The 56409-nt window shown below is 69.1% G+C and carries 48 protein-coding genes and 2 pseudogenes (2 of these 50 running past the window's edge); 15 read left to right on the top strand and 35 right to left on the bottom strand.

The annotated features are described in order from the left end of the window. Together KZ686_RS11180 and KZ686_RS11175 are read right to left on the bottom strand one after the other, a co-directional pair. Positions 1 to 1246, bottom strand: the 5' portion of a protein-coding gene (locus KZ686_RS11180; RefSeq protein WP_150084002.1) for a uracil-xanthine permease family protein. It extends 86 nt beyond the left edge of the window; only the first 1246 of its 1332 coding nucleotides appear in the window; its start codon is at positions 1244 to 1246; its stop codon lies beyond the left edge, outside the window. Positions 1247 to 1521: 275 nt separating this feature from the next. After that, a pseudogene (locus KZ686_RS11175) lies at positions 1522 to 2043 on the bottom strand (LysR substrate-binding domain-containing protein); the annotation flags it as partial. Positions 2044 to 2169: 126 nt separating this feature from the next. On the opposite strand from KZ686_RS11175, the gene KZ686_RS11170 reads away from it, so the two are divergent. Genes KZ686_RS11170 through metC form a run of 3 tightly spaced genes read left to right on the top strand, consistent with a single transcriptional unit; the run spans position 2170 to position 5957 of the window. Next, positions 2170 to 3720 (top strand): rhodanese-like domain-containing protein, encoded by a 1551-nt coding sequence (locus tag KZ686_RS11170; RefSeq protein ID WP_265632396.1) that lies wholly within the window; start codon positions 2170 to 2172, stop codon positions 3718 to 3720. 49 nt (positions 3721 to 3769) lie between these two features. After that, positions 3770 to 4750: a Bug family tripartite tricarboxylate transporter substrate binding protein gene (locus tag KZ686_RS11165; protein WP_407648543.1), complete on the top strand. Its 981-nt coding sequence runs from the start codon at positions 3770 to 3772 to the stop codon at positions 4748 to 4750. 22 nt (positions 4751 to 4772) lie between these two features. After that, positions 4773 to 5957 carry a cystathionine beta-lyase gene (gene metC / locus KZ686_RS11160; RefSeq protein ID WP_265632394.1) on the top strand — a complete coding sequence of 395 codons (1185 nt, stop codon included), beginning with the start codon at positions 4773 to 4775 and terminating at the stop codon, positions 5955 to 5957. Between the two features lie 80 nt (positions 5958 to 6037). Here the strand turns inward: metC and KZ686_RS11155 are convergent, their stop codons facing one another. Further along, the gene (locus KZ686_RS11155; protein WP_265632393.1) at positions 6038 to 7039 is read right to left on the bottom strand and encodes a tripartite tricarboxylate transporter substrate-binding protein; all 1002 of its coding nucleotides are present in this window, start codon (positions 7037 to 7039) and stop codon (positions 6038 to 6040) included. 247 nt (positions 7040 to 7286) lie between these two features. On the opposite strand from KZ686_RS11155, the gene KZ686_RS11150 reads away from it, so the two are divergent. After that, entirely contained in the window at positions 7287 to 8609 is a 1323-nt protein-coding gene (locus KZ686_RS11150; RefSeq protein WP_187829235.1) for an NAD(P)/FAD-dependent oxidoreductase, read from the top strand. Here the strand turns inward: KZ686_RS11150 and KZ686_RS11145 are convergent. Continuing rightward, complete coding sequence (locus KZ686_RS11145; RefSeq protein ID WP_190286336.1) at positions 8585 to 9508, bottom strand: LysR substrate-binding domain-containing protein; 924 nt, start codon at positions 9506 to 9508, stop codon at positions 8585 to 8587. The genes KZ686_RS11150 and KZ686_RS11145 overlap by 25 nt on opposite strands. 634 nt (positions 9509 to 10142) lie before the next feature. On the opposite strand from KZ686_RS11145, the gene KZ686_RS11140 reads away from it, so the two are divergent. Beyond that, positions 10143 to 11234 (top strand): porin, encoded by a 1092-nt coding sequence (locus KZ686_RS11140; RefSeq protein ID WP_149318768.1) that lies wholly within the window; start codon positions 10143 to 10145, stop codon positions 11232 to 11234. Here KZ686_RS11140 and KZ686_RS11135 read toward each other — a convergent pair. Continuing rightward, positions 11225 to 12826, bottom strand: a complete 1602-nt coding sequence (locus tag KZ686_RS11135; protein WP_265633462.1) for a glycine betaine ABC transporter substrate-binding protein — start codon at positions 12824 to 12826, stop codon at positions 11225 to 11227. The two genes, KZ686_RS11140 and KZ686_RS11135, sit on opposite strands and share 10 nt — an antisense overlap. 387 nt (positions 12827 to 13213) lie before the next feature. On the opposite strand from KZ686_RS11135, the pseudogene KZ686_RS11130 reads away from it, so the two are divergent. The 3 genes and pseudogenes from KZ686_RS11130 to KZ686_RS11120 all read left to right on the top strand — a co-directional run. Next, positions 13214 to 14095 (top strand): annotated as a pseudogene (locus KZ686_RS11130) (LysR family transcriptional regulator); the annotation flags it as partial. Positions 14096 to 14395: 300 nt separating this feature from the next. Next, complete coding sequence (locus KZ686_RS11125) at positions 14396 to 15877, top strand: NAD(P)-binding domain-containing protein (protein ID WP_265632392.1); 1482 nt, start codon at positions 14396 to 14398, stop codon at positions 15875 to 15877. A gap of 185 nt (positions 15878 to 16062) precedes the next feature. After that, positions 16063 to 17229 (top strand): CMD domain-containing protein, encoded by a 1167-nt coding sequence (locus tag KZ686_RS11120; RefSeq protein ID WP_265632391.1) that lies wholly within the window; start codon positions 16063 to 16065, stop codon positions 17227 to 17229. A gap of 247 nt (positions 17230 to 17476) precedes the next feature. Here KZ686_RS11120 and KZ686_RS11115 read toward each other — a convergent pair whose 3' ends face one another. From KZ686_RS11115 to KZ686_RS11100, 3 genes are all read right to left on the bottom strand, one after another. Then, a complete protein-coding gene (locus KZ686_RS11115) occupies positions 17477 to 20776 on the bottom strand; it encodes a DNA translocase FtsK (RefSeq protein ID WP_322784864.1) in 3300 nt (1099 codons plus the stop codon). A 96-nt stretch (positions 20777 to 20872) separates the two neighbouring features. Beyond that, positions 20873 to 21286, bottom strand: a complete 414-nt coding sequence (locus tag KZ686_RS11105; protein ID WP_149318773.1) for a DoxX family protein — start codon at positions 21284 to 21286, stop codon at positions 20873 to 20875. A 295-nt stretch (positions 21287 to 21581) separates the two neighbouring features. Continuing rightward, complete coding sequence (locus KZ686_RS11100; RefSeq protein WP_149318774.1) at positions 21582 to 22547, bottom strand: LysR family transcriptional regulator; 966 nt, start codon at positions 22545 to 22547, stop codon at positions 21582 to 21584. 150 nt (positions 22548 to 22697) lie between these two features. Between KZ686_RS11100 and KZ686_RS11095 the strand changes: the two genes are divergently transcribed. After that, on the top strand, positions 22698 to 23321 hold the full coding sequence (locus KZ686_RS11095) for an FMN-dependent NADH-azoreductase (RefSeq protein WP_150082956.1): 624 nt from the start codon (positions 22698 to 22700) through the stop codon (positions 23319 to 23321). Between the two features lie 245 nt (positions 23322 to 23566). Beyond that, a complete protein-coding gene (egtB, locus tag KZ686_RS11090) occupies positions 23567 to 24868 on the top strand; it encodes an ergothioneine biosynthesis protein EgtB (protein WP_265632390.1) in 1302 nt (433 codons plus the stop codon). 39 nt (positions 24869 to 24907) lie between these two features. Here the strand turns inward: egtB and KZ686_RS11085 are convergent, their stop codons facing one another. From KZ686_RS11085 to mltG, 6 genes are all read right to left on the bottom strand, one after another. Next, positions 24908 to 25624 carry an ankyrin repeat domain-containing protein gene (locus KZ686_RS11085; RefSeq protein WP_149318777.1) on the bottom strand — a complete coding sequence of 239 codons (717 nt, stop codon included), beginning with the start codon at positions 25622 to 25624 and terminating at the stop codon, positions 24908 to 24910. Further along, on the bottom strand, positions 25617 to 26414 hold the full coding sequence (locus KZ686_RS11080; RefSeq protein WP_265632389.1) for a TatD family hydrolase: 798 nt from the start codon (positions 26412 to 26414) through the stop codon (positions 25617 to 25619). The genes KZ686_RS11085 and KZ686_RS11080 overlap by 8 nt, the downstream gene beginning before the upstream one ends. A gap of 63 nt (positions 26415 to 26477) precedes the next feature. Beyond that, positions 26478 to 26996, bottom strand: coding sequence for a GNAT family N-acetyltransferase (locus tag KZ686_RS11075; RefSeq protein WP_149318779.1), 519 nt, complete (start codon positions 26994 to 26996; stop codon positions 26478 to 26480). Positions 26997 to 27035: 39 nt separating this feature from the next. Then, the gene (locus KZ686_RS11070; protein ID WP_265633459.1) at positions 27036 to 28112 is read right to left on the bottom strand and encodes a DNA polymerase III subunit delta'; all 1077 of its coding nucleotides are present in this window, start codon (positions 28110 to 28112) and stop codon (positions 27036 to 27038) included. A 128-nt stretch (positions 28113 to 28240) separates the two neighbouring features. Then, a complete protein-coding gene (gene tmk, locus KZ686_RS11065; protein ID WP_149318780.1) occupies positions 28241 to 28855 on the bottom strand; it encodes a dTMP kinase in 615 nt (204 codons plus the stop codon). Between the two features lie 17 nt (positions 28856 to 28872). Beyond that, positions 28873 to 29868, bottom strand: coding sequence for an endolytic transglycosylase MltG (gene mltG, locus KZ686_RS11060; protein ID WP_149318781.1), 996 nt, complete (start codon positions 29866 to 29868; stop codon positions 28873 to 28875). 308 nt (positions 29869 to 30176) lie between these two features. Here mltG and ygfZ point away from each other — a divergent pair, with 308 nt between their 5' ends. Beyond that, positions 30177 to 31184, top strand: a complete 1008-nt coding sequence (ygfZ, locus tag KZ686_RS11055) for a CAF17-like 4Fe-4S cluster assembly/insertion protein YgfZ (protein ID WP_265632388.1) — start codon at positions 30177 to 30179, stop codon at positions 31182 to 31184. Positions 31185 to 31226: 42 nt separating this feature from the next. Here the strand turns inward: ygfZ and KZ686_RS11050 are convergent, their stop codons facing one another. Next, positions 31227 to 31418 (bottom strand): hypothetical protein, encoded by a 192-nt coding sequence (locus KZ686_RS11050; RefSeq protein ID WP_265632387.1) that lies wholly within the window; start codon positions 31416 to 31418, stop codon positions 31227 to 31229. Between the two features lie 32 nt (positions 31419 to 31450). On the opposite strand from KZ686_RS11050, the gene KZ686_RS11045 reads away from it, so the two are divergent. Both KZ686_RS11045 and KZ686_RS11040 read left to right on the top strand, forming a co-directional pair. Beyond that, positions 31451 to 31741 (top strand): DUF4936 family protein, encoded by a 291-nt coding sequence (locus KZ686_RS11045; RefSeq protein WP_149318783.1) that lies wholly within the window; start codon positions 31451 to 31453, stop codon positions 31739 to 31741. A gap of 61 nt (positions 31742 to 31802) precedes the next feature. Then, entirely contained in the window at positions 31803 to 32645 is an 843-nt protein-coding gene (locus tag KZ686_RS11040; protein WP_265632386.1) for an NRDE family protein, read from the top strand. A 126-nt stretch (positions 32646 to 32771) separates the two neighbouring features. Here KZ686_RS11040 and KZ686_RS11035 read toward each other — a convergent pair whose 3' ends face one another. From KZ686_RS11035 to KZ686_RS11015, 5 genes are all read right to left on the bottom strand, one after another. After that, a complete protein-coding gene (locus KZ686_RS11035; RefSeq protein WP_265633458.1) occupies positions 32772 to 33884 on the bottom strand; it encodes an MFS transporter in 1113 nt (370 codons plus the stop codon). Between the two features lie 382 nt (positions 33885 to 34266). Beyond that, on the bottom strand, positions 34267 to 34707 hold the full coding sequence (locus tag KZ686_RS11030) for a GNAT family N-acetyltransferase (RefSeq protein ID WP_265632385.1): 441 nt from the start codon (positions 34705 to 34707) through the stop codon (positions 34267 to 34269). A gap of 273 nt (positions 34708 to 34980) precedes the next feature. Continuing rightward, complete coding sequence (locus tag KZ686_RS11025; protein ID WP_023264187.1) at positions 34981 to 35418, bottom strand: YbgC/FadM family acyl-CoA thioesterase; 438 nt, start codon at positions 35416 to 35418, stop codon at positions 34981 to 34983. Positions 35419 to 35623: 205 nt separating this feature from the next. Further along, positions 35624 to 36610, bottom strand: a complete 987-nt coding sequence (locus KZ686_RS11020; RefSeq protein ID WP_064573510.1) for a tripartite tricarboxylate transporter substrate binding protein — start codon at positions 36608 to 36610, stop codon at positions 35624 to 35626. Between the two features lie 103 nt (positions 36611 to 36713). Continuing rightward, complete coding sequence (locus KZ686_RS11015; protein WP_456064378.1) at positions 36714 to 37691, bottom strand: alpha/beta hydrolase; 978 nt, start codon at positions 37689 to 37691, stop codon at positions 36714 to 36716. A 363-nt stretch (positions 37692 to 38054) separates the two neighbouring features. Here KZ686_RS11015 and KZ686_RS11010 point away from each other — a divergent pair, with 363 nt between their 5' ends. Both KZ686_RS11010 and KZ686_RS11005 read left to right on the top strand, forming a co-directional pair. Continuing rightward, on the top strand, positions 38055 to 39203 hold the full coding sequence (locus KZ686_RS11010) for an iron-containing alcohol dehydrogenase (RefSeq protein ID WP_149318788.1): 1149 nt from the start codon (positions 38055 to 38057) through the stop codon (positions 39201 to 39203). Positions 39204 to 39308: 105 nt separating this feature from the next. Beyond that, positions 39309 to 39845 carry an O-acetyl-ADP-ribose deacetylase gene (locus tag KZ686_RS11005; RefSeq protein WP_149318789.1) on the top strand — a complete coding sequence of 179 codons (537 nt, stop codon included), beginning with the start codon at positions 39309 to 39311 and terminating at the stop codon, positions 39843 to 39845. A 111-nt stretch (positions 39846 to 39956) separates the two neighbouring features. Here KZ686_RS11005 and KZ686_RS11000 read toward each other — a convergent pair whose 3' ends face one another. The 15 genes from KZ686_RS11000 to KZ686_RS10930 all read right to left on the bottom strand — a co-directional run. Then, a complete protein-coding gene (locus tag KZ686_RS11000; RefSeq protein WP_226106446.1) occupies positions 39957 to 40874 on the bottom strand; it encodes an alpha/beta fold hydrolase in 918 nt (305 codons plus the stop codon). A 103-nt stretch (positions 40875 to 40977) separates the two neighbouring features. After that, positions 40978 to 41880 (bottom strand): SDR family oxidoreductase, encoded by a 903-nt coding sequence (locus tag KZ686_RS10995; RefSeq protein WP_265632382.1) that lies wholly within the window; start codon positions 41878 to 41880, stop codon positions 40978 to 40980. A 106-nt stretch (positions 41881 to 41986) separates the two neighbouring features. Next, positions 41987 to 42841: a class II aldolase/adducin family protein gene (locus KZ686_RS10990; protein WP_149318792.1), complete on the bottom strand. Its 855-nt coding sequence runs from the start codon at positions 42839 to 42841 to the stop codon at positions 41987 to 41989. Between the two features lie 68 nt (positions 42842 to 42909). Beyond that, positions 42910 to 43920: an NADP-dependent oxidoreductase gene (locus KZ686_RS10985; protein WP_150082967.1), complete on the bottom strand. Its 1011-nt coding sequence runs from the start codon at positions 43918 to 43920 to the stop codon at positions 42910 to 42912. Between the two features lie 70 nt (positions 43921 to 43990). Further along, positions 43991 to 45256, bottom strand: coding sequence for a serine hydrolase domain-containing protein (locus KZ686_RS10980; protein WP_223819561.1), 1266 nt, complete (start codon positions 45254 to 45256; stop codon positions 43991 to 43993). A gap of 211 nt (positions 45257 to 45467) precedes the next feature. Then, entirely contained in the window at positions 45468 to 45914 is a 447-nt protein-coding gene (locus KZ686_RS10975) for a PaaI family thioesterase (RefSeq protein ID WP_149318794.1), read from the bottom strand. Between the two features lie 19 nt (positions 45915 to 45933). Further along, entirely contained in the window at positions 45934 to 46716 is a 783-nt protein-coding gene (locus KZ686_RS10970) for an SDR family oxidoreductase (protein WP_149318795.1), read from the bottom strand. 60 nt (positions 46717 to 46776) lie between these two features. Beyond that, positions 46777 to 48642: an acyl-CoA dehydrogenase gene (locus KZ686_RS10965; protein WP_265632381.1), complete on the bottom strand. Its 1866-nt coding sequence runs from the start codon at positions 48640 to 48642 to the stop codon at positions 46777 to 46779. Positions 48643 to 48721: 79 nt separating this feature from the next. Beyond that, a complete protein-coding gene (locus KZ686_RS10960; protein WP_265633457.1) occupies positions 48722 to 49147 on the bottom strand; it encodes a PaaI family thioesterase in 426 nt (141 codons plus the stop codon). Between the two features lie 148 nt (positions 49148 to 49295). Then, on the bottom strand, positions 49296 to 50474 hold the full coding sequence (locus KZ686_RS10955) for an acetyl-CoA C-acyltransferase (protein WP_149318797.1): 1179 nt from the start codon (positions 50472 to 50474) through the stop codon (positions 49296 to 49298). A gap of 81 nt (positions 50475 to 50555) precedes the next feature. Beyond that, on the bottom strand, positions 50556 to 51203 hold the full coding sequence (pncA, locus tag KZ686_RS10950; protein ID WP_265632380.1) for a bifunctional nicotinamidase/pyrazinamidase: 648 nt from the start codon (positions 51201 to 51203) through the stop codon (positions 50556 to 50558). Between the two features lie 47 nt (positions 51204 to 51250). Beyond that, complete coding sequence (locus tag KZ686_RS10945) at positions 51251 to 53332, bottom strand: 3-hydroxyacyl-CoA dehydrogenase NAD-binding domain-containing protein (protein WP_149318799.1); 2082 nt, start codon at positions 53330 to 53332, stop codon at positions 51251 to 51253. Between the two features lie 322 nt (positions 53333 to 53654). Then, positions 53655 to 54368: an ABC transporter ATP-binding protein gene (locus KZ686_RS10940; protein WP_149318800.1), complete on the bottom strand. Its 714-nt coding sequence runs from the start codon at positions 54366 to 54368 to the stop codon at positions 53655 to 53657. Beyond that, complete coding sequence (locus KZ686_RS10935) at positions 54368 to 55192, bottom strand: ABC transporter ATP-binding protein (RefSeq protein ID WP_149318801.1); 825 nt, start codon at positions 55190 to 55192, stop codon at positions 54368 to 54370. The genes KZ686_RS10940 and KZ686_RS10935 overlap by 1 nt, the downstream gene beginning before the upstream one ends. Continuing rightward, positions 55189 to 56409, bottom strand: the 3' portion of a protein-coding gene (locus KZ686_RS10930; RefSeq protein ID WP_149318802.1) for a branched-chain amino acid ABC transporter permease. 93 nt of this gene lie beyond the right edge of the window; 1221 of the gene's 1314 nt are visible here — the last part of the coding sequence; its start codon lies beyond the right edge, outside the window; its stop codon occupies positions 55189 to 55191. The genes KZ686_RS10935 and KZ686_RS10930 overlap by 4 nt, the downstream gene beginning before the upstream one ends.

Genomic DNA, 56409 nt, shown 5'->3' with positions numbered 1-56409 from the left:
CCATCGCCACGCCGTTGCCGACCAGGATGCGGATGTTGGCCGGCACGCTGGCATAGATGCCCGGCACCAGGATCGGCAGCAGCCCGACCGCCAGCGCCACCGCGACGATGTACATGTTGGCGTGGTCGCGCAGGTCCACCTTGCGCAGCATGTCGATGCCCATGGTGCCGACGATGCAGAACACGATCAGCCCGGTGCCGCCGACCACGGCCTCCGGAATCGCGGCGATCAGCGACGACACCGGCGCCAGCAGCCCGAACACCACCAGGATGCCGCCCGATACCGCGGTGACGAAGCGCGAGCGCACGCCGGTCGCCCGCACGATGCCGATGTTCTCGCCGCTGGTGATGATCAGCGAGGTGCCGAACAGCCCGCCGAGCAGCGACGTCAAGGCGTCGCCGCGAATCGTGCGCGGCACGTCGCGCTGCTCGTCGATCGGCTTGCCGACCGCATCGCCGATCGCGATGGTCTGGCCGGTCGCCTCCACCATCGACACGATCGAGAACACCATCAGCGGAATCGCCGCGATCAGGTCGAACTTCGGCATGCCGAACGGCAACGCGGACGGCAGCGCCAGCACCGGCCACAGCGACAGATGCTCGCTGTGGAAGGCGCCGATGCCCACCGCCACCAGCGCCCCGCCCAGCAGCCCGAGCAGGATGGCCAGCTGCCCCAGCATGCCGGTCAGCACGCGCGAGAACAGCACGGTGAAGGCGATCGTCGCGAACGCCAGCAGCAGGTTCATCGGCGCGCCGAAGCCCGGCGTACCGGGCTGCCCGGCGATCAGCTTGCCCGAGACCTGCGCCAGATTGATCGCCACCAGCAGCAGCATGGTGCCGACCACCGCCGCGGGGAAATAGCGCAGGCAGCGCCGAAACACCGGCAGCACGAGGAAATAGAAGACGCCGGTCAGGATCACCGCGCCGGCCGCCGTCTGCACATCGGTCTGCTGCGCGATCAGGATGAACAGCACGATCGGCGCGCCGCCGGGCAGCATGATGAACGGCAGCCGGGCGCCGATGCCCTTGGGCCCGAACGATTGCAGCAAGGTGCCCAGGCCGCAGATCACGAAGGTCGCGCTGAGCAGCTGCATCGCCAGCGCGGCCGGAAAATTGAGCGCCTTGCTCATCAGGAACACGGACGCAATCGGCGATGCGGCCATTACCAGCACATGCTGCATGCCGAAGGCGAACAGCCGCCGCCATGGCAATACCTCGTCGACGGCCGCGGGAGCGGGTTGGGTCATGGGGATCTCCTCCTTGGATGGCAGCGGCGTGTGTTGGCGAGTGGCGCGATCGGTGAGCCGCGCCGCTGCCTTCATGCCTCTATGCGTCTATGCGTCTATGCGCCCGTCTGTGCGTATTTCGCCGCTGAATGATAAAAAACCGCGTAACCAAAACGTTTTGGTTAGTCTATGCGAAGGCCCGCGGCCATGCAAGCGGGCGTTCGAAACCAGCGGTATCGGCTGTGTTGCCCTGCGCTGCGGGCCGGCGAAGGTCGTGACGGGAATGCGCGACAGAATCAGGCCGGCGAAGGTCCGGCCGCGCTCGCATTCAGTCCCAGCGTGGCATTCAGTCCCAGCGTGGACTTGAGCATCTCGTAGACCTGCCGCGTGGCCGGATTGATCACGTCCGGACGCATCCACAGGTAGTACGCGACATCGGGCAGGCGGGGCATGCCGTCGTTCTCGCCGAGCACGCGCATATCGGGCCCGAGCAGCTCGATGCTGCGCGCGGTCACGCCCAGGCCGGCCCGGATCGCGGCCTTGATGCCGATCAGGTTCGGCGCCAGATAGCCCGGCCGCCACGGCACCTGCGCCAGTTCCAGCGCCTCCAGCGCCAGCCGGCGGAACAGGCTGGGCTCGTCGGCCAGGATCAGCGGCACCGGCCGCGAGATGTCGTGCACGTAGTCGGCCGCGCAGATCCATACGGTCGGCGAGGTCCGCAGCACCACGCCTTCCAGCGCCGGATCGCTGCGCGTCGACAGCGTCAGGTCGATCTCGCCCCGGCGCAGCGATTCCATCAGGAAGGGGCTGCGCCCGATTCCGTGACCGATTTCAATCCCGCTTCCAAGCCCGATTCCATTCCAGCTTCCGCGACCCATGCCGTCACCGCTCGCGCCACTGATCGCGCCACCGATCGCGCGGCCGATTACGTCGATGCCCGGACCTTGAAGGCCTGGCTGCACGACGGCGCCGAGATCGCCCTGCTGGATGTGCGCGAGCACGGCCAGTACGGCGAATCGCATCTGTTCCTCGCCGTGCCGCTGCCCTACAGCCGCCTCGAGCTCGAGATCGGCCGCCTGGTGCCGCGCCGCGATGTGCGCGTGGTGGTCTACGACCATGACGAGAGCGTCGCCGTGCCGGCCGCCGCCGCGCTGCGCGCCGCGGGCTACACCAACGTGCACGTGCTGCGCGGCGGCACCGCGGCCTGGGCCGCGGCAGGCTATGCGCTGTTTGCCGGCGTCAACGTGCCATCGAAGACCTTCGGCGAGCTGGTCGAGCACAAGCTGCATACGCCCCGCATCGGCGCCGAGCAGCTGCATGCGATGCAGGCCCGCGGCGACAAGCTGGTGGTGCTCGACGGCCGGCCGCTGTCCGAATACCGCAAGATGAATATCCCCGGCGCGATCTGCTGCCCGAACGGCGAGCTGGCCTACCGGCTGCGCGACCTGGTGCCCGACCACGACACGCCGATCGTGATCAATTGCGCGGGACGCACGCGCAGCATCATCGGCGCGCAGACGCTGATCAACCTGGGCATCCCCAATCCGGTCTACGCGCTGGAGAACGGCACGCAGGGCTGGTATCTGGCCGATTACCAGCTCGAGCACGGCAACGACCGGCACTATCCCGAGAAGACGGACACCAGCACGCTCGAACCGATGCGCGCGGCGGCGGCGCGGCTGGCCGAGCGCCACGGCGTGGCCACCGTCGACGCCGCGACCGTGCAGGGCTGGGCCCGCGACGCCACGCGCACGCTGTTCCTGTGCGACGTGCGCACGCCGGAGGAATTCGCGCGCGGCACGCTGCCCGGCGCGCAACACACGCCCGGCGGCCAGCTGATCCAGGCCACCGATCAATACGTCGGCGTGCGCGGCGCGCGGCTGGTGCTGTTCGATGACGACGGCGTGCGTGCGCCGGTGGTGGCGAGCTGGCTGCGGCAGCTGGGACACGACGCGCATGTGCTGGCGGACGGCTTGCGCAGCGGCCTGGCGTTGACCGGGCTAACGGTCCCCGCCACCGCCGCGCTGCCGGCCCTGCCGACCGTCGATGCGGCGCGCCTGGCCCGCGCGCTCGACAGCGGCGAGGTTGTCGCGATCGATCTGCGCGCCAGCATGGATTACCGCAAGGCCCACATCCCCGGTGCGCGCTGGTCGATCCGCCCGCGCCTGGCGCAGGCGGTGGTCGGCGAGACCCGCCCGCTGGTGCTGATCGCCGATCAGCCGCAGATCGCCGCGGCCGCCGCGTTGTCGCTGCCCGCGCAGCGACGCGGCCTGGCGCGCGTGCTCGACGGCGGCATGTCCGCCTGGACCGCCGCCGGCCTGCCGCTGTCGGCCTCGCCGAACGAGCCCGCCGACCGCGACTGCATCGACTACCTGTTCTTCGTGCACGACCGCCACGACGGCAACAAGGCCGCCGCGCGCCAGTACCTGGCGTGGGAAACCAACCTGATCTCCCAGCTCGATGACGCCGAGCTGGGCAGCTACCGCCTGCCGTAGTACCACCACGCCTGGAGGAGTCCCCATGAAAAGAACCATATCCCTGTCGATGCTCGGCCTGCTGGCCGCGGCGCACCTGACCGCGGTCCCCCTCGCCACCGCCAGCGCGCAGCCGCTGACGCCGGTCGGCGGCTATCCGAGCCAGCCGATCCGCTTCGTCTCGCCCTTCCCCGCCGGCGGCGGCAACGATGCGATCACGCGCATCGTCACCAACAAGCTGGCCGCCATCACGGGCCAGCCCGCGGTGGTCGACAACCGCGGCGGCGCGGGCGGCAATATCGGCGCGAAGCTGGTGGCCGAGACCAAGCCGGACGGCTATACGCTGCTGACCTCGCAGGTGTCGCTGATGGCCGTCAATCCGACGCTGTACTCGTCGGCGGGCTTCGATCCGATCAAGAGCTTCACGCCCATCACGCAGTTGAACGCCGCGCCGCTGGCCATCGTCGTCGCCGCCGATTCGCCGCTGAAGACCTTCGCCGACCTGGTCACGCAGGCCAGGGCCGAGCCGGGCAAGCTGACCTACGCGACGCCGGGCAACGGCACGCTGTCGCATCTGGTCGGCGTGGTGCTCGACAAGGACCACAAGATCGCGCTGACGCACGTGCCGTACAAGGGTGCGGGTCCGGCCATCACCGATCTGCTCGGCGGCCAGGTGGCGACGCTGATTACCTCGACCTCGTCGGTCGCGGGCTTCGTGCAGAGCGGCAAGATGCGCGTGCTGGCGGTGACCAGCCCGAAGCGCCTGGGCGTGTTCGCCAAGGTCCCGACGCTCGACGAGCTCGGCTACAAGAACACCAGCTTCGAGGACTGGTACGGGATCTTCGCGCCGGCCGGCACCTCGCCGGAGCGCGTCGCCTACCTGCGCGCCTCGATCGTGCGGGTGCTGCAGTCGCCCGAGGTCGTCAAGCTGATCCACGACGGCGGCAGCGAGGTCGTCGCCAGCACGCCCGAGGCCTTTGCCACGCAGCTCAACAGCGATATCGCGAAGTGGTCGCGCATCGTCAAGCTGTCGGGCGCGAAGATCGACTGATTGCCGATGCCGCTTTGACGCCATGCCCGATCCCATCCAACATTCGCCGCTGACCACGCTGATCCACGCCGGCAAGGCGCTCGACTATCCGGGCGGCCGCCCCGTCAATCCTCCGGTCGTGCGCAGCAGTACGGTGCTGTTCGACACGGTGGCGCAGCAGCGCGAGGCACGCGCACGGCGCGGCGAGGAACGCCTGTTCACCTACGGCGCGCGCGGCACGCCGACCAGCTTCGCGCTCGAGGACGCGGTCTGCGCGCTCGAAGGCGGCCATCGGACGCGGCTGTATCCGACCGGGCTCGCCGCGATCGGCATGACGCTGCTGGCCTATCTGCGACCCGGCGACCATGTGTTGATGGCCGACTGCGTCTACGAGCCGGTGCGCCATCTGGCCAATACCTTCCTGCGCGATCACGGCATCCGCGTCGATTTCTACGCCGCCGACGGCAGCGACCTCGAGGCCCGCATCGAGCCCGCCACGCGCATGTTGTACGCCGAATGCCCGGGCTCGCTGGTCTACGAGATGTGCGACCTGCGCCGGCTGTCGGCGCTGGCGCGGCGGTACGGGCTGCTGCTGGTGGCCGACAACACCTGGGGCTCCGGCCTGCAATACCGGCCGCTGGCGCTCGGCGCCGATGTCTCCATCATGGCCGCGACCAAATACCTGTCCGGGCATTCCGACGTGATGATGGGTACGGTGACGACCACCGAGGACGCCTGGCAGCCGCTGTCCACGCTGGCCGACAGCTTCGGCATCGCGGTGAGCCCCGACGATGCCTATCTGGTGCTGCGCGGCATCCGCAGCCTGGCGCCGCGGCTGGCGATGCACGAGGCCAACGCGCTGGCGGTGGCCGACTGGCTGACGCAGCGCCCCGAGGTCGCCACGGTGTTCTGCCCCGCGCTGCCCGCCGATCCGGGCCACGCGCTGTGGCAGCGCGATTGCACCGGCACCAACGGCCTGCTGTCGTTCGAACTGCGCAGTCACGACCTTGCCGCCGCGGAACGCTTCATCGACGCCCTGACGCTGTTCGGCATCGGCGCTTCCTGGGGCGGCTACGAAAGCCTGGCGACGCTGTCGGACGTCAAGCGCGCCCGCAGCGTCGGCGACTGGTCGGGCCGCGGGCCGATCGTCCGGCTGCATGTCGGGCTCGAGGATCCGCGCGATCTGATCGCGGATCTCGAGCAGGGGCTGGCGGCGATGGGCCGATGAACTGCAGGACGGCCGCGTAGCCGCCCGCCGTCGCTCGCCCTTGGTCGCCCTTGGTAGCCCTTGGTCGCCCGCAATCGCGCTCAATCCCCCTTGTACCCCGAGGTCCGGACGATGGGCGTCCAATGTTCGCTCAGGCGCTTCCTGCGTTCGACCACCTGTGCCGGCGTCGAGCCTGGCTGCGGCTCGTATCCGATCGCACGAATGCGTGCCTGCACGTCGGGCTGGGCGAGCACGGCCCGCATGGCCGTGTTCCAGCGCGCGATCTGCGCGGGCGGCGTACCGGCCGGCGCGTACAGCGCATAACCGGAACTGGCCAGCAGCGACGGGTAACCCTGTTCGCCAAAGGTCGGCACATCGGGAAGCTGGCTGCTGCGCTGCTTGCCCGATACGGCCAGCACGCGCACCTTGCCGGCGCGGTGCTGCTCGACGAAGACGCCGAGCCCGTCGATCGCCGAGCCGATCTGGTTGCCCACCAGATTGGTCACCATGGCGGGCCCGCCCTGGAACGGCACGATCGACATGTCGACGCGGGTCTGGCGAGTGAAATCGAAGGCGAGGAAGTGCAACACCGATCCGAGTCCCGATACGCCCAGCGTGGCGGCGGCGGGATTCGCGTGGGCCGCCTTGACGTAGTCTGCCAGCGTCCGGTAAGGCGAACTTCCGCTGACCGCGATGCCATAGTCGAGCGCAGCCACCTCGGTGATCGGCGCGAAGTCCTTGTCCGGGTCGTACCGCAGATTGCGGTAGACCAGCGGTGCGATGACCATCGTGTCGAACAGCGTCATCAGCACCGTATTGCCATCGGGCGCCGCCTGCTTCAACGTGTCGGCGGCTACCCGTGTGCTGGCCCCGGGGCGGTTTTCCACGATCACCGGCTGCTTCAGCTGGTCCTTCAGCCGGTCGACCAGCACGCGCGCCATCGCGTCGGCCGCGCCACCGGCCGGAAACGGAACGATAAAGCGGGCCGGCGCCTCGGCACGGGCCTGTCCCGGCGAACCCAAACCCAGGATGCAGCCCGCGGCCAGCGCGGAAATGGTGCCAATGGCGCGACGGCGCCCCGCTCGTGTTGCATTGCTCGACATGCCTGGTCTCCCCTGTCGTGTCTCGTGTGCTCGTGTGCTCGTGTGCTCGTGTGTCGTGTGTCGTGTGTCGTGTTCTCGCGTGCTGGTGTGCTCGTGCCCTGCGGCGACGCCAGGTCATCATGGTCAAGCCCGGCGGGAATGTCGAATCACGGTTATGAATGCGCCATCACGAATCCGAAATGGCGGGACGGCGAGGCGGTGCCGCATGATGGCGAGGCGTATTTCCGCCGACTCATCGTCCCGACCCATGTCCCTGTCATCGCCCTGCACCATCTCGACCACCGCTGTTCCGCCTCGGCCGCAATCCGCGCCCAGCCGCCCGGCCGCTTCGGCCAGGATCGCCGTCGTCGGCGCCGGCATCGTCGGGCTGTGCATCGCGCTGTCGTTGCGGCGCCTGGGCCGCGATGTGGTCCTCTACGACGCGTTGCCTCCCGGCGGCGGCGCGTCGTTCGGCAATGCGGGCCTGATCAGCGTGGACAGCTGCATTCCGATCGCGCTGCCCGGCATGGTATGGCAGCTGCCGAAGTGGCTGCTCGACCGGCATGGGCCGCTGGCGATCCATCCGCCGCGGCTGCTGGCCGCCGCGCCATGGTTGCGCGCATGGGTGCGTGCCAGCCGTCCGCAGCAGGTCGAGCGCGCCGCGCGCGCACTGCGCGCATTGCATGCGCCGGCGCTGGACGGCTACCGCGAACTGCTGGGCGACGCCGCGGCCAGCGCGGTGATCCAGGCTCGAGGGCACTTGCACCTGTGGTCGGCCCAGCGCCCGCCATCGCGCGCCGATCGGCTCGTCGCGCGCTTGCGGCAGGAACAGGACGTGGCCACGGAGCCGTTGACGCCGGCCCAGCTGAAGGCCCTGATGCCGGACCTGGCCGATCACGTCCGAGGCGGCATCCGCTTTCCGCGGCATGCGCACGCGATCGATCCGCAGCGGCTGACGCAGGCGCTGGCAAGCCAGTTCGAGCGCGAAGGCGGCAAGATCCGCCTGCGCCGCGTGCAGCGGCTGCAGCCTTGCCACGACGGCGGCTTCCGCTTGTGGACCCATCAGGGAGACGACCGTGCCGACCGTGTGGTGGTGGCGGCCGGCGCCTTCTCCGGGGAATTGCTCGATCCGCTGGGCGTGCGCCTGCCGCTGGAGGCCGAACGGGGCTATCACGTGCAATTGCCGAACCCCGGCGTGGCAGTGCCGGTGCCCTTCATCTACAAGGATCAGGCGGTCGCCGTCACGCCGATGGAAGGCGGCCTGCGCTTCGCCGGCACCGTCGAGATCGCCGGGCTGCGCCATCCGCCGGACGAGCGCCGCACCGAGGCGATCCTGGCCGCCGCGCGCCGCTTGTTCCCGGGCATCGATACGCGGGGCGCGAGCGTCTGGCTTGGCCTGCGCCCTTCCACGCCGGACAGCGTGCCGATCATCGACGAGCTGCCGGCGCATCCGGGCCTGTATCTCGCCTGCGGCCACGGCCACACCGGCTTGACGGGCGCGCCGATGACCGGCCGGCTGATGGCCGCGCGCGTGGCCGGCGTGCCGTGCGCGCTCGACCCGTCGCCCTACCGGCTCTCGCGCTTTTCCTGAGTTCCCATCCGCAGCAGGATGTCGCGGGCCAGTTCGATCAGCGCGCGCGGCTGCAGCTCCTGCGTCCGCGATTTCAGCCAGTAGGCGCGGTACGACAGCCGGCGCGACGACGACAGCGGCAGCACGCTCAGGCGGGATGCCCCGAACAGCTGCGCCGGCAGGCCATCGAACAGCATGAAGCCCAGGCCCTCGGCCACCATGCCGCACGCCGAGATGGCCGCGGGACATTCGGCAACCGGTACCGGCATGGCGCCGCAGGGTTCGAACAGCCGCTCCACCACGTCCTCGATGCCCTCGATCCGGGACAGCGAGATCATCGGCTCATCGAGCAACTGGCTCGGCTCCACCACCGCCTGGCGCGCGAGACGATGGCCAGGCGGCAGGTAGCAGAGCATCGGCAGCTCGGCCAGCAGTTCGCTGTCGACGCCCGGAATATCCGGCACCTCCAGCGCGAAGCCGATGTCCGCCTTGCGCGAGCCGATCAAGGCGGCCACATGGTGCGCGACGCGGGAATGCACGGAGAAAAAGATATCGGGATACTGCCGCGCATAGGTGGCGGCGAGCCGAGGCAGCACGGTCGCGCCAAAGGCCGGCGTGCACGCGATCGAAATCCGCTGGCGCTGGTCTTGCTCGATGCGCTGGCAGAAGGCGTTGATGGCATCGAGACCGATGAAGGACTTCTCGATTTCCTCGAACAGCATGTCCGCACCGGGCGTCGGCACCAGCCGCCCGCCGCGGCGATCGAACAGCAGGAAGCCAAGGCGCTCCTCGGCGTCGCGCAACACGTTGCTGATCGCGGGCTGCGTCACATGCAGGCGGGTGGCCGCGCCCGTCACCGAACCGGTCAGGATGATCGCGTGGACCGTTTCGATATGGCGGAAACTGAGTTTTCTTCGCATGACGGTACCGGGAATGGCCGGTGGCCTGCTGCCTTCGGCCGGGTGGAGGCACATCGCAGAACGGCGCGGAGAGCTGCGATCGGGCTGTCACTCGCGCTCCTCGGCGTTTAATCGAAGCTGTTTACCGATTAAATTTAGCCCACTTTCACAAAAATTATTTAAACATCACATTTCAGCGGTGCCGCGAGGGCGTTCGCCAGGACAGTTTTCGCCGGCCAATGGCGCCCGTCACGCGGTCCCCAGGACCGCGTTTTTCGGGCCGGCTCGGCAAAGCAGGTAAACTACCGCCCGTTCGCCGTACCGGGGACGACCCGGAACACGCCTTCACCGTCCGCCCTGCACGAGCCGGAACGACGCGCGAGGTGGGCGCCGGCGAACCCAGCCACAAGGCCCTCGGGCCCACTCCCGCGGCGCCGGACCGTCCGGCATCGCACAGGCTTGCCCGGCTCCACTGCCGGCATTCGCCGCCAGCAAGGCAACGTCGCCCATCTCGACCTTCGCCCGGGACACGCGCCACCGCGCACGTCCCGATGACGACCCGCGTGCCCGCGCGGGACTGGTACCGCAGGCCATCGGCCTGACGGGTCCGCCGGCGCCGTGCGCGTCGGACGGGTCCGACCTCGGAGGACAATCCATGAAGAAGACAGCCAGCCCCTGGCTGCTGGCGGCCGGGCTGTTGCCCGTCGCCGCCCTGCCCGGCACCGCGCATGCGGAGCCCGGCGTCACGCTGTACGGCATCGTCAGTTCGGCGGTGCGCTACACCTCGAACCTCGACGGCCATCGCAACGACCAGCTCGCGCTGGTTTCCGGCGGCATGGTCGGCAGCCGCTTCGGCATCAAGGGCGACGAAGACCTCGGCGGCGGCAATCACGCGATCTTCCAGCTCGAGGCGGGCGTCGGCAGCGACGACGGCCGCCTGGGCTACAACGCGCTGTTCGGCCGGCAGGCCTATGTCGGCCTGAAGGGCGACTGGGGCAGCCTGACCTTCGGGCGCCAGTACAACGCGCTGAACAATATCGGCTGGGCCTTCAATCCGCTCGACCAGGGCTGGGGCAACTTCTGGTCGGACCCGCTGTACCTGGGCGGCGACATCTTCATCCAGGACTACCGCATCAACAACAGCGTGGTGTACCAGCGCACGATGGGCCCGCTGACCGTGCAACTGGACTACGGCGCCGGCGAGCAGCCCGGCAGCATGGTCCGCGGCACCACGCTGGGCGGCGGCGCGCTGTACCAGCAGGGAGCGGTCGCGTTCGGCGTCGCCTACGACCAGCGCAAGAACGACGATGGCAGCGGCACGGTGCGCAACTACACGGTCGGCGGCTCGTATGCGTTCGGCAAGGCCAAGGCCTTCGTCGGCCATATGGGCCGGCGGGAATCGGCCAGCGATGCGCGCTACGCCATTGCCTTCGCGGGGCTCGGCTATCAGCTGACGCCGGCGCTGCATCTGTCGGGCGCCTACTACCGCTACTGGCAGAACGGCAACGTGGCCACGCAGTTCCAGGACGTGCCGGTGCCGCTGGGCAGCGGCAATGCCGACAGTGTCGCGGTGGTGGCCGACTACGCGCTGTCCAGGCGCACCCACGTCTATGTCGAGGCCGATGCCGCGCGAGCGCGCGGTGGCGCGGTCGGGCGCGAGACCGAGTACTGGGCCGGCACGCCCGCGCTCGATGTCGACAGCACCACGCGCGTCGGCGTGATGGTCGGCATGCGTCATCACTTCTGAGCGTTGCGCTGGCCGCGGAACAGCAGCCAGCGCTCGATGCCCTCGAAGATGCCCTGCGCCAGCAGCGCGAGCAGCGCCGAGGGAATCGCTCCGGCCAGCAGCAGCGTGTCGTCGTTGAGCGCAAGGCCCGTGGCGATGCGCTCGCCATAGCCGCCGGCGCCGACGAAGGCCGCCACGGTCGCCGTGCCGACGCTGATCACGACCGCGGTCTTGATGCCCGCCAGAATCACCGGCAGCGCCAGCGGCAGTTCCACATGGCGCAGGCGCTGGCGCGCGGTCAGCCCCAGCGCGCGGCCCGCGTCCGACAGCCCGGCCGGCACCTGCTGCAGCCCCGTGCAGGTATTGCGCACGATCGGCAGCAAGGCGTAGAGAAACAGCGCGACCATCGCGGGCCACAGCCCGATGCGGCCGAGCAGCGGAATCAGCCCCGCCAGCAGCGCGAGCGACGGCACCGTCTGCAGCATGCCGGCGATGGCCAGCACCACCTGCCCCAGCCGCCGGCGGCGCGCGGCAACCACGCCGAGCGGCACACCGACCACCACCGCGGCTCCGACCGCGCCGGCCACCAGCGCCAGATGCTGGCGGGTCAGCCGCCAGGTGTCCGGCCCCAGCAAGGCGCCGAGCAGCCCTGCCCGCTTGTCCGCCGCCGTGCCATCGCCCTGCAGAAAACCCCGCGCCACCGAGGCGAAGCTGGCGCCGTCGAGTTCGGCCTGCGCGTTCATCGCGATCATCCGCTCGCCGTCGATGCGGCCTTCCAGCCCGGCGATCGCACGCCATGCGGCGGGATGGCGCCGCGGCACATCAAGGCGGTACAGCACGATGGCGTCGTAGCGCGGAAACACACGGCGGTCGTCGTCGAGCACGCGCAGGCGATAGGCGTGGATCTTGGCGTCGGTGGAATAGATGTCGATCGCATCGACCTGTCCGGCCGCCAACGCTTCGTAGGCGATGCCGTGGTCCAGCCCGACCGGCTGCTGCGGCAGGCCGTAGCGGCTGGCCAGCATGGGCCAGCCGTCGGCGCGGCCCAGGAATTCGTGCGACAGGCCGAGCCGCAGTGCCGGTGCCTGGGCCAGGTCGGACAGCGTGCGCAGGCTGGCGGGTGCGGCGGCGGCCTGGGCGCTTTTACCGCCCATGCGACCGGAGCCGGCCTCACCGCCCGCCGCATCGGCGTGGGCGCTCTTGTCGCCCGCGCCTGCCATGCCGCCCGTGGCGCCCTCGCCGCGCACCGCGATCGCATAGGTGTTCTGGAAGCCGAACGGCACCGCCGCGCCCAGCCCCAGCGGCGCGAGGGCCGCGTTGATCTGCGCCAGCGTCGCGGTGGCCGGCAGCTTCAGCAGCTCGGCCGCGACGGTGCCGGTGTAGTCGGGATACAGGTCGATGCTGCCGGCGCGCAGCGCGGCGAACACGATCGCGGTATTGCCGAGCCCGGCCAGATGGCGGGCGGGACCGGCGGTCGCCGCGGTCTGGGTCAGGATTTCGCCGAGGACATAGGACTCGGTGAAGCGCTTCGAGCCGATCTTGAGCGGGGCATTGGCGGCGGGAGCGGCGGGAACGGCGGACGAATCGCCCTGCGCCCAGCCGGCGGGCGGCATGCCGCAGAACAGGGCCAGCACGACCAGCAGGCCCAACAGCGGCCGCCACAGCGGCTTCAAAAGTGGTCCCCGCAGCGGTCCCAAGAGCGATCCCCGCGACGGCTTCAACAGCCGCCCCAACAGCGGTCTCCGCAGCGTGCCGGAAGCCCGGCCGCATGATTGCCTCATCCCGTCTCTCCAGGCACACGACCGGCCCATGATAGCGACCCGCCGCCGGGACGCGCCCGCCGGCCAGCCCGGCAGCGGCGCCGGGCCGCAGAAGCGTATGCCGAAATAGTATTTGCATTCGGTATCATAAGCGCGCAAGAATGCGATATACGCATAGTTCGCCGCGTGCCTTGAGTCAGGGCCATGCGTGCCGCGTCAGCCAGATTGCCGCCCGGAACCATGGAAATCCGCCAGCTCGAAGCCTTCGCAGCAGTGATGTCGACCGGCAGCGTGACCGCCGCCGGGCGCCTGCTGGGCCGCTCGCAGCCGGCGATCACGCGCTCGATCCAGGAGCTGGAGAGCGAACTGGGCTTCGCGCTGTTCGCCCGCAGCGGCCCGCGCGTCAGCCCGACCGAGCGCGGCTTCCTGCTGTACGAGGAGGTCGAGCCGGTGCTGCTGGGCATGCAGCAGATCCGCGCCAGCGCCGCGGTAATCGGCCGCGAGGGCAGCCGTTCGCTCAATGTGGTGGCGACCCCGGCGCTGGCCGCGGGTCTGGTGCCCGCCGCGCTTGCCGCCGATCCGGCGCTGCCGGCGCAGATCCATCTGCACAGCGCCTCGCCCGAGAAGGTCGTCCACGCGGTGCTGACGGGTGCCGCCGAAGTCGGCGTCACCAGCCTGCCGCTCGAGCATCGCGGCGTGGCGGTGCACTGGATCGGCGAGGTGCAATGCGTGGCGGCATTGGCCGCCGACGATCCGCTCGCGGCGGCCGATACCGTGCCGCTGGCCGCCTGCGCCGAACGTGCGCTGGTGACGATGCAGAACCCCTACCGGCTGCGCCAGCTGGTGGACCGGGCGCTGCACGACGCCGGCATTGCGGTGCCGCGCCGGATCGATACCAATACCTCGCTGAACGCGCTGGCGCTGGTGCGCGCCGGCCTCGGGCTTGCCGTGCTCGAGCCCGTCACGGCGTATGGCATGCCGGTCGACGGCGTGGCCGTGCGGCCGATCGACGTGCCGATCCCCTTCCATTTCTGCGTGATCACGCCGCAGGGACGGCCGCCGACGCCGGCGGTGCAGAGCCTGACCGAACAACTGGCGCTGGCCGCGGCGCGGCTGCTGCCGGGCTTCGTCCGGCGCGACGCCCGCGAGGGCGACGGCCTGGTGGCGCAGTACGAAACGGGAAGCAACCCCGGCCGCGACGCGGGCAGCAACGACAGCGGCGGCTCCGGTGACCGCACTGCCGACGCCACCGCGCGAGAGTCCGCCCGCACCGGCGCGCGTAGACACCAGCAGCCAACCCAGCCGGCCCCATCCGCCCACGCAGCCGAACCCACCCGATCTGCCCAGGCGGCCCAGGCAGACCAGTTGGCCCAGCGCGCACCATCCCGACAGAACGATTGATGTCCGCCTGAGATGTCCCAGATGTCCACCACCGAATCCACCCTCTCCCCCGCTCCCAGCGGCCTGCCCGCGCTGGAAGCCCGCCTGCGCCAGGACCTCGCCTGGCTCGACCTGCCCGCCAAGCCCTGGGTACCGCCGCGCCAGTTCGACGGCGCGCCGGTGCTCGACGTCGCCATCATCGGCGGCGGCATGGCCGGCCTCGCGGCCAGCGCGACGCTGAAGCATCTGGGCATCCAGGCTCGCATCTTCGACCGCGCGCCGGCCGGTTTCGAAGGGCCGTGGGCGACCACCGCGCGCATGGAGACCCTGCGTTCGCCCAAGCAGCTGACCGGCCCGGCGCTGGGCCTGCCGGCCCTGACCTTCCGCGCCTGGTACGAGGCGCAGTTCGGCACGGCGGCCTGGGACGCGCTCGACAAGATTCCGCGCCTGCAATGGATGGACTATCTGCGCTGGTACCGGCAGGTGCTCGATCTGGACGTCGCCAACGAGCACACCGTCGATACCGTGGTGCCGCGCGCCGACGGCCTGGTCGAGCTGCGCATGACGACGCCCGCCGGTCCGCTGCGCGTGATGGCGCGGCGCGTGGTGCTGGCCACCGGCCGCGATGGCCTGGGCGGCGCACTGCTGCCGGCCTTCGCGCAGGACCTGCCGCGCTATCTGTGGGCGCACTCGTCCGATCCGATGGATTACCGCGTGCTGCGCGGCAAGCGCGTCGGCGTGGTCGGCGCCGGCGCATCGGCGATGGACAGCGCCGCCACCGCGCTGGAGGCCGGCGCGGCCAGCGTCGACCTGCTGATCCGCCGCGCCGAGATTCCGCGCATCAACAAGAGCAAGGGCTCGGGCAATCCCGGCCTGACGCACGGCCACTACGGGCTGCCCGACCAGTGGAAATGGCGGCTGCGTCATTACATCAACAGCGAACAGGTGCCGCCGCCGCGCGGCAGCACGCTGCGCGTCTCGCGCCACGACAATGCGCGCTTCCATGTCGGCTGCCCGATCGAGCGAATTGAGGTCCACAGCGACGTCCGCAGCGACACGCTGCATGTCCACACCGCCAAGGGACTGTTCGAGCTCGACTTCCTGCTGCTGTCGACGGGGTTCCGCGTCGATTTCGGTGCGCGTCCGGAGTTCTCGGTCATCGCGCCGCAGATACGCCTGTGGCGCGACCGCTTCCAGCCGCCCGCCGGCCAGGACGATCAGGAGCTGAGCGATTCGCCCGACCTCGGCCCGGTGTTCGAATTCCAGGAGAAGACACCCGGCGCCTGCCCCGGCCTGTCGCGCGTGCATTGCTTCTGCTATCCGGCCGCGCTGTCGCACGGCACGATCTCCGGCGATATCCCGGCGATCAGCGACGGCGCGCGCCGGCTGGGCCAGGGCATCGCCGCGCTGCTGTACCAGGAAGACGTCGAGACGCATTTCGCCGCGCTGCAGGCCTATGCCGAACCGGAGCTGTATGGCGACGAATGGACGCCGGCGCCGCCGCCTTCGCAGCCCGGCCGATGAATGGGCAAATGAATGGGCAAATGAATGGGCCAATGAAGGGGCCACTGAAAGGGCCAATGCATGGACCGATGAATCGGCCAATGAGCCTGTGCGTGCCGCCCTGCTCCGCTGATCGCCCATCTGAGCGCTCATCTGAGCGCTCATCTGACCAGTTACCTGACCGCTGACTTTTCCACCCCGACACCATGACTGCTTCGTCCACCCAAGCCAACGCCACCTCGGAACTTGACCTGATCGACCGCCTCGCCGGTCTTGCCACCGGCAGCGCCACGCATGTACTGCGCCATCAGCGCGACAAGGTCGCCGTCGCCACCGAAGGCAGCTATCGCACGATGTTCGATCCGGCCCTGCCCGGCCTGACGCTGACCGAACGCCTCGCGGTCGCGCTGTACGCGTCGCGGCTGACGCCGTCGGCCGAACTGGCCGCGCATTATCTGGATCGCCTGCAGGCGGCCGGCGCCGATGCGGAGACCGTGGCGGCGGTCGATGGCACCCGCCTCGAGGCCGTCGCCGATGCGCGGCTGCGCGCGATGCTGACGTTCACGCGCAAGCTGATCGAAAAGCCCGTCGAAGGCGACCGCGCCGCGCTGCTGAGCCTGCCGGCGGCCGGCCTGTCGACGCCCGAAGTCGTGACACTGGCGCAGCTGATCGCCTTCCTGTCGTACCAGGCGCGGCTGGTGGCGGGCCTGCGCGCATTGAGCGGCGCGGCCCAGGGCGAGGCGCTGCCGAGCGATGTGGCGCCGCCCGCGGCGGCCACCACCAGGCCCGGCGACACGATCCGCATCAACGGCTTCACCAACGAAGTGCTGGACTGGAAGGCGTGGCTCGACGTGGTGCCGGTCGATCGCGCGACGCCGGAGCAGATCGCGGTGCTGGAGGAAAGCCACCCGAAGGCCAAGGTGTCGGACTACTACCTGTTCCTGGTGCACCAGCCGGAAATCCTGCGCCAGCGTTCGGCGGCCTTCAACGCGATCATGTACGCGCCCGGCGGCATGGCGCGCGCCGAGCGGGAACTGGCTAGCACCGTGGTGTCGTGCATCAATGGCTGCGTTTACTGCGCGTCGGTGCATGCGCAACGCTTCGAACAACTGGCCAAGCGCAACGACGCGATCGCGCAGGTCTTCGACAATCCGCGCACGGCGGGCACCACTGCACGCGAACAGGCCATCGCACGCTTCTCGGTGGCGCTGACCGAGCACCCGGACCGCATTGGCGCCGCCTCGCTGGCAGCGCTGCGCGAGGCGGGACTGAACGACGCCGAGATCCTCGACGGCATTCACGCCATCGCGATCTTCGCGTGGGCGAACCGGTTGATGCTCAATCTGGGCGAGCCGGTGGTGGCGCAGGCGTAAGCGCGGATTGGGGCGGGGTTGCCCTCTGCCCCAGTCCCTCTCCCGCAAGCGGGAGAGGAGCAACAGCGCGCGCAAGCAAGGGGCGGCGTATTCTCCCTCGCCCCAAGCGGGAGCGGCGAGCAACCAATCGCGTAAGCAAAGGCTGGTAGTGTCCTCCCTCTCCCGCTTGCGGGAGAGGGCCGGGGAGAGGGCACACAGCGCCCGCATGACCGCGATCGCCTGACCCCGGCAACATCAATCCAAGCCCCTACTCCTGCCCCCCGGGCGCCAGCACGTCCCGCGCGCCATTGCGCCCCATCGGCGAGACCAGTCCCGCCACTTCCATCTGTTCGATCAGCCGCGCCGCGCGGTTGTAGCCGATGCGCAGATGGCGCTGCACCGCCGAGATCGACGCGCGGCGCGATGTGAGCACGAAGGCCGCGGCCTCGTCGTACAGCGGATCGGCCTCGGCGTCGCCGCCGGGCCCGTCGCCGAACAGGTCGCCGCCGCCGGCCTCGGCCGGGTCGGGCGCCAGGATCGCGTCGTCGTAGTCCGGCTCGCCGAACTGCTTCCAGTGCTCGACCACGCGATGGACTTCGTCGTCGCCGGCGAAGGCCCCGTGCACGCGTTGCGGATAGCCGGTGCCCGGCGGCAGGAACAGCATGTCGCCCTGCCCCAGCAGGCTTTCCGCGCCCATCTGGTCCAGGATCGTGCGCGAGTCGATCTTCGACGAGACCTGGAAGGCCACGCGCGTCGGGATGTTGGCCTTGATCAGGCCGGTGATCACGTCGACCGACGGACGCTGCGTGGCCAGGATCAGATGGATGCCGGCCGCGCGCGCCTTCTGTGCCAGCCGCGCGATCAGTTCCTCGATCTTCTTGCCGGCCACCATCATCAGGTCGGCCAGCTCGTCGATCACCACCACGATCAGCGGCAGCGTCGACAGCGGCTCGGGCGCGTCCGGGGTCAGCGAAAACGGATTGCGGACCTTGTCGCCCGCGGCCTCCGCGGCGCGGATCTTCTGGTTGTAGCCGGCCAGATTGCGCACGCCCAGCGCCGACATCAGCCGGTAGCGCTTCTCCATCTCGCCGACACACCAGTTCAGCGCGTGCGCGGCCTGCTTCATGTCGGTGACCACCGGCGCCAGCAGATGCGGAATGCCCTCGTAGACGGACAGCTCCAGCATCTTCGGATCGATCATGATCATCCGCACGTCGTCCGGCGTCGCCTTGTACAGCATCGACAGGATCATCGCGTTGATCGCGACCGACTTGCCGGAGCCGGTGGTGCCGGCCACCAGCAGGTGCGGCGCGCGCGCCAGGTCGGTGACCACCGGATTGCCGGTGATGTCCTTGCCCATCGCCAGCACCAGCCGCGACGCATGGGACTGGAACGATGACGCTTCGACGATCTCCGACAGGCGGATCATTTCGCGGCGGGCATTGGGCAACTCCAGGCCCATGCAGGTCTTGCCCGGAATGGTCTCGACCACGCGGATCGAGCTGACACCCAGCGCGCGCGCCAGATCCTTCATCAGCCCGACCACCTGCGCGCCGCGCACGCCCATCGCGGGCTCGACCTCGAAGCGCGTGATGACCGGACCGGCCGAGGCGCCGACCACGGACACCGGCACCTTGAACTCGGCCAGGCGCTGTGCGATCAGCTCGCCGGTTTCGGCCAGATGCTGCTCGGAGACCTGCTCGGCGTGTTCGACCGCCGGCTCGAGCAGATCGATGCCGGGCAGGCGGTAGTCGACGATGCGGGGCGGTGGCGGCGGGGCGATCGGCGCAGCCGGGGCGATGGCCGCGGCGGCCGCGGCGGGCTTCGCCACGGCATTGGCGCCGGGCGGCTGCGATGCCGCGTCGAGCGGCACCGCGCGGCCGATCACGGCCGGCAGCACGATGCGGGGCTTTTGGGCCAGGGGTGGCGTGGGGGCGGTCGTTTCGGCCGAATCCGTCGTTTCGGCTGCTTCGATCGTTTTCGTTGCTTCCGTTGCTCCGGTTCCGTCGGTTGTGTCGGTTCCGTCGGTTGTGTCGGTTGTGTCGGTTGTGTCGGTTGCGTCGGTTGCGTCGGTTGCGTCGGTTGTTGCCGTGGGTTCGGCTGCTGCGGTGGCATCCGCGGCCGATTCCTCCCATGGCGGCTCCCACGCTGCCGTGGGTGTCGCCACGGTCGCCGGCTCCGGCTCGGGCTCCGGCCCGGGCTCCGGCCCGGGCTCGGGCTCGTATATGGCTACGTCGTCAGCCGCTGGCCCGCTCTCCGGCTGTCCTTGCTCCGCGCCCGCCAGCGCGCGCAACTCGGCCAGCAAGGCCTGCGCCTCGGCGCGGATCGCCGCGTAGGCCGCGGTCTGTTGCGCGTCGGCGAGCTCGGACTCGGTCGGGTGAGTTTCGGCGGGCCCGGATTCGGTCGAGTGAGTGTCGGCGAGCTCGGCTTCGGTCGGGAGAGATTCGGCTGACGTGGCCGTCTGTTCGGCTACGGCCGGGGCTGCGGCAGCGGTATCGCGTGGCGCGGTGGCGCCCTGCTCCGCGACCGGCGCGGCCGGGGAAGGCGTCGCTACGCTGGCGCCATTCGTGGGCGCGGCGCTCGTAGCCCTCGCCTGCGGCTGCGCTTCGGGCAGCGTCGTGATCGCGCTGCGCAAACCCAGTTGCGGCTGATGGAAGGGGCTGGCGACGACGGTGGCACGCAATGGCCCGCGCGATGGTGCGGAGGCAGCGGAGAATCCCGAGGCGGAAGATGTCGACGAAGCGGACGAGGACCACGAGGCGGAGGCCGTCGAAGCGGTCGCGGCCATCGGCGCGGCGCCTGCCGACCGCGATGGCGCCGAAGAGGCCGCAGGGGTAGAACGGACCGGACCCGCGGTCCTGCCCGGCGCGGCGCTTTGCGCTTGCGATGCCGGCGCGGAAGGCGCGGGTCGAGCCGGTCGAGCCGGTTGAGCCGGTTGAGCGGTCCGGGTCGCCTGCGCCGGCTGCAGCCAGATTTCGCCGGGCTGCGGCGGCGATACGCGCGTGCGCGGCGGCGGTTGCCACGCCGGCGCGCGCCGTGCCGATACCGCTTCGATGCCCTTGTGGCGGGCCGTGGGCCGCCGGGCGCTGTCGTCGACCGGCGTCCAGCGCGTCGCCACGGGGGCAGGCATGGAGGCTTCGCGCACCGGCCGCGAGGCGGCCGGCATCGCGTCATCGGTCGCGTCGGCGGCAGCGGCATGGCGCCGCGGCTTGAGCGCGAACAGGCTGTGCCACGTCTCGCCGAACACCATCGGCGCGGCCAGCGCCAGCACGCCAAGCATCAGCAGCAGCGCACCGGTCCAGCCGAACAGGTCGGCCGCGATGCCGGCCACCCCTGCCCCGGCGGCGCCGCCGGAAGACGCGGTGGGCTCCACGTCGGACGAGGCCGACGCACTGGCCGTCAGCGCTTCGAGCGCCGCGCTCGCGCACAGCGTCAGCGCACTGCCGAGCCAGACGCGCAGCGTGCCGGGCCCGGAAAACACCGGCTGTCCCGTCAGCATGCGCGCCACCATGCGCCATGCCAGCGGCAATAGCCAGAAGGTCGACAATCCGAACCAGCCCAAACCCATATCGCTACGCCATCGAAAAAACCACGGGCAGCGATTGTAGCGGTTATGCCGCCGGTGCCGGCCCTGCCACAAGCAAAAAACGCCGCGCGCGGCGCATCAATTCAGCGGCCCGCCCGCTCCGCCGACGCTGAAGCGGCCTGCGCCGAGCAGCATCACCGCCACCGCGGCGCCGAGGAACATGCCCTGCAGCTCCAGCTCCCAGCCACCGCTCTTGTTCAGCATGCCGAGCTGATGCATATGGACCAGGCCGACCGCGAACAGCATGTTGATGACGATCACCAGTGCGGCCGCGCGCGTCCACAGGCCGATGATCAGCAGCACGGGCGCCAGCACTTCGCCGATGTAGACGCCATAGGCGATGAAGGAAGGCAGGCCCGCCTGGTCGACCATCTGCACGATGCCTCCGGGGCCGTTGATGACCTTCGCGATGCCGTGCAACAGGATCAGTATCCCCAGCACGATACGCAGCACCGCCTTGCCCAGATCCTGAGAACCATGAGTAGCAGCCATCGATGTCGCTCCTTTGGTGATTGACGCAAACGGGTCCCCGGTTCGATCCGTGCGCAGAGGTTGTAGGCGCCTTGCGCTGCACGCGCAGGCGCCCCTGTACCTTAGCGCCGGTTCGCGTGAAGGTAAAGCCGCAAATGCGCGCCGAACCCTTGCTGGGCGCGGGTTGTGGCGCGGACGGCAACACCGCGGCGGACCTCGCTTCCCGCCGCGCGGTCAACGGCGACGGGTTGCGCCCCTCGCAGCGCGGCCAAAGGCGGCGGCCGCCCGCCTGGGAAGCCCGTGAACGGCGAGCGGATCAGCCCGGCGCGGTCGGCGGCAAGGGCTGGTGCATGCCCGGCGGCATGATCGGCTGCATGCCGGCCTGGCGCACGTTCTCCGGCAGGATCTCGGTCAGGAAATCCAGGAAGCGCCGCACCGCCGGCGGCATGCCGTGCCGCGACGGGAATACCGCGTGCAGGGTGCCGACCGGCATGCGCCATTGCGGCAGCAGCACCTCCAGGTCGCCGCGCTCGATCGCCTCGCGGCAATACATGCGCGGCAGCATCGCGACGCCGATGCCTTCGACCGCCGCCGACAGCAGCACGGCGAATTCGTCGCAGACGAGGCGGGGATCGTAGGGAATCTGCGTGGGCGGCTCGTCGCCGATGGACAGGTTCCACACATGGCGTCCGTCGTGCGGCTTCTGCCCGACCCCGGGGACGCCTGCCAGCGCCTTGGGCGTGCGCGGACGGCCGATCGCGTCCAGCAGACCGGGGCTGGCCACCAGCGTCAACGGGCTCGAGCCGAAGGTGCGGATCGCCAGCGACGAATCGTCGAGCACCTCGCGCACGCGCAGCGCCAGGTCGTAGCCCTCCCCGATCACGTCGACGCGCCGGTTGGTGGCGTCGATCTCGACCTGCACGCCCGGGTTCTCGCGCATGAAGCGTCCGATCGACGGCGCCAGCAGGTTCTGCGCGATGCCGACCGCGCAGGCCACGCGCAGATGGCCGCCGGGCTGGGCGCGGGCCTGCTCGACGACGTCGCGGGCGGCCTGCGCCTCGGACAGCATGGCCTTGCAGCGCTCGTAGAAGGCCTCGCCCAGCGGCGTGACGCGGACCTGCCGCGTGGTCCGGCGCAGCAGCTGCACGCCAAGCTCCTTTTCCAGCTGGGCGATGCGCCGGCTCAGGCGCGACTTGGGCACACCGGTGGCGCGGCTGGCGGCGGAGAAGCTGCCGTGCTGGACCACCTGGGCATAGAGATAGAGATCGTTGAGGTCTTGCATGGTCGCCATCGTAAGGGCTGGGCGGCCGCTGGGGCCGGTGCAATGCGTTCTACGAGTAGAACAATAATTTCCATTATGGATCACTACCGACATCAATCGCCAGCCTTTATCTTTCCTCACATCCAAACCAATTCCGATGTGGAGAGCGTGATGAAGATTCTGCAAATCGATTCGAGCGTGCTGGGCGACAACTCGGTGTCCCGCAACCTGACGGCGCAAGTGGTGGCGGATCTGCGCGCCCGCCATCCGGAAGCGACCCTGACCGTGCGCGACCTGGACAAGGAGGCGGCGCCTCACCTGTCCGGCCATCTGCTGCCGGTGCTGGGCGGCCCGAAGGAAGGGCTGGACCCGGTGCAGCAGGCCGAGCTGGAGCGCACCGAGGCCTGGCTGAAGGAATTCCTGGAGGCCGACGTGCTGGTGCTGGGCGTGCCGCAATACAACTTCGGCATCCCGAGCCAGCTCAAGGGCTGGATCGACCGGATCGCGCAAGCGGGCCGCACCTTCCGCTATACCGAGAACGGTCCGGTCGGCCTGGCCGGCGGCAAGAAGACGATCGTGGTGTCCTCGCGCGGCGGCATGCGCCAGGATCCGAACGGGCTGGACCTGCATGAGGTCACGATCGACACGGTGCTGCGCTTCCTCGGCATCACGGACATCACCTATGTCCGCGCCCATGGCCTGGCGATGGGTCCGGAATACCGGGCTGCCGGCCTCGATGCCGCCAAGCGCGAACTGGCCGCGCTGAACGACGAGGACGGCCGCCTGGCCGCCTGATCGCGGCGCTTCGGCGCGGTGCTCGGCGCAGTGCTTGCACATGCCGCTGGCGGCCCGCGCCGTCAGCGGTTGACCGACTCCCCGCAGGGAGGGATCGCGTCTATGATGGAGCGGTTCGTACCTGCGGTTTCGGCGTACGCCCACTCGGGGGAGCAGGCGCTGCCGCGCGATGCGCGGGCTGGCCGGAACCGGCCACGGCGACGGTGCCAGGCAGGCATCGCCTCGCCATCGACACCGGAGCCCGCATGCCCTCTTCCCTGTTGCCCGCCAGCGTCGTCCACCCTCCCCAGGAACCGGCGCTGCTGTCCCGGTACCGCCATATCCGGGCCGCCACCGAAGCGATGGTGGCCGATATCAGCGACGCCGACGCGACGGTGCAATCGATGGACGATGCCAGCCCGGCCAAATGGCATCTGGCCCATACCACCTGGTTCTTCGAGGAATTCGTGCTGACCGCGCGCATCCCCGGCTACGAGCCGGTCGATGCGCGCTACCGCTATCTGTTCAATTCGTATTACGAGGCGGTCGGCGCACGCCATCCGCGCCCGCGCCGCGGCTTGCTGAGCCGGCCGACGCTGGACGAGGTGCTGGCCTACCGGGAAGCTGTCGACGAGGCGATGTTCGATCTGCTGATGCGCGCGCAGACCGACGAGGAAGCCGCGCTGATCGAGCTGGGCCTCAATCACGAGCAGCAGCATCAGGAGCTGCTGCTGACCGACATCCTGCATCTGTTCGCGCAGAACCCGCTCAAGCCGGCCTTCGCGCCCGAGCTGGTGGCGCCGGTGATCGCCGACCCGCGCCCGGTGCCGGAATGGTTGACGTTTTCCGGCGGCGTGGTGGCGATCGGCCATGAGATGGGCCCGGACCGCGCGGGCTTCGCCTTCGATTGCGAGGGTCCGCGGCACCAGGTGCTGCTGCGCCCCTATCAGCTGTGCTCGCATCCGGTGACCAACCGGCAGTGGTTCGAATTCATCGAGGATGGCGGCTATCGCAGCGCCGGGCTGTGGCTGTCGGACGGCTGGCGCTGGGTCGGCGAGCAAGGCATCGAGGCACCGCTGTACTGGGAGGAGCGCGACGGCACCTGGTGGCAGATGACGCTGCGCGGCATGCATCCGGTCGACCCGGAGAGCCCGGTCACCCATATCAGCTACTACGAGGCGGACGCCTTCGCGCGCTGGGCCGAGCGCCGCCTGCCGACCGAGGCCGAATGGGAACACGCGGCCCGCAACCTGCCGGCCACCGGCAATTTCCTCGAGGGCCGCGCACTGCGGCCGCTGCCCGACCGGCAGAACACCGCGGGCGTGCTGCGCCAGATGTACGGCGATGTCTGGGAATGGACCGCCAGCGCCTTCCTGCCCTATCCGGGCTTCCGCCCCAGCCCCGGCGCGGTCGGCGAGTACAACGGCAAGTTCATGAGCAACCAGATGGTGCTGCGCGGCGGATCGTGCGTGACACCCGAATCCCATATCCGCGCCACCTACCGCAATTTCTTCTATCCCCACCAGCGCTGGCAGTTCACCGGCGTGCGGCTGGCGGACGATGCCTGAGCGGGCCGAGGGGAACGTGCGGCGCCGGCCCTGACGATCCTACCAACCGGCCTTGCCCTTCCCCTTGCCGCCGTCCATCGGCGTGTCCGGGAACTGCTTCTGCCAGCGCGAGCGCAGCCCCTGGGCGATTTCGGGCTGGTTGTAGCGCTCGGCGAAATCGATCGCCGTCATGCCCTGCTGGTTGCGGATCCGGATGTCGGCGCCCTCGTCCAGCAGCAGCTTGACCGTCTCGATATGGCCGCCGCGCGTGGCCATCATCAGCGGCGTGGTGCCGTTCGGGCTCTCCGCGTCGACATAGGCGGACTCTTCCAGCAGGTAGCGGACGATCTCCAGATGGCCGTTGGTGGCCGCGTAGTGCAGCGGCGTCCAGCCGGTCTTGTTGATCTCGACCTGGCGCTGCCCGACCATCCGCTTGACCATGTCGAGCTGGCCCTGCAGGCATGCCATCATCAGCGCGGTCTCGCCGGCGGCGTTGGTCTTGTCGAAGTCCAGGTTCTTGGCCTCGATCAGCGCCTCGGCCGCCTTCAGCGACTTTTCGCGCAGCGCCGCCACCAGCAGCGGATCGCCGCGGCGGTCGGTCAGGTTCGGATCGACGCCGCGCGAAAGCAGCTTGCGGACTTCATAGCCATTGTCGAGCTCGACCGCCAGCCGCAGGTCGTCGGCCGGCGCCGCCAGCACCGGCAGCGCGCCGCCGGTCAGCGCCGCGGCCAGCACGGTGGCCAGCAAGGGGCGGCGCAACGACTTGATATCAAGCATTAGCAGTCCTCTCCATGTGCTTGAATAGATTGAAGAAGTTGTCCGTGGTTTGCCGCGCGACCTGCTCCACGGGCAGCCCCCGCAGTGTGGCGATGAACTCGCCGACATGCCGCACCCAGGCCGGCTCGTTGGTCTTGCCGCGGTACGGCACCGGCGCCAGGTACGGCGAATCGGTCTCGATCAGCATCCGGTCCAATGGCACCTTGCGCGCGGTCTCCTGCAGGTCGACCGCGTTCTTGAAGGTGACGATGCCCGAGAACGAGATATGGAAGCCCATGTCCAGCGCCTGCTTGGCGACGTCCCAGGTCTCGGTGAAGCAGTGCAGCACGCCGCCGACCGCGCCGGCATCCTCTTCGCGCATCAGCCGCAGCGTGTCCTCGGCCGACGAGCGGGTATGGATGATCAACGGCTTGCCGGTCTGCCGGGCGGCGCGGATATGGGTGCGGAAACGCTCCCGCTGCCACTCCATTTCGTCGATGCTGCGGCCGTTGAGCCGGTAATAGTCAAGCCCCGTCTCGCCGGTGCCGACCACCCTCGGATGGTTCGACAGCGTGACCAGCCGCTCGACCGTCGGCTCCTCGGCGCCCTCCTCGTAGTCCGGATGCACGCCCACCGAGGCGTACAGGTTCGCATGCTGCTCGGCCAGCCCGAGCACGCGCGGGAAGTCCTCCAGCGTCACCGAGATGCACAGCGCATGGGTGACCTGGTTCTCCTGCATATGCGCCAGCAGTTCGGGCAGCCGCGCGGACAGGTCGGGGAAATCGAGGTGGCAGTGGGAGTCGACGAACATGGCAGTTGGGGAAATCGGGCGGAGCGGGCGGGTTTGGGGGCGACTTTCGGCGTATCGGAAAGATCAGGCGCCCTGATCGACGCGCCGCCCCATGATGATCAGGTCGCGCTCGATGCCATCGAGCACCGCGACGCGCGGCAGTTCGCCCCAGCGGGCAAAGCCCAGCCGCTCGAACAGCGCCAGGCTGGGCGCGTTGTGGCCGAAGATGAAGCCGAGCAAGGTGTTGACGCCGATGGCGGGCGCGTGGGCCATCGCCCGTTCCAGCAGCAGCCGGCCCAGGCCCTTGCCGCGGTAGCGATCGTCGAGATAGATCGACACCTCGCTGGTGGCGCCGTAAGCCGGCCGGCCATAGAAATCCGAATAGCTGAGCCAGCCGGCCAGTTGGCCACCGGCATCCTCGACCACCCACAACGGCCGGCGCTCGGGGCCGTGGGCATCGAACCAGGGCTGGCGCGAGGCGACGCTGACCGGCTCGGTGTCGGCGGTGACCATGCGCGAGGCAACCGTGCCGTTGTAGATCGCGACGATGCCGGGCAGGTCCTGGCGCTGTGCGTCACGCACGGTGAAACCGCTTGCTTCCATGTTTCTCTTCTTTTAAATCAAGTTGTTATCGTAGGTACTTCAAGTCTTGCATAAGGTTGTCGTGGGGCCGGGCGCCGGCCACGCTCGGGCCGGCTGCCGCTGAAACAGGTGCCGGTAGTCCATCAGCACCGCCTCCATCACCAGCCGCGCCGCCAGCGGATGCTGCTCGTGGCGCCGGTGCTGGACCAGCCGTGCCGCAAACGCCTGCAGCCGATGCGCGTCGGTGGCACCGGCGCAGCGCCGCAGCGCCGCCATCTCGCCGGGGAAGTAGCGCGCGCCGGCCTCGCCGCCCAGGCACAACGCCAGCAGATCGTAGGTCCAGCGTTGCAGGATACCGAGTACCGAGGGCACCGGCAGCTTCTGCAACTGCTCGGCGGCGGCCAGCGCGTCGAGCGACGGGCCGGTGGCGAGCTGGCCGACCAGCCAGCGCTGCAGCGGCAGCTCCTCCGCCTCGGCCGCATGCAGCGCGGTCAGTGGCGCGCCGCCGGCCTGGGCCAGCTGCGCCGGCGCATCGGCGACGCCCTGGGCTTTCAGCCATTCCAGCGCGGCCTGCTCGCTCGGCCGGCGCAGCGCGACCTGGCGGCAGCGCGACAGGATGGTCGGCAGGATCCGGTCGATGCGGTCGGTGACCAGCAGGAACACCGTCGCGGGCGGCGGCTCTTCCAGCGTCTTCAGCAGCGCGTTGGCGCCCTCGTGCTGCAGCGCATCGAGCGGATACACCACCACGGGACGCAGGCCCGAGCGGTGCGTGCCGATGCCGACCGCCTCGATCAGCGCCCGCACCTGCTCCATCCGGATGATCTTGCTCGGCGCCTTCTTCTTGCCGCCGCCGTCGTCCGCCTTGGCGTCGGTATCCGCATCGCCGCCCTCCATCGCCTCGGGCCGCACCACGGTGAAGTCCGGGTGATTGCCCTGGCCGAACCAGTGGCAGGCGGCGCAGGTGCCGCAGGGCTGGCCGTCGGCGAGCGGCGTGTCGCACAGCAGCGCCTGAGCAAAGTGCAGCGCCAGGTCGCGCTTGCCGATGCCCTGCTGGCCGTGCAGCAGCAGCGCGTGCGGCAGCCGGTCGCGCAGCGCCATCAGTTGCCGCCAGTCTTCGGTTTGCCAGGGATAGAGCATGGAAATCAACAGGTTATCGGCAGGAGTTGATGTTGTTTGAGAGGATGCGACGTTGTTGCCGCGTTGTTGCGGATTCTGCAACGACGGCGCGACCCCTCATATCATCGAGACTTGATACTTTCTTCAATTCAAAGACTTGCAAGAATCTGCTCAAGCGTTTTCTGAATCTCCGCGATCGGCCGCGTGCTGTCGATCAGCCGGAAGCGCGCCGGCGCCTCCTCGGCCCGCCGCAGGTATTCGGCCCGTGTCCGCGCGAAAAAGGCGGCCGACTCGGCCTCGAACTTGTCCGGTTCGCGCGCCCCGGCCAGCCGGGCGCTGGCCACCTCCAGCGGCACGTCGAACAGCAGCGTCAGATCCGGCTGCAGATCGCCCTGCACCCAGCGCTCCAGCGTTTCCAGCCGCTCGCGGGCCAGGCCGCGGCCGCCGCCCTGGTAAGCGAAGGTCGCATCGGTAAAACGATCGGAGATGACCCAATCGCCACGTGCCAACGCCGGTTCGATGACCTCGGCCAGATGCTCCCGGCGGGCGGCGAACATCAGCAGCGCCTCGGTTTCCAGATGCATCGGCCGGTGCAGCAGCAGCTGGCGCAGGTCCTCGCCGAGCGCGGTGCCGCCCGGCTCGCGCGTGGTCACCACGCGCCTGCCCTGCCCCAGCCGTTGCTGCAGCTGCCCGGCGAACCAGGCCAGGTGGGTGCTCTTGCCCGCCCCGTCGATGCCTTCGAAGGTAATGAATGTTCCGCGCATGGCGATGCTGTTCGTGATTATTTGCCGCGCTGGTATTGATCGACCGCGCGATTGTGTTCGGGAAGCGAGTTGGAGAAGTGGCTGGTGCCATCGCCGCGGGCGACGAAATACAGCGCGTCGGTCGGCGCCGGCGTGGTCGCCGCCGCCAGCGACGCCACGCCCGGCAAGGCGATCGGCGTGGGCGGCAGGCCGGTGCGGGTGTACGTATTGTACGGAGTGTCGGCCTGCAGATCGCGCTTGCGCAGGTTGCCGTCGAACATCTCGCCGATGCCGTAGATCACGGTCGGATCGGTCTGCAGCATCATGTTCTTGCGCAGCCGGTTGATGAAGACCGCGGCGATCATCGGCCGCTCGGCCGCCTGACCGGTCTCCTTCTCGACGATCGACGCCATGATCAGCGCCTCGTACGGCGTCTTGTACGGCAGGTCCGGCGAGCGCGCGTTCCAGGCCTCGTTCAGCCGCCGCTGCATCGCCCGGTAGGCGTGCTTGTACAGCTCGACGTCGCTGCTGCCGCGCGCGAACAGATAGGTATCCGGAAAGAACAGCCCCTCGGCCGAGGGCTCGGTGGCGCCGATCGCCTTCAGCAGCTCGGCCTCGCTCATGCCTTTGGTGTCGTGGCGCAGCGCGGGATGGGCATCCACGGCGGCGCGCATCCGGCGGAATTCCCAGCCCTCGATCACGGTCAGCACATGGTGGTTGACCTCGCCGCGGGCGATGCGGCCGATTACCTGCAGCGGCGTGACGCCGCTCTCGAACTGGTAGCCGCCGGCCTTCAGGCTGGCGTGGTTGCCGGTCAGCCGGGCCAGCAGCACGAACAGCCGGGCATCGATCGGCACGCCGCCCCTGGCCACCTGGCGGGCGACGCTCGGCACGCTGGAATTGGGTTTGATGATGACCTCGAGCGGCGAGCTGCGCAGCGTCAGCGGCTGGTTGGCCCACCAGGCGAAGGCGCCGGCGGCGGCCAGCGCGAATGCCACGGCGGCCAGAACCAGCCGGGAAAGAAAACGTTTCATCGACAAGCTTGGGTAAGTGCGGGTCTGAATGAGGGCCAAACTGCGGGGATAAACGCGAAGACAAGCGCGGATCTCTCGTGAATCGGGCCGCCGGCCTGCCGGGCAGCACGAAAACGGGCAAGCGGCAGGAGTGGCAGGCTCAACAGGTGACCGAGAAGACGGCCGCCGGCCGCAATGACGGCAGACCCATATAATACCGGGAGCCTTGTCCGGGGCCGCCGCTCACCGCGTCACAAGTTGTGACAGGCCCCGCACAAGCCATCCGCCAACCGTGCCGGCCTGAGCCGGCTTCGAATCGAATTCCATCCATGCACGCCCCGAATCCCGCCCGCGCCACCCAGTTCGCCGCCCTGCGCCAGGACGGCGTCGTTTGCCGCCCCGCCGAGCTGGGCCTGATCCGGGTGGCCGGCGATGACGCCGCCACCTTCCTGCATACCCAGCTGACCAATGCCGTCGAGGACCTGCCCGCCGGACAGGCCCGGCTGGCCGGCTACTGCTCGCCCAAGGGCCGCCTGCTGGCGACGCTGCTGATCTGGCGCGATGCGCAGGGCATTGCCATGCAGCTGTCGGCCGACCTGCAGCCGGCGATCCAGAAGCGGCTGTCGATGTTCGTGCTGCGCGCCAAGGCCAGGCTGTCGGACCTGGGCGCCGAATCGGGCATCGTCGGGGTGGCCGGCGCCAAGGGCGCCAGCGCGCTGTCCGCCGCCGGCCTGCCCGCGCCGGCCGAGCCCTGGACCACCGCCAGCGCCGGCGAGGCGACGGTGATCCGCCTGCCCGATGCCGACGGCGTGCCGCGCTGGCAGGTCGTGGCGCCGGCCGCGCAGGCCGATGCCGTGCAGCAAACGCTTGGCACCACGCTGCTGCCGGCCGATGCCGAGCTGTGGGACTGGCTGGAGATCCGCGCCGGCATCCCGCGCATCGTGGTCGCGACGCAGGAACAGTTCGTGCCGCAGATGATCAATTTCGAGCTGATCGGCGGCGTCAATTTCCGCAAGGGCTGCTATCCGGGCCAGGAAGTCGTCGCGCGCAGCCAGTATCGCGGCACACTCAAGCGCCGCATGTGGCTGGTCAGCGGCGAAGGCGAGACCCCGGACGCAGGCGCCGAAATCTATCGCGCCGACGATCCCGGCCAGCCGAGCGGCATGATCGTCAACGCCGCGCCCAAGCCCGATGGCGCCGGCTGGGACGCGCTGGCCGAACTGAAGATCGATGCGGCCGGCGCCAGCCTGCATCTTGGCCATGCCGAGGGGCTGGCGGTCACCGTGGGCGAGCTGCCCTACCCGGTGCCGCTGCTGGCCACCGATCCGGCCGCCTGACGCCGCGTGAGGCCGGGCAGGCCGCAGCGTCCAACAGGTCCATCAATGGTCAATCAGCTCCATCAGGCCCATCAGGCCCATCAGGCCCATCAGGCCCATCAGGCCCATCAGGCCCATCAGGCCCATCAGGCCCATCAGGCCCATCAGGTGCATCAGGTGCATCAGGTGCATCAGGTGCATCAGGTGCATCAGGTGCATCAGGTGCATCAGGTGCATCAGGTGCATCAGGTCCATCACGTCCATCGGGTCCGCAAGGAGACGCCGCGATGAGCGACCACCTGTTCGTCTACTTCCGCGTGCGCGAGCACGAGGCCGCCGAGGCGCTGCCGCACTGGCACCGCTGGATGGCCACGGTGGCCGAAGCCACCGGGATCGGTGGTACGCTGATGCGCAGGCCCGAAACCCGCGCCGGCCTGCAGACCTGGATGGAGGCCTACGCCGACGTGCCGCCGGCCTTCGATGCGACGCTCGACGGACTGTGGCGGCAAAGCGGTTTGCAGCACTGGCTCGAAGGCGAGCGCCAGGTCGAAAAGTTCGTCGACCTGGACCTGTTGTAGCGCGGCGCCGCCTGCATCGATGCACTGCACCGATGCAGCGGCCCGCAACAAGGAATGGCTTATGTGTTTGATCCTCGTCGCCTGGCAGGCCCACCCCGACTATGCGTTGGTGGTCGCGGCCAATCGCGATGAATTCCATGTCCGCCCGGCGGCGCCGGCGCACTGGTGGGACGATGCGCCCGAGGTGCTGGCCGGCCGGGACCAGGCGGACGTGATCGGCGAACCCGGCACCTGGATGGGCGTGACCGCCGGCGGGCGCTTTGCCGCGCTGACCAATTACCGCGCGCCCTCCGAGAAGCGCACCGATGCGCGCTCGCGCGGCGAACTGGTGGCGGGCTTCCTGCGCGGCGAGTCGTCGCCGGAGCAATATGTCGGCGATCTCGCCCGTGGTGCCGGCATCCGCGGGCCTGGCGCCTACAACGGCTTCAATCTGCTGGCGGGCGATCTGGATGCGCTGTGGTGGTACAGCAACCGCTCGCCCGACGGCGCGCCGCAGCGGCTCAAGCCCGGCCTGTACGGCCTGTCCAACGCGCTGCTCGACACGCCCTGGCCCAAGGTCCGCAGCCGCGTCGGCGCGCTGGCCGAGACGCTGGCCGCCGATACCGGCGCGCCCAATGCCAGCGTCGAGCCCTATCTGGCTCTCTTGGCCGATACCCGCCAGGCCTGCGATTTCGAATTGCCGCAGACGGGCGTCGCGCCCGAATGGGAAAAGCTGCTGTCGTCGGCCTTTATCCGCTCGCCCTCGTACGGCACGCGCGCCAGCACCGTGCTGCGGGTGCGCCACGACGGCCGCTTCGACCTGAGCGAGCGCAGCTTCGATGCGGCGGGGCCGACCGGCGAGGTGTCGTACCGGGGCCAGATGAACGTCGCCAGCCGCGCCGGCACGATTCCGGCGCCACGCTGATTCCTTGCGTCGTTCCCGCGCAGGCGGGAACGCAGCGACGTTGACGAGCGTAGACCGTAGACCCGTAGATCCGTAGGCCGATAGGCACGCCGGGCCCCGCATGCGTGCGGCCGGCAGCCTTGGCACTCAACTCGACAGATAGCGCCGCACGGTCCGCGCGCCTGCCAGCGCGATCCATCCCATCGTCAGCGCCACCAGGCCGAGTCCATAGCGCAGGTCGCTGGCATGCGCGACGCCGCCGATCATCACCGGCCCCAGCATCAGCCCGATATAGCCGAAGCGCGCCACCCGCGAAATCCCCTCGGCCGGCGGGACCCCCGGCAGCTTCGACGCCGCCACGAAGAAGATCGGCACCATATTGGCCGCGCCCAGGCCCATCATCGCAAAGCCCAGCAGGCTCGCCCACGGCGCCGGCCACAGCAGCGCCAGGCTGATGCCGACAAAGGCCAGCCAGGCGCTCGCCGTCAGCGTGCCGGCATCGCTCCAGCGCGCCCGCGCCAGATCGCCGGTGAAGCGGCCGACCGCCATGCCGCCGGAGAAGGCGGCATAGCCGAAGCTGATCCAGCCGATCGGCGCCTGCGCGATCTCACGCATATAGACGCTGGTCCAGTCGTACATCGCGCCCTCGCCCACCAGCCCGAGAAACGCCATCAGGCCCAGCAGCCACAGCGCGCGGCCGGCATGGTCGTGGCCCTTGTCGGCGTGCGGCGCGGTCGGATGGTCGGGCAGCAGCCAGCGCTTCGAGGCCAGCCCGACGCCGGCGGTCAGCAGCGCCATGCCGATCGCGTGCGCCAGCGGCGCGACCTGCAGCGACAGCAACAGCCCGCCCACTGCCGCGCCTACCATGCCGCCGAGGCTGAACATGCCGTGCAGCGCGGACATGATGGGTTTGTGGCGCTGCGATTCGACCGTGGCGGCCTGCGCGTTCATCGCGACGTCGAACACGGCGCTGGCCATGCCGAAGGCGATCAGCGCGGGCACCAGCGCGTAGAAATGCGGCATCGCCAGGATCGCGATGGTGGCCAGGCCATAGGCGACGCCGCCCGACATGCAGGCGCGCGTGCTGCCGACCCTGGAGATCCACCGTCCCACCGGCCCCATCGCGATGATGGCGCCGAAGGCCACCGCCAGCATGGCCATCGACAGCACGGCGTCGGACAGGCCGAAGCGCGTCTTGATGGTCGGGATATGAACGCCCCAGGTGGCGAAGGTCGCGCCATTGACGAAGAACAGCGCCATCGTGGCCCAGGTGGCCGGCGCGGTGCGCGGCGGCGGGGGCGGATCGGCGGGTGCGGGAGATGGCGATACGGGCGCGGCGGACTGCCGCGGCAGATCGGTCGAAAGGTCGTTCATGCGAGACGGTTGGTACGGCTCGTTGCGGCTTGGTGGGGCTTGGTGCGGCTTGCCGCTTGGTGCGGCTTCCGGCTCGATGTGGCTTGGCACGGCGCCAAACGAGGACAGCCGCGCCAAGTGCAAAGCAATCTCAAGGCAATCTCAAGGCAATCTCAAGGCATGCCCAAGAGTGCGCCGACGGACCCTGCATGGTCTCATACCGCCGCCGCGGCGGCCGTCGGCCGATGGCTGACGCGCCGGCCGTCCGAAGTCCCGAGCCCGCCCGGGACTAGCCTTGCGCCCCGCCCCCCAGCCGCTTGCGCATCTCGATATGGGGAATGCCGGCTTCCTCGAACGGCTCGCCGACCTGCTGGAAGCCGACGCGGGCGTAGAACGGCGCCGCATGCGACTGCGCGTTGAGCACCAGTTCGGGATAGCCGAGTTCCTCGGCCTTGGCCATCAGCGCATCGAGCACCCGCGCGCCGATGCCGGTGCCGCGCGCGCTGGCCAGCACCGCCATGCGGCCGATATGGCCGTCCGGCAGCAGCCGGCCGGTCGCCACCGGGACGCCCTGCGCGTCATAGGCGATCGCATGCCAGCTGGGCTCGTCCCACTCGTCCCATTCGAGTTCGACCGGCACGCCCTGCTCTTCGACGAACACGGCATAGCGGATCGCGCGCGCGGTCTCGCGCGCTTCGGACCAGGGCAGCAGGCGAACGGTGAGAGTCATGATGGGAGGGATGACGCGACGGTTGCGAGGATCGGCATGATACTCGCGTCGGGCCGATCTTTCAGCGGACCTGGTCGGCGCCGGCGGGATGGCGAGATCGCGGGATCGCGGGATCGCGAGATGGCGAGATGGCGAGATGGCGAGATGGCGAGATGGCGAGATGGCGAGATGGCGAGATGGCGAGATGGCGAGATGGCGAGATGGCGAGATGGCGAGATGGCGGTCGCGCGCGGCAGGCGCGCGACCGCCTCTCGACCACCCCCGAAGGCAGGCTTACTGCTCCGGCGCCACCGTCTCGTAGGTCACGATCGCCTCGCGCACCGCGGCCGGCACCGGCGCCGAACGCTGCGTCGCCGGATCGGCGCAGACGTAGACGATCTCGCCGGTGATCAGGTGCTCGTCGCCGCGGTACATCTCGACGCGGAACAGCATGCTGGAGCGGCCGATGCGCGCGATGCGGCCGCGAATGTCGAGCATGTCGTCGAAGCGGGCCGAGCCGTGGTATTCCAGCGTCGATTTGACGACGTACATGTCGACGCCATGCGCGTGCAGCACGTCCTCGGGATAGCGGATGCCGACCGCGCGCCAGTACTCGGTCACGCAGATGTCGCAATAGGTCAGGTAATGCGCGTTGAAGACGATCGACTGCGGATCGACCTCGGCCCAGCGCACGCGCAACGGCATGCTGTGGCGAAACTCTTCCTTGGCCATGCGGATTCCTCGGAGTGAGTCGTGAAGGAGGCCGTCGTCCCCGCTGCGGCGGGGACGACGGCAAGGACGACAGCGGCGGGCTCTTGCGGCAGCGCCTTGCGCCGGCCCTTGCATCGGCCCTTGCATCGGCCCTTGCATCGGCCTTTGCATCGGCTTTTGCATCGGCATTTACTTCGGGCCCTTGCAGGCCCCTAGCCGCAGCCCGTTACTGCGGCCGTGCCAGGCCCAGCTTCTCGATGATGGCCTTTTCCTTCTTGACCGTATCGGCGGCGAACTTCGCGTACTGCTCGCTGTTCATGTAGAACGGCTCCATGTCGAACTTGGCCAGCGACTCGCGGTAGTTCGGCATTTCCATCGCCTGCTTGAAGGCGTCATGCAGCTTCTTGACGATCTTCGGATCGGTGCCCTTGGGCGCGGCCAGGCCGAACGGCGAGGTCTGCACGATGCCCAGGCCGAGCTCCTTCAGCGTCGGCACGTTGGGGAAGCGCGGCGAGCGCTTGTCGCCCCACACCGACAGCAGGCGCAGGCGGCCCTGTTCGACGTACGGCGCCCACGCCGGCGTGTCGGCCACCGACATCACGTGGCCACCCAGCAGCGCCTGCATCGACTCGGAATTGCCCTTGAACGGGATGTGCGAGAACTGGACGTTCTGCTTCATCGCCAGCTCTTCCATCGTCAGATGCAGCGTCGTCATCGAGCCGGGCGTGCCGTAGGTCAGCTTGCCCGGATTGGCCTTGGCGTAGGCGATGTACTCCTGCATGGTCTTGATCGGCGAATCGGCCGGCACGACCAGGCCGAAGGCATAGCCGGCCAGGTTGATCACATAGGTCAGGTCCTTGACCGGGTCCCAGTTGATCTTGGTGGTGTACGGCAGGCGGAACACCGGCAGCGGGATCTGCGCCAGCGTGTAGCCGTCGGGCGGCGTGGCCTGCATCATCTGCGCCGGCAGCACGCCGCCGGCACCGGGCTTGTTCTCGACGATCACCGGCTGGCCCAGGATCTTCGAGGCATTCTCCGCGAGCACGCGGAACGGGATATCGGTGGAACCGCCCGCGGTATAGCCGATGATGAGGCGGATCGGCTTCTGCGGGAAATTGTCCGCCTGGGCGTGGGCCGCGGGGGTGGCGGCCAGGCCGGTGACCGCGGCGGCGGCGATGGCGCCCGCACGGGCGAGGAAGTGGCGGCGTTGCATCTGTAGTCGTCTCCTGTTGCTACAAGGTACTGCTCGGGTACTCGATAACTGCCTGAAAAACCGGGGTTTCTGCGACCGCCTTGGCTTGGCATCGAGCGCGGCCCTAGACGGGCGGCGCGGTGCCGAAGGCCGTTCGCAACGCACGCACGGCATCGTCGTGCGCGCGCGCCACTGCCGGGACGAAGCGTCCCAGCTTGAAGAAATCATGGATCATGCCGGGGTAGTCCGCCACTTCTGCCGGCACGCCGGCCGCCCGCAGCTTCCGCGCATACGCGACGCCTTCGTCGTGCAGCGGGTCGTAGCCGGCCACCGCGATCCAGGCCGGACAGCATCCGGCCACGTCCGCACCGCTGCCGCCGCCATCGAGCGGCGCGAAGCGCCAGTCGTCGCGGCTCTGCTCGCGGTCCAGATACTGCGCGAAGAACCACTGGATCATCGACGCGGTCAGCAGGTAGCCGTCGGCCAGCACCCGCTGCGACGGCGTGTCCTGGCGCGCACTGGTGCCCGGATACAGCAGCATCTGCAGCACCGGCGCCAGGCCACGGTTGCGCGCCTCGACTGCGCAGGCCGCCGCCAGCGTGCCGCCGGCGCTGTCGCCGCCGAGCGCGATGCGGCTCGCATCGGCGCCCAGCCGCGGCGCCTGCTCGAAGACCCAGTGCAGCACGTCGAAGGCATCGTCGACCGCCGTTGGAAATTTCCATTGCGGCCCGAGCCGGTAGTCGACCGACAGCACCATCGCATCGGCGCGCGCGCACAGCAGCCGGCACAGTGGCTCGTGCGTGGCGATGCTGCCGACCGTGAAGCCGCCGCCGTGGAAGTACAGCAGCAGCGGCAACGGCTCGGCCCAGCTCGCCTCGCGCGGCGCATAGAGCCGCACCGGAATCGCATGGCCGTCGCGCGCCGGCACCGCCATGTCCTCGACGCTGTGCACCGGTGTGGGGGCCACGTCCAGGATCAGCGCGCTTTTCTCGTAGGCGATCTTGGCATCGGCCGGGTCCAGATGATGCAGCGGCGGCCGCTTGGCGCGCGCCACCATGTCCAGCAGCTGCGCGATCTGCGGATCGAGCGGCTGCGCCGGCATGCCTGGCGGAACAGAGGAGGCGGAAGACGCGGGGAACCCGGACGGGACAGCTGACATGAAGGCGAGGCGATCGTGCGGTGTGGCTTTGCGGTGGCGAACGGCCGGAACGCCCGGTCCAGTTCCTGCGGTGAAGTTCGAATTGTGAACGAGCGTTCGATTTTAGTATGATGCCACCGCTTTGTGGGCATACCGGCATGGAAAAATGTGGCAATGCGACACCGCGTTTGCCCCCTCCCCGCCCGACGGAAAACGCTGCGACAATCTTCCGGGCCTGGATTTGCAACGCACCGCGGGCATGGCAGCGCAGCACGATGCCGCCACCCGCCCGCCCTCGCCGACATAACAATCACGGAGACAAGCACGATGGCCTTTATCTATTACCTGACCCATATCCATCTCGATTTCGGCGCGGTCAAGCTGCTGAAATCGGAGTGCGAGCGCATCGGCATCCGCCGGCCGCTGCTGGTGACCGACAAGGGCGTGGTCGCCGCCGGCATCGCGCAGCGCGCCATCGACGCGCTGGAGGGTCTGCCGGTTGCCGTGTTCGACGACACCCCCTCCAATCCGACCGAGGCGATGGTGCGCCAGGCCGCGGCGCAATACCGCAGCGAGGGATGCGACGGCCTGATCGCGGTCGGCGGCGGTTCCTCGATCGATCTGGCCAAGGGCATCGCGATCCTGGCCACGCACGAGGGCGAGCTGACCACCTACGCCACCATCGAGGGCGGCAGCGGCAGGATCACCGAGCGCGCCGCGCCGCTGATCGCAGTGCCGACGACCTCGGGCACCGGCAGCGAGGTCGCCCGCGGCGCCATCATCATCCTCGACGACGGCCGCAAGCTCGGCTTCCATTCCTGGCATCTGCTGCCCAAGTCGGCGATCTGCGATCCGGAACTGACCCTGGGCCTGCCGCCGGGCCTGACGGCGGCGACCGGCATGGACGCGATCGCGCATTGCATCGAGACCTTCCTCGCCCCCGCCTTCAACCCGCCGGCCGACGGCATCGCGCTCGACGGGCTGGAGCGCGCCTGGGCCCATATCGAACGCGCCACGCGCGACGGCAGCGACCGCGAGGCGCGTCTGAACATGATGAGCGCGTCGATGCAGGGCGCGATGGCCTTCCAGAAGGGCCTCGGCTGCGTCCACTCGCTGTCGCACCCGCTCGGCGGCCTGAAGATCGACGGCCGCACCGGCCTGCACCACGGCACGCTGAACGCGGTGGTGATGCCCGCGGTGCTGCGCTTCAACGCCGACGCGCCGAGCATCGTGCGCGAGGACCGCTATGGCCGCCTGCGCCGCGCCATGCATCTGCCGGCCGACGCCGATGTCGCGCAGGCGGTGTACGACATGACCGCGCGTCTGGGCCTGCCGACGGGGCTGGCCGCGATGGGCGTCACCGAGGCGATGTTCGACAAGGTCGTGGCCGGCGCGCTGGCCGACCATTGCCACAAGACCAATCCGAAGGAAGCCGGCGCCGAGGACTATCGGCGTATGCTGGCGGAATCGATGTAAGGCTCGATCGGTGCAGGGCGCAGTCGATGTAAGACGCAGTCGGTGTAAGGCTCGATCGTGTAAGGCTCAACCGATGCCACGCGCATCGGACGCAAGGAGGCAGGCATGGCTGGCGAACACTTGCAGGTGGTGCACGGCGATATCACGCGGATGGAGGTCGATGCCATCGTCAACGCGGCCAACAGCGGCCTGCTGGGCGGGGGCGGCGTCGATGGCGCGATCCACGGGGCGGGCGGTCCGGCCATCATGGCGGCCTGCCGCGAGATCCGCGAGCGCCAGGGCGGCTGCCCGACCGGCGAGGCGGTGATCACGACCGGCGGCCTGCTGCCGGCACCCTACGTGATCCACGCGGTCGGCCCGGTCTGGCGCGGCGGCGGCGAGAACGAGGACGCGCTGCTGGCCAGCGCCTATCGCAACAGCATCAGGCTCGCCGCAGAGCATCGGCTGCGCACGCTGGCCTTCCCGAACATCAGCACCGGCGTCTACGGCTTTCCGCGCGAACGCGCGGCCGATATCGCGATCGCCGCGGTGCGCCAGGCGCTGGCCGAGGCCGACACCATCGAACAGGTGACCTTCGTCTGCTTCGACGACGAGAACTACCGGCTGTATCGGGAGCGGCTGGGAGCGTTCGGGGGGCTTTGATTCGACGGGCGAAAAGGCGCGCGCTTGCCCGCTCCCCCGCCCCCTCTCCCGCAAGCGGGAGAGGGGCTTGGGGGAAAGGGCAACAGCGCTTGCTATCCCCTCCGCCCCCCATTACCCCAACGCGCTGCGGATCAAGCGATTGATCCGCTCCGGCTGCTCATGCACGACCCAGTGCGTGCCCTCCGGAATCCGCTCCAGCCGCAGCTGCGGCACGAAGCGATCGAGCCCATCCACCAGCGACTTCGGCAACGCCCGATCGTTCTCGCCCCAGATCACCAGCGTCGGCACGCGCACGACGAAGGCCTCGGGATCGAGCCGCGACAGATCGGGCGGCGGCTCGCCCGGCGCCGGCGGATGCAGCGGCGAGGCGCGATAGTAGTTGACGCTGCCGGTCAGCGGATGCGAACCGCCCTCGCCCGGTTGCGACCACGCGGCGAGATACTTGTCGCGGGTTTCGCCGGTGAACCACTCGGGCGGCGCGTCGCCCCCGGACAGCAGCGCCGCGAGTTTGGCGTAGTGGTCGGCCGCCAGCACCTCTTCGCAGCCCGGCTTGCGCAGCCAGTTCATATAGGCCGACGCCGCCTGCTGTTGCGGGTCCTCCGCCAGCGCGCGGGCGAACAGATACGGATGCGGCGCGTTGACGATGACCAGCTGCTGCACCAGCGCCGGATACTGGATCGCCAGATTCCAGCACACCGCCCCGCCCCAGTCGTGCGCCACCACCACGCAGCGGTCGTAGCCCAGCGCGGCGATGAACTGCACCAGGTCCTCGACCAGATGGCGCGGCTTGTAGGCCTCGACCGCGGCGGGCTTGCTCGACAGATTGAAGCCGCGCAGATCCGGCGCGACCGCGAAATGGGTCTGGCCGAATTCGGCGAGCTGCGCCTCCCACGCATACCAGAACTCGGGGAAGCCATGGACGAACAGCATCAGCGGCTTGCCGCGCTGCCCCGCGCTGGCATAGTGCAGCCGCGTGCCGTTCGGCAGCGAGGCGTACTGCAGATGATGGATCACGGCCGATGTGCTCATGGTCTCCTCTCTGTGATTTGCCGTTGTCGTCCCGCCCGCCCCATGCGGGCGCGGCGCCGGCCGTGCCGATGCACGCTCCGTGCCTGCGCGCGAATCGCCCGCCTCAGCCGCGCAGCGCGGCCACCAGCTCGTCACGTACCTGCGGCTTGCCGGCGAACGGATCGCCGGGATTGCGCTGGCCGACGATGTCCTCGAAGCGCTGCTGCACCGGCGCCAGCGCGTGCGGATGCGAATAGATGTAGAAGCGCTGCTCGCGGATCGCGTCGAAGGTCATCCGCGCCACGTCCTCCGCGCTGACCTTGCCCGAGGTGACCGCCTTGTCCGACAGCGCCTGCGCGACCAGCTGCGAGCGCGTGGGCGGGGCCTCGTTGCTGAGGTCGGCCGGGCGATTGCGGTGCGACTGGTGGATGCCGGTCGGCACGAAATACGGGCACAGCAGCGAGCAATGCACCTGTTCGGTCACCAGCGCCAGGTCCTGGTACAGCGACTCGGACAGCGACACCACCGCATGCTTGGAGACGTTGTAGATGCCCATCGCCGGCGGATTCAGCAGGCCGGCCATCGACGCGGTATTGACGATATGGCCCTCGTACGAGGCCTCGCGCGCGGCGGCCTCGAGCATCAGCGGCGTGAAGATGCGCACGCCGTGGATCACGCCGTGCAGGTTCACGCCCAGCACCCAGTCCCAGTCCTTCTGCGAGTTCTCCCAGACCAGGCCGCCGGCACCGACGCCGGCGTTGTTGAACAGCAGGTTGACCTCGCCGAAGGCCTCGATCGCGGCATCGGCCAGCGCCTGCACCTGCTCGGCCTTCGATACGTCGACGCGCAGGCCGATCACGCGGGCGCCCTGCGTGCGCAGCTCCGCCACGGTGGCGTCGAGCGCGTCCTGCTGGACGTCGGCCAGCACCAGCCGCATGCCCAGCGCCGCGCCGAGGCGCGCGAATTCCTTGCCGAATCCCGACGCGCCGCCGGTGATCACGGCCACTCTTTCCTGGAACTGCTTCATCGTGGTCTCCTTCTCGATGCCGGCGCGCTCCCGTTTCGGTGCGGTTTCCCGCTGGCCCGCTCTGCTGGCGGGCTTCTGCGCGCCGGTCTCCCCGGCCCTTCCTGCCTCAATCGAGCAGGTCGGGCTGCTCCTTGACGATGCGCGCGTACAGCGGCTGGAACTGGAACCAGCCGGCCTGCGCGGTGCCGACGATCGAATAGGCCTGGCGCGCGGCGGCGTCCGAGATCGTCTTCGGCGCGCCGCCGGTGCGCGCGGCGGCGGCCTCGGCCAGCAGCTGCACCTGGCACGAGCGCTCCATCGTGATGAACCACCAGGCCGCCTCGTCGACCGTGCGGCCCACCGTCAGCAGCCCGTGGTTCTGCAGGATCACGGCCTTGTTGGGCCCCAGCGCATTGGCGATGCGCTGGCCTTCGTCAAGCTCCACCACCACGCCGCCGAAGTCGTCATAGACGGCATGGTCCTGGTAGAAGGCGCAGACGTCCTGCGTCAGCGGATCGAGCGGCCGGCCCAGGGTCGACCAGGCGCGCCCATAGGTGCTGTGCGAATGCGCGGCGGCGACCGCGTCCTCGCGCGTCTGGTGCACGCGCGAATGGATGGCGAAGGCGGCGGCGTTGACCGGATGATCGCCCTCCACCACGTTGCCGTGGTGATCGCAGCGGATCAGGTTCGATACCTTGACCTGGCTGAAATGCACGCCGAACGGATTGACCCAGAACGTATCGGTGAACTCGGGGTCGCGCGCGGTGATATGGCCGGCCACGCCCTCGTCGAAACCGAACTTCGAGAACAGCCGGAAGGCCGCCGCGAGCCGCTGCTTGCGATGCAGGCGCTCCTCGGCATGGGTCTCGAAGCGCGGCGGGCGCGGCAGCACGCGGTACTTCGCCTTGATTTCTTCCGGCAGATCGGCGCCGATCTCGTCGGCGCGGCTGGCACGTTGCGGTGCCGGGATGGGAGCGTTCATCGCGGTCTCCTGCGGATAGCGGATAGCGGATAGCGGATATCGGGCAGCCGATAACCGGGGCCGGCCGATCAGATCAGCTTGACCAGCTGCTTGCCGAAGTTCTTGCCCTTGAGCAGGCCCATGAAGGCCTCGGGCGCGCTCTCCAGCCCCTGCGCCACGCTCTCGCGGAACTTGAGCTTGCCCTGCGCCACCGCGCCGCCGAGCTCGGACAGCGCCTGCGGCCACACCTCCATGTGCTCGGAGACGATGAAGCCCTCGATCTTCAGGCGCGACACCAGGATCAGCTGCGGATTCTTCAGGGGCAGCGGCTCGCCGTCATAGCCGGCGATCATGCCGCAGACCGCGATGCGGCCGAACGGATTCATGCGCGACAGCACGGCGTCGAGGATCTCGCCGCCGACGTTCTCGAAGTAGCCGTCGACGCCCTGCGGCGTGGCTTCCTTCAGCATCGTGTACAGCGCCTTGGGATCGGATGCCGCCTTGTAGTCGACGCAGGCATCGAAGCCCAGCTCGTTGACCACGTAGTCGCACTTCTCCTTGCCGCCGGCGATGCCGACCGCGCGGCAGCCCGCCATCTTCGCCAGCTGCCCGACCACGCTGCCGACGGCGCCCGAGGCCGCGCTGACCACCACGGTCTCGCCGGCCTTCGGCGCGATGATGCGGTTCAGGCCGTACCAGGCGGTGACGCCGGGCATGCCCACCGCGCCCAGGTAGGCCGACAGCGGGATCCGGCTGGTGTCGACCTTCTGCATGCCGCTGCCGTCGCTGACGCCCATCTCCTGCCAGCCGAACATGCCCAGCACCTTGTCGCCAACCGCGTACTTCGGATTGCGCGAGGCCACCACCTCGCCGACGGTGCCGCCGATCATCACCTCGTTCAGCGGCTGCGGCGTCGCGTAGGACTTGCCTTCGTTCATGCGGCCGCGCATGTACGGGTCGAGCGACAGATAGTGGTTGCGGACCAGCACCTGGCCGTCGGCCAGCTCCGGCACCGGCACCTGCTCGAGGCGGAAGTTGTCCGGCGAGACGGCGCCGCTGGGACGGGAGGCGAGGACGATGCGCTTGTAGGTATCGGACATGGGACGTTCCTTTGTCAGGTGGTCGTTGGACGTTGTTGGGCTGGGTGTTGGCTTCGGGATCCGCGCTGCATCAGCGCTGCATCAGCGCAAGCGCCAGCGCGCGATAGGCGCGCAGCGTGATCGGGTCGTTGGCGGCATTGCCGGCGATCGGATGCGAGGCGTAGCGCACGATGGTCATCTCGGCCTTCGGATCGATATGGATGCGCTGGCCGAAGATGCCGCGGGCCTCGAAGGCGCCGTGGTCGTCGTGCGAGACCCACCACATGTCGCGGTAGCTCCAGCCAGGCAGATGAGCATAGACCGATTTGGCGAACTTCGCGCGGTCGCCGCCGCCGCGCACCTCGGCAACCACCGCCGCGGGGATCACCTGGCGGCCGTTGAAGCGGCCGTCGTTGCGCATCGCCTCGCCGAAGCGGGCCAGGTCGCGCAGCGTGGTGCTGATCGCGCCGCCGCCGCCCGGCGTGCCGATGCTGTCGACGGTGAAGTAGGCGTCCTCCTCGGCGCCGAGCGGCTGCCACAGCTTGTCGGACATCAGCTTCGGCAACGGCACGCCCGAGGCGCGCTGCACGATCCACGCCAGCACCTCGGCGTTGACGGTCTTGTAGGCGAAGGCCTGGTCGTGCTCGCCCTCCTTGCGCAGCGTGGTCAGGAATTCGTAGAAGGAGCGCGGGCCGGCATAGTCCGGCGCGCGCGGAATCATGCCGCCGGCGCGGGCATAGTCGTTGACCTCGGCCTTCGGATCGGCGTAGTCCTCGGAGAATTTGACGCCGATCGTCATGTCCATCACCTGGCGCACGGTGGCGTCGCCATAGGCGGTGTCCGCGAGCTCCGGCACGTAGCGCGTGACCGGCGCGGCCGGATCGAGCTTGCCCTCGTTGGCCAGCATCGCGGCCAGCGTGCCGACGAAGCTCTTGGTGATCGAGAACGCCGCGTGCGGCAGCTGCGGCTGCAGCGCGCCGAAGTATTTCTCGTAGACGACCTTGCCCTTGTGCATCACCAGGATGCCGTCGGTATAGGTCAGCGCCAGCATGTCGGCGAAGGTGCGGCGCGTGCCGTCGGCATCGACGAAGGGCACGCCGCCGATGTCGCGTTCGGCGCGCGGCAGCGCGGACACGGGGCCCGGGCCGCGCCACACCGAGACGGTCGGCACCAGCTCGCGCACGTGCGAGAAGGTCCAGCGGTGGCGCGGGAAGCCGTTGCTCTTGCCGCTGAAGCTGATGACCTTGTCCGGCGCCGGCGGAAAACCCTGCATCCATCCGAGCGTGACGGGATCGGTGGCCGCCGCGTCGGCATAGGTGCGCGCCGGCGGCGTCTGTGCTTGCGTGGGGATCGCCATGGCAGTCAGCAGCACGGCCGCGATGGGCAGCGGCGAGGGGACGAAACGGCGGACACTACGACAAACGATGCGCCGAGCGATTCGACGAACGATCTGGCGAAGGCGCGTACGCCCGCGTCGATTGGCCTGCATGGTGTCTCCATTTGTTTTTTCTCTTTGGATTCGGTGGGTGCCGCGCTGCGCGGGCCGCGCAGCGATCTGCGGTCTGCGGTCAGCCGTCGGCGCCCGCATCCGGCGCGGTCTCGGCGCGCTGCGGCGGCGAGCGTCGCACGTACTTGAAGGTGCCCGAGCTGCGCGCCACCAGCTTGCCGTCGGCGTCGACGATCTCCGCCTCGCAGAACGCCATCGACGTGGTGCGATGCACGCAGTCGCCGCGCGCGATCAGCGTGCCTCGCCCCGGCGCCATGAAGCTGGTCTTCATCTCGATGGTGACCACGCCGCGGCCGTCCTCGGTATCGGCCGAGCGGCAGGCCACCGCCATCGCGACGTCCAGCAGCGTCATCAGCACGCCGCCGTGCGCCATCTCCCAGCCGTTGTGATGGCGCGGCTCGATCTCGAGCTCGAGCTCGCTGACGCCGCCGCCCATATGGGTGCAGCGCAGGCCGAGGTCGTCGACGAAGGGAATCGGGATCGGGAAACCTTTGCGGGGCTCGGTCATGGTGTGGTGGTCCTTTGGTTCAAATCGCGCTGACGCCCCCATCCACCGCCAGGATCTGCCCGGTAATGTGCTTGCCCGCCTCGGTCGCGAACAGCAGCGCGGCGCCCTTCAGGTCCTCGTCGTCGCCCAGCCGATGCAGCGGCACGCCCTCGCACATCTTGTCAACACCCAGGCGCGCCAGCGAGCCCTGCGTCATCTTCGACGGGAAGAAGCCCGGCGCCAGCGCGTTGACGGTGATATTGTGCTCACCCCACTCGGCCGCCAGCGTGCGCGTGAAATTGACCACCGCGCCCTTGGACGTGTTGTAGGCGATCGTCTCCATCGTGCCCGGCGGATTGCCGGCGAGCCCCGCGATCGAGGCGACGTTGATGATGCGGCCATAGCGGCGCGGAATCATCGACTGCTTGCCGATGCGCTGCGTCAGCAGGAACAGCCCGCGCACGTTCAGGTTCATCACCTTGTCCCAGGCCTCGACGGGGTGGTCCTCGGCGGGCGCGCCCCAGGTCGCGCCGGCGTTGTTGACCAGGATGTCGACGTGGCCCAGGCGCGCCAGCGACTCGTCGGCCAGGCGCGCGATCTCGTCGTCGCGCGAGCCGTCCGCGACGATCCAGTCGGCCTCGATGCCGCGCGCCTTCAGATGTTCCTGCGCGGCTTTCAGCTCGTCGGCCTTGCGCGCCGACAGCACCAGCCGCGCGCCCTGCTCGCCCAGCGCCTCGGCGATCTGCAGCCCGAGCCCGCGCGAGCCGCCGGTGATCAGCGCGGTGCGCCCCTTCAGATCGAACAGCTGTGCGATCGTCTTCATGGTGTCCCCTCCTTGTCCTGCGTGTCCGATGTCTCGTGGATGCTGGTGATTGCGCCGGTCCTAGAACCAGGCGTCCTGCATGTCGAGCGTGGTGCGGTCCAGCGACGCCAGCAGATCGAGCTGCGGGCCGACCTTCGGCAGTTCCCAGCGGAAGAAGTAGTCCGCCGCCGCGAGCTTGCCGCGATAGAAGTCCGCGTCCGCATGGCCCGACGGCAGCGCCGCCAGCGCGCGTTGTGCCAGCATCGCCTGCTCCAGCCAGATCCAGGCGACCACCACGTGGCCGAACGCCTCCAGATAGACCGAGGCATTGGCCAGCGTCACCGCCGGATCGCCGACCGCCCACAGCTGGGCCGTGACGTCGGACAGCCGCGCAACGCGCGCCGCCAGCGCCCGCGCATGCGTGCCCCGGGCCTCGTCGCCGCTCGCAAACGCGCGCTCGATGGTGGCCTGCACCACCTGCCCCAGCGCCTTGAGGGCGGCGCCCTCCTTCATCACGACCTTGCGCCCGAGCAGGTCCAGCCCCTGGATGCCGTGCGTGCCTTCGTGGATCGGGTTCAGGCGGTTGTCGCGATAGAACTGCTCGACGTTGTACTCGCGCGTATAGCCGTAGCCGCCATGCACCTGGATCGCCAGGCTGTTGGCCTCCAGGCACCATTGCGACGGCCAGCTCTTGGCGATCGGGGTCAGGATGTCGAGCAGCAAGGCGAGGCGCTGGTGCTCGGCCGTATCCCCTGCGGTGGCCGCGGCGCGCTCTTCGTCGACCAGCCGCGCGCAGTACAGGTTCAGCGCGAGCCCGCCCTCGACGTAGCTCTTCTGCGCCAGCAGCATGCGGCGCACGTCGGCATGCTCGACCAGCTTGACCTGCGGGCTCGACGGGTCCTTGCCGCCGGGGCCGACCGGCCGGCCCTGCGGCCGGTTGCGCGCGTAGTCCAGCGCGTGCAGATAGCCGGTATAGCCGAGCATCACCGCGCCCAGGCCCACGCCGATGCGGGCCTCGTTCATCATGTGGAACATGCAGGCCAGGCCCTGGTGCGGCTGCCCGACCAGATAGCCGATCGCCCCCGCCTTGCCGCCGGGCCGGTAGCGCGTGCCCTCGCCGAAATTCAGCAGGCAGTTGGTGGTGCCGCGATAGCCCATCTTGTGGTTCAGGCCGGCCAGCACGACATCGTTGCGCTCGCCCAGCGAGCCGTCGGCATTGACCAGGAACTTCGGCACGATGAACAGCGAGATGCCCTTGACGCCGGGAATCAGCTTGCCGTCCGGGCCCGGGATCTTGGCCAGCACCAGATGCACGATGTTGTCGGACAGCTCGTGCTCGCCCGCCGAGATCCACATCTTGTTGCCGCGCAGCCGGTATTGCGCGCCCAGCGGCGATTCGCCCTCGTACTCGGCGCGGGTGGTGATGTCCGACAGCGACGAGCCGGCCTGCGGCTCGGACAGGCACATGGTGCCGAAGAAGCGCCCTTCCAGCTCCGGCTTGACGAAGGTGTCGATCTGCGCCGGCGTGCCGTGCGTCAGCAGCAGGTTGGCGTTGGCGATGGTCAGGAAGGGATAGGAGCTGGTGCCGACGTTGGCGCCCTTGAAATACGCGAAGCCTGCCTTCTCGACCACCACCGGCAGCTGCATGCCGCCCAGCTCGTAATCCTGCCCGGCCGCCATCAGGCCGGCCTCGCAGAACGCCTTCAGCGCGGTCCTGACTTCAGGGATGATGGTGACGGTCTCGCCGTCGAAATGCGGTTCCTGCTGGTCGTTCTTCTTGTTGTGCGGCGCGAACAGATCGGTGGCGATCTTCTCGCAGGTATCGAGCGCGGCGTCGAAGGTCTCGCGCGAGTGGTCGGCATAGCGCGGGATGCGCGTCAGCGTTTCGACATCGAGCCACTCGTAGAGCAGAAAATCGAGGTCGCGGCGGGAAAGGATCAACGACATGGCGATTGCCGCTCCTTGGGATGGGAATGAATGGGGAGAATGCGGACGTCGCCGTCCGCATCGCCGCCGGAAGGACCGCTCAGCCCGCCTCGCCCTTCCGCGCGATGGTGCCCTGCGCGACCGCGCACAGCTTTTCCTCGCCGTCCTGGACGGCAAAGACATCGCAACGGACCACGGCCTGCTGCCGCCCGCGGCTGACGCACTCGGCACGCGCGATCAAGCGCTCGCCCAGCGCGGGGCGTACGTAATTGATCTTGTATTCCGAGGTCACCACCGGCGCCGCCATCGCGGCGCCGCCGGCATAGGTCAGCGCGTTGTCGGCCAGATAGCTGACCACGCCGCCGTGGGCAAAGCCATGCTGCTGCCGCAAAGGCTGGCGCAGCGGCAGTTGCAGCTCGGCCCGCTGCGGCGTCAGCGCGGTCAGCTCCGCGCCGAGCAGCACCGAGAACGGCTGCTCGGCGAGGATCGCGCGGCCGTGCGCCAGCAGGTCGCCCGACGCGCCCAGGTCGCGCGGCTTGCCGCGCTCTCCGGGCGCATTGGCGGAGTCTGCGGAGCCGCTGGGCTGCTTAGGCCCGGTGGGACCGGCGGGACCGGCGGGACCGGCCGGCCCGGCGGACGGCGTGGCGGACGGTGCGGACACCGGCGGCCTCGGCTTACAGCACCTCGAACAGCCCGGCCGCGCCCTGGCCGCCACCGATACACATGGTGACGACCACGTACTTGACGCCGCGGCGCTTGCCTTCGATCAGCGCATGGCCGACCAGGCGCGCGCCCGAGACGCCGTACGGGTGGCCCACCGCGATCGCGCCGCCGTTGACGTTCAGGCGGTCCATCGGGATGCCCAGCTTGTCGGCGCAGTACAGCACCTGCACGGCAAACGCCTCGTTCAGCTCCCACAGGCCGATGTCCTCGACCTTCAGGCCGGCCTTCTTCAGCAGCTTGGGCACCGCGAACACCGGGCCGATGCCCATTTCATCGGGCTCGCAGCCGGCCACCGCGAAGCCGCGGAAGGCGCCGAGCGGCTTCAGGCCGCGCTGCTCCGCCAGCTTCGCGTTCATCACCACCGCGGCCGAGGCGCCGTCGGAGAACTGCGACGCATTGCCGGCCGCGATCACGCCGCCGGGCATCGCGGTGCGGATCTTCGACACGCCTTCGTAGGTGGTGTCCGGGCGGATGCCTTCGTCGGCCGAGACCGTGACCTCGCGCGTCACCAGCTGCCCGGTGGCCTTGTCGGCGACGCCGGCCAGCACCGTCAGCGGCACGATCTCGTCGTTGAACTTGCCCGCCTCCTGCGCCGCCGCCGCGCGCAGCTGGCTTTGCACGCCGTACTCGTCCTGGCGCTCGCGCGGGATGTTGTAGCGCTTGGCGACGTTCTCCGCGGTCTGCAGCATGCTCCAGTAGATCTCCGGCTTGTTCTTGACCAGCCAGCCTTCCTGGATCATGTGGCGATTCATTTCCTGCTGCACGCAGGAGATGCTCTCCACCCCGCCGGCCACGAAGATGTCGCCCTCGTCGGCGATCACGCGCTGCGCGGCCATCGCGATGGTCTGCAGGCCCGACGAGCAGAAGCGGTTCACCGTGGCGCCCGGCACCGTCACCGGGCAGCCGGCGCGCAGCGCGATCTGGCGCGCGATATTGGCGCCGGTCGCGCCTTCGGGATTGGCGCAGCCCATCAGCACGTCCTCGACCTCGCCCGGCTCGATGTTGGCGCGCGCGATCGCGTGCTGGACCACATGGCCGCCGAGGGTGGCGCCGTGCGTCATGTTGAAGCCGCCCTTCCAGCTCTTGGCCAGACCGGTCCGTGCGGTCGATACGATCACTGCCTCGTTCATTTGTTGCTCCTCAGTATTCTCGGTGTCTGGTGTGTCTCGATGTCTCGATGTCTCGGTGCCCGCGCCCTCGCGCGAGCCATGTCAGCTCAGCAGCTCGGCGGCGCGCATCCTGCCGACGCCCGCCTTGGCGAGGCTCGCCCAGGCGGCGTCCAGCGATCCGTTCAGGTCGATCGCGCGGCAGGCGTCCTCGACCACCACCGCGTCGAAGCCCGCGGCGCGCGCGTCCAGCGCGCTCCAGGCCACGCAGTAGTCGGTCGCGAGTCCAACGCAAACGACCCGGCGCACGCCATGCTCGCGCAGATAGCCGGCCAGCCCGGTCGGGGTCGTGCGATCCGCCTCGACAAAGGCGGAATAGCTGTCGACCTCGCGCTGATGGCCCTTGCGGATCACCAGCCGCGCGTGCGGCACCGCCAGTTGCGGATGCAGCTCGGCGCCCGCTTGCCCCTGCACGCAGTGCGCGGGCCACAGCACCTGCTCGCCATACGGCAGCGTGGTGGTCTGGAACGGCGCCGCGCCGGCATGGTTGACCGCGAACGACACGTGGTCGGCCGGATGCCAGTCCTGCGTCAGCACCACATGCGTGAACGCCTCGGCCAGCCGGTTGATCACCGGCACGACCTGGTCGCCTTCGGGCACGGCGAGCGCGCCGCCGGGCATGAAGTCGTTCTGCACATCGATCACCAGCAGGCAATCGCTGTTGCCGAAGCGTCTGCGCAAGGTCGTGTCCATCGCGTCGCCGTTGTCGTCGCCGTTGTCGCCGTGGCCGCCGTCGCCGCTCAGCCGTTGAAGCCCTTGCCCTCGGCCGCCAGCTTCTTGAGCAGCGGCGCCGGCTCCCACGCTTCGCCGTGGTAGCCCTTGGCATAGCGCTGCATCGACAGCAGCACGTTGTACAGGCCGACCTGGTCCGCGTACAGCATCGGGCCGCCGCGATGCAGCGGGAAGCCGTAGCCGGTCAGGTAGACCATGTCGATGTCCGAGGCCTTCGAGGCAATGCCTTCCTCGAGAATCTTCGCGCCTTCATTGACCAGCGCGTACACCAGGCGCTCGACGATCTCCTCGTCCGAGATCTTGCGGCGCGTGATGCCGAGATCCTTGGAATGCTGGACGATCATCTCGTTGACCTGCTGGTTCGGATACGGCTTGCGGTCGCCCGGCTTGTAGTCGTACCAGCCCGCGCCGGTCTTCTGGCCGAAACGGCCCATCTCGCACAGCAGATCGGCGGTCTTCGAATACTGGATGTCCGGCTTTTCCACCGCGCGGCGCTTGCGGATGGCCCAGCCGATGTCGTTGCCGGCCAGGTCGCCCATGCGGAACGGGCCCATCGCGAAGCCGAACTTCTCGATCGCCTTGTCGACCTGCTCGGGCAGCGCGCCCTCGTCCAGCAGATAGCCGGCCTGGCGGCTGTACTGCTCGATCATGCGGTTGCCGATGAAGCCGTCGCAGACGCCCGACACCACCGCGGTCTTCTTGATCTTCTTGGCGACCTGCATGACCGTGGCCAGCACGTCCTTGCCGGTCTTGTCGCCGCGCACCACTTCCAGCAGCTTCATCACGTTGGCCGGGCTGAAGAAGTGCATGCCGACCACGTCCTGCGGACGCTTGGTGAACGAGGCGATCTTGTTGACGTCGAGCGTCGAGGTGTTCGAGGCCAGGATCGCGCCGGGCTTGGCGACTTCGTCCAGCTTCTTGAACACGGTTTCCTTGACGCCCATTTCCTCGAACACCGCCTCGATGATCAGGTCGGCGTCCTTGATGTCGTCATAGGACAGCGTGGTCGACAGCAGGCCCATGCGCTGCTCGACCTTCTCCTGCGTCAGCTTGCCCTTCTTGGCGCTGTTCTCGTAGTTGCGGCGGATCGTCGCCACGCCGCGGTCCAGCGCTTCCTGCTTGGTTTCCAGCACCGTGACCGGGATGCCCGCGTTCAGGAAGTTCATCGAGATGCCGCCGCCCATGGTGCCGGCACCGATCACGGCGACCTTCTCGATCTTGCGGGTCGGCGTGTCCGACGGCACGTCGGGAATCTTGCTGGCGGCGCGCTCGCCGAAGAAGGCATGGCGCAGCGCGCGCGATTCCGGCGTATTGACCAGGAACATGAAGCCTTCGCGCTCCAGGCGCAGGCCCTCGTCGAAGGGCTTGAGCGAAGCGGCCACGGCCTCGACGCACTTGCCCGGCGCCGGGAAGTTCTTCGCCACGGCGGCAACGGTGTTCCTGGCGAAGGCGAGGAAGCCCTCGGCGTTTTCATGGCGCACCTTCAGGTCGCGCACCTTCGGGTGCGGGCCGGGCGCGGACGCCGCCTTGCGCGCAAAGGCGATCGCGGCGGGCAGCACGTCGCCTTCCACGATCTCGTCGAACAGCTTGGTGCCGGCGAACTTCTCCGACGGTACCGGATTGCCGGTCACGATCATGTTGAGCGCGGCCTCCAGGCCGATCACGCGCGGCAGGCGCTGCGTGCCGCCGGCGCCCGGCAGGATGCCCAGCTTGACTTCGGGCAGCGCGATCTGCGCACCCTTGGCGGCGACGCGGTAGTTGCAGCCCAGCGCCAGTTCCAGACCGCCGCCCATCGCCACCGAATGCACCGCGGCGACGACAGGCTTGGTCGAATTCTCGATCACCTTGATCACCGAATGCAGCGTCGGCTCCTGCGTCGCCTTCGGCGTGTTGAACTCGCGGATATCGGCGCCACCCGAGAACGCCTTGCCGGCGCCGGTGATGACGACCGCCTTGACCGCGGCATCGTCCAGCGCACGGGTCATGCCTTCGACGATGCCAAGCCGGGTGCTGTGACCCAGGCCGTTGACAGGGGGATTGTCGAGCGTGATGACGGCGATGCCGTCCTGAACCTGATACTGCGCTGTCATGCTGGTTCCTTTGGTGTCTTGGTTGTCTCGGGATTCGAATTCTCGAATATTGTTTTTACTTCGGCTGCGCCATGGGCACCCCTGGAATGGTACGCGCGAGCGGCCGGCCCGGGAGGCGCAGCGAAACAAGCATACACAAAATAGAACGGTCGTTCAATTTCTATTTTGGAGGAGAAATTCGCCGCTGCAGGCACAAAAAAAGCGCGCCATGCGGGGGCTGCATGGCGCGCCTTCATGGCATGCATGGTCGAAACGGAAGCGGTCGATAACAGCCGCTTCACAGCCTCTCTAGCGGCCTCTTCAACAGCCTGTTCCGGGGCCCTCAAACCTCCAACCACTCCTTGCGCACCTGCGCATTGCCCTTGAGTTCGGCTGGCGTTCCCTCGAAGACGATATGGCCGTGGCCCATCACGTAGACGCGCTGCGAGATGTCGAGCGCGATCGCCAGTTTCTGCTCGATCAGCAGCACCGAGACGCCGCGCTCCTTCAGCACCTTCAGGTAGTCGGCGACCTGGGCGACGATCATCGGCGCCAGCCCTTCGGTGGGCTCGTCGATCAGCACCAGGTCGGGGTCGCCCATCAGCGTGCGGCACAGCGTCAGCATCTGCTGCTCGCCGCCGGACAGCACGCCGGCCGGCGTGTTCTCGCGCTCCTTCAGGCGCGGGAACAGCGCGAACATGTCGTCGGTGCTCCAGCGCGGCCGGCTCTGGCGCGGATTCGGCTTCTCGCCCAGCAGCAGGTTCTGGCGCACCGTCAGCGTGGGGAAGATGTCGCGGTTCTCGGGCACGTAGCCCACCCCCAGATGCGCGATCTCGAAGGTGCGCCGCCCGAGGATCTCGTCACCGCGAAAGCGCACCGAGCCCTCGGACTTGACCATGCCGAGGATGGCCTTGGCCATGGTCGAGCGCCCGACCCCGTTGCGCCCCAGCAGCGCGACGATCTCGCCCTCGTCGATATGCAGATCGACGCCATGCAGGATATGGCTCTTGCCGTAGTAGGCGTGCAGCCCCTGCACTTCCAGCATGCGCTTGCCCATCAGTGCGCCCCCTCGCTTGCGCTTGCGCCCACCGCGCCCGCGCCTTCGCCCCCGCCTTCGCCCTCGTCCAGCGTCGTGCCCAGGTAGGCCTCCTTGACGCGGCGATCGTTGCGGATGGCCTCGGGCGTGCCGGTGGCGATCACCTCGCCGTAGACCAGCACCGAGATGCGGTCCGCCAGCCCGAACACCACGCTCATGTCGTGCTCGACCATCACCAGCGTCTTGCCCACGGTGACCTTCCGGATCAGCTCGACCGCATGGTCCGACTCCGAGCGGCTCATGCCGGCGGTCGGCTCGTCCAGCAGGATCACGTCGGCGCCGCCGGCGATGGTGATGCCGATCTCCAGCGCGCGCTGCTCCGCGTAGGTCAGCAGGCCCGACTGCGTATGACGCCGGTGCTGCAGGCCGATCAGCTCCAGCACCTCCTCGGCCCGTTCGCGCGCGTCGCGCAGCTCGGACAGCCGGTGCCAGAACGAGTACTTGTAGCCCAGCGCCCACAGCACCGCGCAGCGCAGGTTCTCGAACACGGTCAGCCGATGGAAGATGTTGGTGATCTGGAAGCTGCGCGACAGCCCCTTGCGATTGATCACGAAGGGCTGCAGGCCGCCGATCTCCTCGCCATTGAGCCGCACCGAGCCCGAGGTCGGCGCGAAGCGGCCCGAGATCAGATTGAAGGTGGTCGACTTGCCCGCGCCGTTGGGACCGATCAGCGCATGGCGCTCGCCGCGCGCGATGTTCAGCGTCACGCCGCGGATGATCTCGGTCTGGCCAAAGCGCTTGCGCACATCGGTCAGTTCCAGCGCCGCCGTGGTATCCCGCCTCATGCCGCTCCTCCCGCGATTTCCGCCTGCACCTTGTCCCAACGCAGGCGCGCCTGCCCCACCGTGAAGCGCCATGCGGCCAGCCCCACCAGCCACAGCGCGGCCGCCACGCCCCACGGCGCCAGCGTGCCGGCGTCGAACGCAATGCCGAACAGCGACATCGCGGTGCCGTTGGCGCTGTCGACCTGCACCTTGTAGACCAGCTCGACCGTCAGGATGATCGCCGCCAGCAGCACCACCCCGGCCAGCGCGCACAGCCCGTAGGACGGCAGCATCTGGCGGAACTTGCCGCGCGCCACCAGCGGCAGCTGCATCATCAGCAGGCTGGCGAGCCCGCCCGGCACGAACATCACCATCAGCACGAAGAACAGGCCCAGGTAGAGCAGCCAGGCCTTGGTCAGGTCCGACAGCGCGACCGCGAACAGCACGAACACTACCGCGCCGATGATGGGCCCGAAGAAGAAGCCGGCGCCGCCGATGAAGGCGGCCAGCAGCACGCCGCCGGAGCGCACCGCGCTGACGTTCTCCGCCGACACGATCTCGAAGTTGATGGCCGCCAGCGCGCCCGAGATGCCGGCGAAGAACGCCGACAGGATCAGCACCAGGTAGCGCACGCGCTGCGTGTTGTAGCCGATGAATTCGGCGCGCTCGGGGTTGTCGCGCACCGCGTTGGCGATGCGGCCCAGCGGCGTCTGCGTCCATGCGTACATCGCCGCCATCGACAGCAGGCACCAGATCGCGATCAGGTAATAGACCTGCCGGCCCGGCCCGAACGTGATGCCCAGGAACGGCTCGCCGACCACGCGGTTGGTCGAGATGCCGCCCTCGCCGCCGAAGAACTCCGGGAACATCAGCGAGCTGGCGAACACCATCTCGCCGATGCCCAGCGTGATCATCGCGAAGGTCGTGCCGGACTTCTTGGTCGTCACGTAGCCGAAGATGACGCCGAAGAAGGCGCCCGCCAGGCCACCGACCAGCGGCAGCAGCGACACCGGCATCCACACCGTGCCGGCGCCGGCCATGTTCAGCACATGGACCGCGATGAACGCGCCCAGCCCCGAGTAGACCGCGTGCCCGAACGACAGCATGCCGGTCTGGCCGAGCAGCATGTTGTACGACAGCGCGAACACGATCATGATGCCCATCTGCGACATCAGCGTGATGGCAAACCCGCCGGTGAAGATCAGCGGCAGCACCAGCATCAGCAGCGCCGTGGTGCC

Source organism: Cupriavidus cauae (assembly GCF_026210475.1).
GTDB classification, from domain to species: Bacteria; Pseudomonadota; Gammaproteobacteria; order Burkholderiales; family Burkholderiaceae; genus Cupriavidus; species Cupriavidus cauae.
This window is presented reverse-complemented; position numbering and strand designations above follow the sequence as displayed.

Bases quoted from the DNA above. Each gene is read 5' to 3' on its own strand.
- KZ686_RS11135 (WP_265633462.1), bottom strand. From the start codon at position 12,826: ATGCCGCCCGCCGGCTGGGCGCAGGGCGATTCGTCCGCCGTTCCCGCC.
- ygfZ (WP_265632388.1), top strand. From the start codon at position 30,177: ATGCACGCCCCGAATCCCGCCCGCGCCACCCAGTTCGCCGCCCTGCGC.
- KZ686_RS11020 (WP_064573510.1), bottom strand. From the start codon at position 36,610: ATGCAACGCCGCCACTTCCTCGCCCGTGCGGGCGCCATCGCCGCCGCC.
- KZ686_RS11150 (WP_187829235.1), top strand. From the start codon at position 7,287: ATGTCCCTGTCATCGCCCTGCACCATCTCGACCACCGCTGTTCCGCCT.
- KZ686_RS11125 (WP_265632392.1), top strand. From the start codon at position 14,396: ATGTCCACCACCGAATCCACCCTCTCCCCCGCTCCCAGCGGCCTGCCC.
- KZ686_RS11100 (WP_149318774.1), bottom strand. From the start codon at position 22,547: ATGCAAGACCTCAACGATCTCTATCTCTATGCCCAGGTGGTCCAGCAC.
- KZ686_RS10970 (WP_149318795.1), bottom strand. From the start codon at position 46,716: ATGAAGACGATCGCACAGCTGTTCGATCTGAAGGGGCGCACCGCGCTG.
- KZ686_RS11115 (WP_322784864.1), bottom strand. From the start codon at position 20,776: ATGGGTTTGGGCTGGTTCGGATTGTCGACCTTCTGGCTATTGCCGCTG.
- KZ686_RS10955 (WP_149318797.1), bottom strand. From the start codon at position 50,474: ATGAACGAGGCAGTGATCGTATCGACCGCACGGACCGGTCTGGCCAAG.
- KZ686_RS10975 (WP_149318794.1), bottom strand. From the start codon at position 45,914: ATGACCGAGCCCCGCAAAGGTTTCCCGATCCCGATTCCCTTCGTCGAC.
- KZ686_RS11040 (WP_265632386.1), top strand. From the start codon at position 31,803: ATGTGTTTGATCCTCGTCGCCTGGCAGGCCCACCCCGACTATGCGTTG.
- metC (WP_265632394.1), top strand. From the start codon at position 4,773: ATGCCCGATCCCATCCAACATTCGCCGCTGACCACGCTGATCCACGCC.
- KZ686_RS11010 (WP_149318788.1), top strand. From the start codon at position 38,055: ATGGCCTTTATCTATTACCTGACCCATATCCATCTCGATTTCGGCGCG.
- mltG (WP_149318781.1), bottom strand. From the start codon at position 29,868: ATGAAACGTTTTCTTTCCCGGCTGGTTCTGGCCGCCGTGGCATTCGCG.
- KZ686_RS11050 (WP_265632387.1), bottom strand. From the start codon at position 31,418: ATGGACCTGATGCACCTGATGCACCTGATGCACCTGATGCACCTGATG.
- KZ686_RS10985 (WP_150082967.1), bottom strand. From the start codon at position 43,920: ATGTCCGATACCTACAAGCGCATCGTCCTCGCCTCCCGTCCCAGCGGC.
- KZ686_RS11030 (WP_265632385.1), bottom strand. From the start codon at position 34,707: ATGACTCTCACCGTTCGCCTGCTGCCCTGGTCCGAAGCGCGCGAGACC.
- KZ686_RS11140 (WP_149318768.1), top strand. From the start codon at position 10,143: ATGAAGAAGACAGCCAGCCCCTGGCTGCTGGCGGCCGGGCTGTTGCCC.
- KZ686_RS11015 (WP_456064378.1), bottom strand. From the start codon at position 37,691: ATGCCGGCGCAGCCGCTCGATCCGCAGATCGCGCAGCTGCTGGACATG.
- KZ686_RS11075 (WP_149318779.1), bottom strand. From the start codon at position 26,996: ATGGAAGCAAGCGGTTTCACCGTGCGTGACGCACAGCGCCAGGACCTG.
- KZ686_RS11025 (WP_023264187.1), bottom strand. From the start codon at position 35,418: ATGGCCAAGGAAGAGTTTCGCCACAGCATGCCGTTGCGCGTGCGCTGG.
- KZ686_RS11085 (WP_149318777.1), bottom strand. From the start codon at position 25,624: ATGCTTGATATCAAGTCGTTGCGCCGCCCCTTGCTGGCCACCGTGCTG.
- KZ686_RS10935 (WP_149318801.1), bottom strand. From the start codon at position 55,192: ATGAGGCGGGATACCACGGCGGCGCTGGAACTGACCGATGTGCGCAAG.
- KZ686_RS11145 (WP_190286336.1), bottom strand. From the start codon at position 9,508: ATGCGAAGAAAACTCAGTTTCCGCCATATCGAAACGGTCCACGCGATC.
- KZ686_RS10940 (WP_149318800.1), bottom strand. From the start codon at position 54,368: ATGGGCAAGCGCATGCTGGAAGTGCAGGGGCTGCACGCCTACTACGGC.
- KZ686_RS10945 (WP_149318799.1), bottom strand. From the start codon at position 53,332: ATGACAGCGCAGTATCAGGTTCAGGACGGCATCGCCGTCATCACGCTC.
- KZ686_RS11070 (WP_265633459.1), bottom strand. From the start codon at position 28,112: ATGCTCTATCCCTGGCAAACCGAAGACTGGCGGCAACTGATGGCGCTG.
- KZ686_RS10980 (WP_223819561.1), bottom strand. From the start codon at position 45,256: ATGGCGATCCCCACGCAAGCACAGACGCCGCCGGCGCGCACCTATGCC.
- egtB (WP_265632390.1), top strand. From the start codon at position 23,567: ATGCCCTCTTCCCTGTTGCCCGCCAGCGTCGTCCACCCTCCCCAGGAA.
- KZ686_RS11035 (WP_265633458.1), bottom strand. From the start codon at position 33,884: ATGGCGCTGTTCTTCGTCAATGGCGCGACCTTCGCCACCTGGGGCGTT.
- KZ686_RS11105 (WP_149318773.1), bottom strand. From the start codon at position 21,286: ATGGCTGCTACTCATGGTTCTCAGGATCTGGGCAAGGCGGTGCTGCGT.
- KZ686_RS11120 (WP_265632391.1), top strand. From the start codon at position 16,063: ATGACTGCTTCGTCCACCCAAGCCAACGCCACCTCGGAACTTGACCTG.
- KZ686_RS11155 (WP_265632393.1), bottom strand. From the start codon at position 7,039: ATGTCGAGCAATGCAACACGAGCGGGGCGCCGTCGCGCCATTGGCACC.
- KZ686_RS11080 (WP_265632389.1), bottom strand. From the start codon at position 26,414: ATGTTCGTCGACTCCCACTGCCACCTCGATTTCCCCGACCTGTCCGCG.
- KZ686_RS10995 (WP_265632382.1), bottom strand. From the start codon at position 41,880: ATGAAGCAGTTCCAGGAAAGAGTGGCCGTGATCACCGGCGGCGCGTCG.
- tmk (WP_149318780.1), bottom strand. From the start codon at position 28,855: ATGCGCGGAACATTCATTACCTTCGAAGGCATCGACGGGGCGGGCAAG.
- KZ686_RS10990 (WP_149318792.1), bottom strand. From the start codon at position 42,841: ATGAACGCTCCCATCCCGGCACCGCAACGTGCCAGCCGCGCCGACGAG.
- KZ686_RS11095 (WP_150082956.1), top strand. From the start codon at position 22,698: ATGAAGATTCTGCAAATCGATTCGAGCGTGCTGGGCGACAACTCGGTG.
- KZ686_RS11005 (WP_149318789.1), top strand. From the start codon at position 39,309: ATGGCTGGCGAACACTTGCAGGTGGTGCACGGCGATATCACGCGGATG.
- KZ686_RS11045 (WP_149318783.1), top strand. From the start codon at position 31,451: ATGAGCGACCACCTGTTCGTCTACTTCCGCGTGCGCGAGCACGAGGCC.
- KZ686_RS11000 (WP_226106446.1), bottom strand. From the start codon at position 40,874: ATGAGCACATCGGCCGTGATCCATCATCTGCAGTACGCCTCGCTGCCG.
- KZ686_RS10965 (WP_265632381.1), bottom strand. From the start codon at position 48,642: ATGTCGTTGATCCTTTCCCGCCGCGACCTCGATTTTCTGCTCTACGAG.
- pncA (WP_265632380.1), bottom strand. From the start codon at position 51,203: ATGGACACGACCTTGCGCAGACGCTTCGGCAACAGCGATTGCCTGCTG.
- KZ686_RS11165 (WP_407648543.1), top strand. From the start codon at position 3,770: ATGCTCGGCCTGCTGGCCGCGGCGCACCTGACCGCGGTCCCCCTCGCC.